The organism is Cucumibacter marinus DSM 18995, from assembly GCF_000429865.1.
GTDB lineage: Bacteria > Pseudomonadota > Alphaproteobacteria > Rhizobiales > Devosiaceae > Cucumibacter > Cucumibacter marinus.
Map to the genome: position 1 here is coordinate 57,394 of NZ_AUCR01000011.1, position 55,656 is coordinate 113,049.

Below are 55,656 nucleotides of genomic sequence, written 5' to 3' on the forward strand. Positions count from 1 at the left end.
ACGGGCATTTCCGCGCCGTGGGCCACGCCATGGAACAGGGCGAAGGCACCGACCGTCGCCATGGCGGCGCCAAGCGGGATGGGGCGTCCCAGTGCGCCGAGTGTGCCGATGACGATCACCGAAGCCAGAATGCCGAATTCAAGGAAGGGCATTTCAAAACCGACAAGGCCGAGGCCGAAACCGGCAACCATCATGCCGACAAAGCTCAGCGGCACGAGATAAAGCGCGCGGCCACCCATGACATAGGCCAGGAAACCGACGCCGAGCATGGCGAGGATGTGGTCAAGACCGCCAATGGGGTGGGCGAAGCCGTGCCAGAAACCATCGGCCGGGGTGTGACCGCCGGCATGGGCGAAAGCGGCAGCCGGCAGCAGGACAGCCGCAGCAGTGGCGGCGGTGAGGATCAGTTTGCGCATGGTTCTCCTTTCCGGGACCCACCGTCCCGATCTTTGCGCGTTTCAATGGGACGGCCGGTCTCCTGGCTCGGGCCAACTCCTCCGCCTTCCCGGCTTGCGCCAGTGGCATTTCGGAGGGGCGTGATGCCCTTACAGTCGCGGGGGCGGCACCGGTCTTTCACCGGCTTCCCGTTTCACGCGCGTTTTGCACCGCGCGCACCGTCCCGACCCTTGTGGCAGGGGCAAGGGCGATAGGCAAGCGAGGAAGGAAGGAAAGCTCAGTCGTTTCCGCGATCAGGAGGCAGCAGATCCGGCCGGCGGGCGCGGGTGAGAGCCTCGGCCTGTTCCTTGCGCCATTTCACGACCTTGCCGTGATCGCCCGAAGTCAGCACTTCGGGGATGGTTCGGCCTTCGAATTCGGCTGGGCGGGTATATTGCGGATATTCCAACAGCCCGGATTCAAAGCTTTCTTCCGCATGGCTGTCGGTGCCGCCCATCACGCCCGGCAGCAGCCGGACCGCGGCTTCGAGCAGTGCCATCGCCGCAACCTCACCGCCAGAGAGCACATAGTCGCCAACAGAGACTTCGATCAACTCGCGCGCCTCGATGACGCGCTGGTCGATGCCCTCGAACCGCCCGCAAACTATAACCAGCCCGGGACCAGCGGCGAAATCGCGAACCATTTTCTGGGATAGCGGCGTGCCGCGGGGCGACATCACAAGGCGCGGGCGGGGATCGGTATCGGGGCTCACATCATCGATGGCACGGGCGAGAACATCGGGCCGCAAGACCATGCCCGGGCCGCCGCCGGCCGGGGTGTCGTCGACCGAGCGGTGCCTGTCGGTGGCGTAGTCGCGCAATTGATGCGCCTTGAGGGACCAAAGCCCGTCTTCAAGCGCGCGGCCATGAATGGAGGCGCCCAGAGGACCGGGGAACAGGTCTGGAAACAGGGTGATGATTTCGGCGTCAAAGCTCATGACGCCGGATCCTCGTCCCTTGCGTCACCCGGCTCGTCGTCTGCGTCTTCGAATGTGCCAAGCGGCGGATCGATGATCAGATAGCCGTCTTTCAGCCGGATGGTGGGCACGACCTGGCGAGTGAAGGGCACAAGGACGCTCGGGGCGCCTTCGGGCTTCACTTCCAGGATGTCGTTGGGGCCGTGATTGAAGATCGCTGTGACGGTGCCCAGCGTCTCGCCCGCGTCGGTGCGGGCCGTCAGGCCGATGAGGTCGGCGTGATAGAACTCGTCCTCATCCTCGGTCTCGGGCAGGCTGTCGCGCGGCACATAGAGCCCGACGCCATTCAGCGCTTCGGCGGCATTGCGGTCGGTCACGCCCTTGATCGTTGCGATGACCATGGCCTTGTTGAGCCGGGCCCTGCCGATTTCGATGGTGAGGCCGGGCCGGTCGGTGACAAGCGGCCCATAGGCACCGAGGGCCATGGGGTCCTCGGTGAAACTCTTGATGCGCACTTCGCCCTTGATGCCGTGGGCCGCACCGATGCGGCCCAGAAGCACGTGGCCGGAAGGCGCGCGACGGGCGGGACCCTTTTGGTGGTGTGAGCGAGGGTTCGCCATCCCGTCAGCCTTTCAGCGCGGACCTTACTCCGCCTTTTCTTCGGCAGCTTCCTCGGCGGGCGCTTCTTCAGCCGGAGCTTCTTCGACAGGAGCCTCTTCGGCCGGAGCGGCAGCTGCCTCGGCCTCAGCGGCCTTCTTGGCTTCTTCGGCTTCGCGCTTTTCCTCGATGCGGTCGAGCGCCTTCTGGCCCGGCTTGGCCTTGTTCGGGTTGTTGCGCGGCTCGCGCTTCAACAGGCCGGCAGCGTCGAGGAAGCGGTGCACGCGGTCGGTCGGCTGGGCGCCAACGGACAGCCAATGTTCCACACGGGCGCTATCGAGCTTGACGCGTTCATCGGAATCCTTGGGCATCATCGGATTATAGGCACCGATGCGCTCGATGAAGCGGCCATCGCGCGGCGAACGGGAGTCGGCAACAACAATGTGGTAGTAAGGGCGCTTCTTGGCGCCGCCGCGGGAAAGGCGGATCTTGAGGGACATTGGGTTCTCCGTAAAAAAGTTTGTCCGGTTACTTCTTTTTCCCTGAGCCCTTGCCGAGGCCGAGACCAGGCAGGCCGGGGAATTTCGGGTTGCCGCCAAGCCCGGGCATCGAGCCGGAACTCTTGAGCAATTCATTGACGTTCTTGGGCAGCGCCTTCATGTCGCCATCGCCCGCAGCCGGCTGATCGCCGCCGCCGAACTGTTTCTGCATTTCGGCCAGCGCCTTGGGGTCGAGCTGGGAGGGATCCATGCCGGCGGGCAGGCCACCCGGCATACCCCCTGGCATACCTCCGCCCATGCCGCCCATCAGGCCGGCGAGGCCGCCACGACCGCCCTTGCCGAGCTTTTTCATCATGTCCGCCATCTGGCGGTGCATCTTGATCAGCTTGTTGATCTCGGAGACCTCGGTGCCTGCGCCCGAAGCAATGCGCTTGCGGCGCGAGGCGTTGAGCACCGCCGGATTGGCGCGCTCCTTCTTGGTCATCGACTGGATAATGGCGATCTGGCGGTCGAATACCTTCTCATCGACATTGGCGCCGGCCATGGCCTTTTTCATCTTGCCCATGCCGGGCATCAGGCCCATCAGTGCGCCCATGCCGCCCATCTTCTTCATCTGCTCGAGCTGGCCCTTGAGGTCCTCGAGGTCGAAAGAGCCCTTTTTGAGCTTCTTCGCCATCCTTTCCGCCTCTTCGGCGGAAACGGTTTCGGCGGCCTTTTCGACGAGCGAAACGATGTCGCCCATGCCCAGAATGCGGTCGGCGATGCGGCCGGGGTGGAAATCCTCGAGCCCGTCGAGCTTTTCACCAACACCGATGGCCTTGATCGGCTTGCCAGTGACCGCGCGCATCGAGAGCGCGGCGCCGCCACGGCCATCGCCGTCAACACGGGTCAGCACCATGCCAGTGACCGCGAAACGGTCATTGAAGGATCGCGCGACATTGACTGCGTCCTGACCGGTCAGCGCATCGGCGACGAGCAGGATTTCATGCGGCTCGGCAATGTTGCGGACGGCCTCGGCCTCGGCCATCAGCTCTTCGTCGATATGGGTACGGCCGGCCGTGTCGAGCATGACAACGTCATAGCCGCCGAGCCGGGCTTCCTTGAGTGCGCGGGCGGTGATCGCCTCGGGGTCCTGGCCGGGCACGATGGCGAGGGTCTCGACCCCGATCTGGGTGCCAAGGGTTGCGAGCTGCTCCATCGCGGCGGGGCGGCGCGTATCGAGCGAGGCCATCAGGACCTTCTTGTTCTCGCGCTCCTTGAGCCGCTTGGCGATCTTTGCGGTCGAGGTGGTCTTGCCCGAGCCCTGCAGGCCGACCATCATGATGGCAACCGGGGCGGGGGCATTGAGATCGATCGGTTCGGCATCGGCGCCAAGCACAGCGACGAGCTCGTCGTGAACGATCTTGATGACCTGCTGGCCGGGGGTGACCGATTTGGTCACTTCGGCACCAATGGCGCGTTCGCGCACCTGTTCGACAAAGGCGCGCACGACCTCGAGCGAGACATCGGCCTCGATCAGCGCGCGGCGGACTTCGCGCAGCGCCGCGGAAACGTCGGCTTCGGAAAGCGCGCCGCGCCGGGTCAGGCCTTCAAAGATCTTGCCGAGACGATCGCTCAGACTGTCGAACATCACTCATTCCTTTCCTGCCGGGTCACAAGAACCGCTTCTCGAACCCTATCTTGCGGCCAATGTGGTCCCCCCGGTGCCGCGGCGCAAACCCGCAAAGCAAAACGGCATCCGCGGGCGCAACGCGCTGGCGGATGAGGACCGCCTGCCTCCCGGGCAGGCTAGTGGCTCGCTCGATAGTTATCGGCAGAGTGCGCGCTTCATAAGCCGCGGGGGCGCGGGAGTCAATCGCGGCGGGCGATCAGGCGTCCCAGGGCCCTGACAGGCGCGGTCAGGCGCCAGCTGGTCGAAGACAGAAAGGCATCGCGTTCTCCGCGCAGGCGGACGCATTCTGCCTCGAGGGTGGCACTGGCCTGTTTGAGCGATCCGAGTTCGCTTTCAAGCGCCTCAAATCGCCAATCGGACACGGGCGCAGGCTGTGCATCCAGTAGATGCAGCACCATGCGCCGGATCACGAGATCGCAGGCAGCGCGGATGTCGCGGGCAAAGCCGTCGGGATCGGCAAACCGATGTCGCGCATAAGCCGATTGGGGGGTCGCGTCCGGAGCGACCGGCCGCCGCAAGGCGAGAGGCCACCAATCGGCGTTGTCGGCAAGGTCGAGGAAGGCGGCCAGCCGGGAAAAGTGGGAGTCCCGGCGGGTTTTGCGCGAGGCCTTGAAATGCATCATCGTCATCAAGGGCAGATGCCGGCAGGCAGCGGGGGAATGCGCGCCAATGATCCGCTGCCACAAGCGCCAATCGCCGGAGGCGCTGACATCTTCGGGCCAGGCGCCGCGCTGGGGCAAGGCGTCGGCGCGATACATGACAGTACCGGCAGCAAGGGTGTTCCCGGCTTCGAGAAATACCGTCATTTCGGCAGGGATTTCGAGATTGGTGAGATCGGGAGCGGCAACGCTGTCCGCTGACACCCAGACCGCAAGGCTGTGCGCGAACACGACCTCCGGGTCGGTGAAGGTTGCCGCCAGCCGCTCGAGGTGATCGGGAAACATCAGATCGTCATCGGCGGCAAAAGCAATCAGGCGGCCCCGCGATTGCGCCAGGGCGACGTTGCGGTTGGCGTAACCGAAATGAGGTGCCTTGGGCAGATCGAACCAACGGATGCGCGGATCGGTATAGCGGGTGACCACCTCGCGCGTTGCGTCGGCGACGCCGTCGCCCACCAGCAGCAATTCGAAATCGTCAAGGCTCTGGTCGAGCACCGAGTCGATCGCCAGACCCAGCACGTCGGGCCGGGCATGGGTCGGCATCAACACTGAAACCTGGGGTGCGCTCACCAGCCCGTCGCGGCGCCGAAGTCGAAGGGGATGAGGTCCGTATCGAGCGGCAGGCGGTATTTGTCGGGGTTCTCGTGATTGTACTGAATGGTGGGGAAGTTGACGACGCGGCATGTGCCTTCGCCGATATTGTGGTCCGCATGCCAGACGAATTTGGGCACGTTCATCAGCCGGGGGGTCGCTGCCGACAGGACGACCCGGCAGATGTGACCGCAGGTGGAGGATTCGGGCCGGGGGTCAAACATGACCACTTCCATTTCCCCGTCGATGACCAGATAGCGGTCCTCATGCAGCTTGTGCAGCCCCCAGCCCTTCACCAAGCCGGGCCTGATGCTGAAATGGTAGCAGAAGACCAGCGGATCGGGATGCCAGTCCCAGCGCGGATCGAAAAATTCCGTGACACTGCCCCGGTCATCACGATGGGTGACCAGATCGCGGAAAACCAGCCCGTCAATCATCGGGGCAATCGGGGCGCCGTCCTTTACGGTTTCGACATCCTGCTTGGCTGCCTGAAGGGTCCGTTCGAGAATATTCTCGCCGGGACCGACGTTCGAAACCTTGCTTCTGTGCATGGGGAGCCTCCAACCCGGCCATACCCGGCAGCGCCACCGTTTGTGTTCCGGCGGGCGGCGGCTATTTGCGGGAAACTGGCGCCTCTTCAGTCACGTTCTGCCCGGACTTACGGGGCATGGTCAAGCGAAGCCGCGTCGAAGACCGGGGCGACGTCGAGGTCGGCAGCGCCGAGCATATCCGAGATGCGTTCGAGGGAAGCGATCAGCATGGCCTGTTCCCAGTCCTCGAGCTCGGCGAAGCGCTGCTGGAACTTGTCATGCACCGCATCGGGCGCGCGGGCGAGGATCTGCTGACCGGCATCGGACAGGGACAGCCAGACCTGGCGGCGGTCGGTCTCGCCCTTGCGCCGGGTGATAAGCCCCCGATTCTCCAGTTTCTGGATCAGGGCGGTGGTGGTGGCCTGGGTGATGCCCATTCGGGTCGCCAGCTCGCCGGCGGTCAATTCGCCGCCGTCATCGAGAATCTGCAACAGGACGAGTTGCGAAGCACTCAGCCCGGTCTCGCGCAGCAAGGCCTTGGAGTTCGATTCGGTCACACGAAGGATGCGGCGCATGGCGCGCAACACCGCCCTGGTTCTGTTGTCCACTGTCTCGCCCTTCTATCGAGGTGTTGATGTCAGCTTATCGCCCGGATGGCGGGACCGGAAGTCCCTGTGGCGCGGAAATTTAGTTCGTTAAACCAAATGCTCTGCCGCATTTTTGGCCCAATCACTGATTTACGTCTAATTAGTTAATTCGAGATGCCAAAATAAAAATATTGAGAAATATCAGATTTTTAGCGGAACCAGGCTCGGAGTCGTGCGTTCATGCTGTTGACATATCTTTCGTATGTACTAACTAAACGACCGACGCCAATCAGATGTATCCCATGAGAGGGCAAAGTTCGATGACATCTCCTGCTACCGTTTCCGATCTCACTTCAGCCGGCCAGCCGGCGAAGGCTGAAGCGGAGCTCAAGATTCGCGTTCCCGAGGATCAGGATGGCACGGCCATCTGGGATTTGATCCAGCGGTCGGGCACGCTCGATGAGAATTCGATCTACTGTAATCTGCTGCAGTGCACGCATTTTGCCGAGACCTGCGCGGTCGCCGAACTCGATGGCGAGACCGTGGGCTGGGTGTCGGGCTATATCCCGCCCAGCGAGCCGGATGTGCTTTTCATCTGGCAGGTCTGTGTCGACGAAAAGGCGCGCGGGCGCGGGTTGGCGAAGAAGCTCATCCACTCTGTGCTGCGCCGCAAGGCCTGCCAGAAGGTGAAGCGCCTGCATTCGACCATCACAGAGGACAATGAGGCCTCCTGGGCCCTGTTCTCCTCGATTGCCGACGGGCTCGACACCGAGCTGTCGCGGACTCCGCATTTCGAGGACGAGGATCATTTCGATGGCCGCAAGCCGACCGAGTTCCTCGCGGATATCGGACCGTTCGAACGGCACGTGATTTCCATCCGGTCCGCCGCCTGAGCGGACGACCGGATTCGCCCGCCCGGGGGTATCCGGGCATTCCAACAACCGAAATGGTGACCCATGTCTACGGACACAACCGCTGTGACAGCGGACAAACAGGTATTCGAACGCGTCGAGAGCCAGGTGCGCAGCTATTGCCGCGCCTTTCCCGTCGTGTTCACGGCTGCGCGCGGCGCAACGTTGAGCGGCGCCGACGGACACAGCTACACGGATTTTCTGGCCGGGTGTTCCTCGCTCAATTACGGGCATAACGATCCGGACATGAAGGCGGCGCTTGTCGATTACATCACCGCCGACGGGATCACCCATGGCCTCGACATGTTTACCGACGCCAAGGCGCAGTTCCTTGCCGCTTTCGAAAAGCTGATCCTTCAGCCGCGCGGTCTCGATTATCGCCTGCAGTTTACCGGCCCGACCGGCGCCAATGCCGTGGAAGCCGCGATCAAGCTGGCGCGCAAGGTGACCGGTCGGCACAAGATCGTCGCCTTCACCAACGGGTTCCACGGTGTGACCATGGGCGCGCTCGCCGCGACCGGTAACCAGGGCCATCGCAATGGTGCCTCGGCGCCGCTCAACGGCGTCGATCGGGCGGCCTATGACGGCTATTTCGGCGACGGCGTCGATACCGCCGACCAGCTCGATACGCTGTTGAGCGACGGCTCCTCGGGTTATGACGCCCCGGCCGCGTTCATCGTCGAGCCGGTACAAGGCGAAGGCGGGCTCAATGCGGCCAGTGCCGAATGGATGCGCAAGATCGAGAAGATCGCGCGCAAGCATGGCGCCCTGCTGATCGTTGACGACATCCAGGCCGGCTGCGGGCGCACGGGCACGTTCTTCTCCTGGGAAGAGTTCGGCATCTCGCCGGATATCGTGACCATGGCCAAATCGCTGTCGGGCATGGGGCTGCCTTTTGCCATGACGCTTTTGAAGCCGGAACACGACATCTGGGGCCCGGCGGAACATAACGGCACGTTCCGCGGCAACAACCATGCCTTCGTGACCGCCCGCGTGGCGCTCGAGAAGTTCTGGGCCGACAAGGCGTTCGAGACCGAGGTCAAGCGCAAGGGTGAACACCTCAAATCGCGCCTTGAAGCGATTGCTGAACGGCACGGGCTGACCCTGAGAGGCCGTGGCATGATGCGCGGCATCAACACGGGGAACGGCGAAACCGCCTCGGCGATCTGCAAGCGCTGCTTTGACGATGGCCTGATCATCGAGACCTCGGGTGCCGATGATGAAATCGTCAAGGTGCTGGCGCCGCTGACCATCGATCTGGATCAGTTCAACGCCGGACTCGACATCATGGAAGACGCGTTCGAAGCGGTGCTCGGCCAGGAGCGCCCGCGCAACGCGGCTGAATAAGATAACAGGATCAACAAGATGATTGTACGCGACCTCAATCTGCTGCGGCAGACGGACAAGCTGGTTTCGACGAAAGGCTGGGATTCGACCCGGATGCTGCTGGCGGGCGACGAGATGGGTTTCTCGTTCCACATCACGCGCATCTTCGCGGGTACCGAGCACCAGTTCCATTACAAGCACCATCTTGAATCGGTCTATTGCGTCGATGGCACCGGCGAGATCGAGGACCTGGCGACCGGCGAGGTCCATCCGATCAGGCCCGGCGTCATGTATGCGCTCGACAAGCACGACAAGCATCGGCTCAAGGCCGACACGGAACTGGTGATGGCGTGCTGCTTCAATCCGCCCGTGACCGGGCAGGAAGTGCACCGGGAAGACGGTTCCTATGCACCGGCGCCGGAGAAAACGGCAGCCGAGTAGCAACGGTTCGGGCAAAGGGACGTTGACCGTGTCGGGTGGCCCCGAATGGTCGGGGTCCCTTTGCCCATTCATCCTGGAGCCCGGCGCCTTCAAAAGGCGCCGCACCGGGCCCAGACAATGGGCGGATCTTCAACGCTAAGGAGGCGAACAAATGGCGGACCAAGCCAACCGATCGCACGCAGTCGATGCGTATCCCACCAGAATGCCGGCCATGGAACACTGGCTCGAGCGCAAGGACCCTGTCGTTTGGGCCCATGAGGAACCGAAAGCGCCTTTGACCGAGGAAATGGTTGCGGATTTCGACCGTGACGGCTTTCTGATTCTCAGGGACCTGTTTTCCGAGGACGAGGTCAATGCGCTGCAGGAAGAGTCCCGGGCCCTGCGTGCAGGCGAGAGGGCACTCGATCCCGAAAGCCTGATCACCGAGCCCGAAAGCGAGGCCGTACGCACGGTCTTCCAGCTCGAGTTGCAGAGCCCGGTCTTTGCCCGGCTGGCCGCCGATAAGCGCATTGCCGGCGCGATCTCGCACCTGCTCGACGATCAGGTCTACGTCCATCAGTCGCGGCTCAACTACAAGCCGGGCTTCACCGGCAAGGAATTCTACTGGCATTCGGATTTCGAGACCTGGCACGCCGAAGACGGTATGCCGCGGATGCGCGCGATCTCGGCCTCGGTGCTGCTGACCGACAATGATGCGCTCAACGGGCCGCTGATGCTTATTCCCGGTTCGCACAAGACTTTCGTGGCCTGTGCCGGGGAGACGCCGGATCAGAACTACAAATCCTCGCTGAAAAAGCAGGAGATCGGCGTGCCGAGCCACGACACGCTGGCGGACATGGCCGATCAGCACGGCATTGAATATGCCTCGGGCAAGGCCGGGACGGTGATCCTGTTCGATTGCAACACGCTGCATGGCTCGAACGGGAACATCACCCCGTTCCCGCGTTCGAATGCCTTTTTTGTTTACAACGCCTGGGCCAACCGGCCGAAGGCGCCTTTCGCGGCGGCGCATTACCGCCCCGAATTTCTCGGGGTGCGCGAACCGCACGAACCCCTTTCGATTGTCTCCGGGCCGATCCGCTCGGGACAGAATCAGTAGAGTGAAGGTGCAGCGAAAAGCTGTGCCCTGGAGGCAAAATGACCTCGCATAGCGTCGAAAAGATCGGCGGAACGTCCATGTCCCGGACCCAGGAATTGCTGGATACGGTTCTTCTGGGCAACAGGACAAAAGACGAGATCTACAACCGCATCTTTGTCGTTTCCGCCTATGGCGGCATGACGGACGCGCTTCTCGAGCACAAGAAGTCGGGCGAAGCAGGGGTTTATGCCCTGTTCGCCTCGGCCCATTCGGACTGGGCCTGGGGCGATGCGCTGACCGGCGTGCTTGCCAGGATGCAGGAAAAGAACGCCGAGATCTTTTCCGATGCGGCAACGCTGGCCGATGCCAACGCCTTCATCAAGGAGCGGGTCGAGGGCGTGCGCAGCTGCCTCATCGATCTGAACCGGCTGTGCTCCTACGGGCATTTCAAGCTCGAGCATCACCTTTTGACCGTCAGGGAAATGCTGGCGGCGATCGGTGAAGCGCACTCGGCACATAACACGGCGCTGCTTCTGCGCCAGCATGGCGTCAATGCACGGTTCGTCGATCTGTCGGGTTGGCGCGAAGACGATCAGCACGGGCTCGATGAGCATATCCGGCATGCCTTTGCCGATATCGATCTGAGCAACGAACTGCCGATCGTGACCGGCTATGCCCAGTGCCGCGAGGCCCTGATGCAGACCTATGACCGCGGCTATACGGAAGTGACGCTGTCGCGGCTCGCGGTTGTCACCGGCGCCGGCGAAGCGGTCATTCACAAGGAGTTCCATCTGTCCTCCGCCGATCCGCGGATCGTGGGCGAAGACAAGGTGCAGGTGATCGGCGAGACCAATTACAATGTCGCCGACCAGCTCTCGAATATGGGTATGGAAGCCATTCACCCGCGCGCGGCCAAGGGGCTGCGCCAGGCCGGCATTCCGCTGCGCGTCAAGAATGCGTTCGAGCCGGATCACGCCGGGACGCTGATCAAGGGCGAACTGGAAGCCGGCGAGCCGGGGGTCGAAATGGTGACCGGCCTCAAGGGTGTCTATGCGTTCTCCGTGTTCGAGCAGGACATGGTCGGGGTCAAAGGTTATGACGCGGCGATCCTCGATGTGCTCAAGCGGCACAAGGCGCGGATCGTCACCAAGACCTCGAACGCGAACACGATCACCCACTTCCTCGATGGCACGCCCAAGGCGGTCAAGCGCTGCGAGGCGGATCTTGCCGGGCTTTACCCGCAGGCCGAGATCACCTCGCGCAAGGTGGCGATCGTCTCGGCGATCGGGCGCGACCTCAACTCGCCCTCGATCCTGACCTCGGCGATTGCGGCGCTGGCGGAAGCGGGCATTACCCCGCTCGGCCTGCATGACCTGATGGGCAAGGTCGATCTGCAGATCGTGATCGATGAAGCGGATTTCGAGACCGCCATTGCTGCACTGCACAAGGCGCTTGTCGAAGACGAGTGCCGGAGCGCCGAAAAGATCGAGAAGCTGCGCGCTGCCTGATCGGGCGGTGCCGGCCCATCCGTCGTCCTTCGACGAGCTCAGGATGAGGATGGTTGAAGTCACATACGGACGTGAAAAAGCCGGGCAATGCGCCCGGCTTTTTTTGTTCTGGTTCCGATGATGTTCGGCCGGGTTAGACTTTAAACCCGATGCGGAAGCCGCCCCAATGCCGGCCGCGCACATAGATCGGGGCCGAGCAGTCCTTCATCAGGACGAAATTCCCGCCGCCCATATCGCGCCGATAGGTCTGGAGCAGGAAGGGCTTTTCGCTCTTGCCCGCCGAAAGGCCGGTACGATCGTCGAAGATGCGGCGATTGCGGCAATTGGCGGCGTTCCAGACCGGGTCGTTGGTCTGGGCTTTCGAATAGACGAGATTGTGGGTCGGCAGGTAGCCGTTGATGTCGACCGCCGCGCAAAAGGTGATGCGCGGGTCCATATCGACAACCGGTTCCTGGATTGCGGGCAGGGTCTTGTCGGTGAAGCCCAGGAAACGGGTGGTCACCTGTTGGGGGTTGGTGCCCGGGATGGGCCGGTAATTCTGGTCGAACAGGGCATCCATGGTCAGTTCGCCGCGTTCGAGGGCAGCCTCGAACAATCCGGCGATCTCGGCGGCCTTGTCCTGGGCGATCTTGATGATCGGGGTGTCGGCGGTCTCGATGCCCGACTGGGCGATGAAGAGCATGAAATCCTCGGAAATGCCGAGGATCGAATTGGCGCGCTGTTCGGCTGTGCCGAGCCTTTCGCGGGACTGCTTGACGGTGGAGACCAGTTCGCCAAGCCCTTCGCGCACGGCCTCGAAGCCATCGATATTCTGCTGTACCGGCTGGGACATGGCACCGATATCGGAGACCAGCTCGTCGACCGAACCGACAAGATCCTTCAGCTTGTCGGACACTTCGGCGGCAGCGGCGGAATCATTGGCGGCGTCTTCGGCGGTCTGGGCATTGTCGACCGCGGTCTGCTGCAGTTCGGTCAGCACCGTGCCAAGGGTCTCGAGGTGCTCGCGGGTCTGGCCGGAAAAATCCTCGATCTGGTCGGCCAGGGATTTGACCGCATTGGCAATGATGGCGAAGCCACGCCCGGCATCGCCTGCACGGGCAGCCTCGACGCTGGCATTGAGGGCCAGAAGCTTGGTTTCGCGGGCGATCTGGGCGATGGCCGACGATGCGGTCTGCACATCGCGCAAGGTGCCATCGACGCTTTCGAGCGTGGTGCGCATCGACACTGCGCCCTTTGACAGGGTGTGCATGGTCGTGGTGGCACGGGCGACCACGGTTTCGACGGTCGTGGCGCTTTCGGTCAAGACGGATCGGGTGGCGCTGGCCGCCTCGCGGGTCGATTCCATCGAGCGCGACAGGCTCGCCGTTGTCTCGTTCATGTCGCGGGCAGCGGCCATGACCTGGCGGGCGCTGTCGGCCTGCTTGATGCCGATGGCGGACAGATCGGTGATGATGCCAACGACATCGGCGATCTCGACGCCTAGGCGCCCGGCGCGTTCCCCGATATCGCCGAGTTGGGCCGCCTTGCGTCCATGGGCCGGGCTGTCTGTGCCGGCCTGAGGCGGTTTTGCGCTTGAGGACGCAGCGGCATGAGCATTGGGATCGATAGCATTGGGATCGATCCCACTCTCCTCGGCTTCAGCGTCCTCGATGATGTGTGCAAGATTACTAGCTGACATGGTCTCCCTCCGCGCAGCAGACCCAATCTATTTGCAAATGGAAAACCAATCATTAACTACGCTGGCGGCCAGACCGGTTTTTCGTGCAATCCTGCCCCGCGCGCGCCGGTCTTTATGTTCAGGGCATTTTGCGCCATAAGGAGCGGGTTTGCGGGCGTCTCCAACTGTGCCCGCGCCAGGAATTCACGTCATGAGCGCCAGCGTCGCCTATAAAAAGATGAACGGACTTGGGAATGATTTTGTCGTGTTCGATGCGCGGCAGAAGCCGGTCAAGCTGAGCGCCGACCAGATTCGCCGTGTGGCCGACCGTGAAAAGGGAATCGGCTGCGACCAGGTGATCGTGATCTCTCCGCCGCGTTCGGACGGGGTCGATGCGATGATGCTGATCTATAATGCGGAAGGTGGCGAGGTCGATGCCTGTGGCAATGCCACGCGCTGCATCGCCGCGCAGCTGAGCGACGAAACCGGCCGTGCCGATACGGTCATCGAGACCAATGCCGGGGTCTTGCGCGCGCATCGCGACGGTGATCTCGTCAGCGTCGATATGGGCACGCCCAAGCTCGACTGGGAACAGATCCCCCTGGCCGAAGAGTTCCGCGACACCCGCGGGATCGAATTGCAGATCGGGCCGATCGATGCGCCGGTGCTGCATACGCCTTCGGTGGTCAATGTCGGCAATCCGCATGCGATCTTCTGGGTCAAGGACCTCGATGCCTATGATCTGGGGCGGTTGGGGCCGCTGCTCGAAAACCACCCGATCTTTCCCGAGCGGGCCAATATTTCGCTGGCGCGGATCGACAGCCCGACCGAAATCACCATCCGGGTCTGGGAACGCGGGGCGGGGCTGACCCGGGCCTGCGGTACCGCTGCCTGTGCGGTGGGGGTTGCGGCGGTGCGCAAGCAGTTCACCGAGCGCAAGGTGACCGTCAACCTGCCCGGCGGTCCGCTGGTCATCGAATGGCGGGACGAGGACGGTCACGTGATCATGTCCGGCCCGTTCTCGTTTGACGGCGAGGGTGAACTGGCGCCCGATTTCTTTGCGGAGAGCGCGGCATGAGTGTGCGCACGCTCACCTTTGGCTGCCGGCTCAACTTCTTTGAGTCAGAGGTTATCAAGGACCAGGCGGAAAAGGCCGGGCTGGACGATGTAATCGTGGTCAATTCCTGTGCCGTGACCGCAGAAGCGGTGCGTCAGACCCGCCAGGCGATCCGCAAGGCGCGGCGCGACAATCCGGAAACCCGGATCGTCGTCACCGGCTGTGCGGCGCAGACCGAGGCTGCGACCTTCGCCGAAATGGCCGAGGTCGATGCGGTGATCGGCAATGCCGAGAAGATGACCGAGACCGCCTATAAGGGCCTCGACTTCTCGCTCGAGGGCGAAGCCAAGATCCTCGTCAATGACATCATGGCTGTGCGCGAGACTGCCGAACACATGATTGACGGGTTCGACGGGCGGGCCCGGGCGTTTGTTCAGGTGCAGAACGGGTGCGATCATCGCTGCACCTTCTGCATTATCCCTTATGGGCGCGGGCCATCGCGGTCGGTGCCGATGGGGGCGGTGGTCGACCAGATCAAGCGGCTTGTCGCCAATGGCATCGGCGAGGTGGTGCTGACCGGGGTCGACATCACCTCTTATGGCGGCGATCTTCCGGGCACGCCAAGCCTTGGCAAATTGACCCAGTCCATCCTCAGGCATGTGCCGGATCTTCAGCGGCTGCGCATCTCCTCGATCGATTCCATCGAGGCGGACGAGGCCCTGTTCGAGGTGATCTCCGGGGAGCGACGGCTGATGCCGCATCTGCATCTCTCGCTGCAGTCGGGCGACGACATGATCCTCAAGCGCATGAAGCGCCGGCATCTGCGCGGGGATACGCTCGACTTTGTGCACAAGGCGCGCGAATTGCGGCCCGACATGGTGTTCGGTGCCGATATCATTGCCGGTTTCCCGACCGAAACCGAGGAGATGTTCGAAAACTCGATGAAGATCGTCTCGGAGGCCGGGCTCACCTATCTGCATGTCTTTCCCTATTCGAAGCGCCAGGGGACGCCGGCCGCGCGTATTCCGAACCAGGTTTCCAAGGCCGTTGCCAAGCAACGCGCGGCGCGATTGCGTGCGCTCGGCGAACAGCAGTTCGAGGCGCTTTGCATGAGCCGAATCGGACAGAGCGAAAATGTTCTCATCGAGCGCGAAGGGCTGGGGCGCACCGAGCAGTTCGTGCCGGTGAAGCTTTCGGCCGGGCAGCCGGGCGATATCGTCGCGGTCGATATCGTGGGCACCGAGGCCGGCGGCCTGATCGGCGAAATCCGGAAAAAGGCGGCCTGACGGCCCGATCCATCCGCTACGGGGTAGTATGAGCGATAGTCCAAAGCGCGGCCTTTTCGGGCGGCTGTTCGGCAAGTCCAGGGCACCTGAAGACAAGGATCCTAAAAAGACGGATCCCGAAAAACAGGAAACGCCCCAGAAACCGGAAACGCCTGCACCGGAAACCGCGTCAGATCAGGATGACGCACCGGTTGTTGCGCCGGCTGAGGGCGGTGAGGACCGGGCAGAAAGCGTTCAGGCTGACATGGTGGTGCCGCCTGCGGCACCGGGCGATGTCGAGACCGTCGATCCCGCCAGGCTCGAGCCTGCCGAGCCCGAGCACGCTGAGCCCGAACCCGCCAGCCTTGACGTGAGCGAAGCGCGCGACAGCATTCCTGAGCCTGAGCCTGAGCCTGAGCCTGAGCCTGAGCCTGAGCCTGAGCCTGAGCCTGAGCCTGAGCCTGAGCCTGAGCCTGAGCCTGAGCCTGAGCCTGAGCCTGAGAAAAAGCGCGGCTGGTTCGCGCGGCTGACTGGCGGGCTCAAGAAGACCTCCGACCAGCTGACCGGCAACATCGCGGCGGTCTTCACCAAGCGCAAGCTCGACGATGCGACGCTTGAAGAGCTCGAGGACGTGCTGATCCAGGCCGATCTCGGGGTTGAGACGGCGATGGCGATCACCGAAGCGCTGGCAAAAGACCGCTATGACAAGGACATCTCGGAAGAGGACATCCGCACCGTGCTGGCCGCGGAGGTCGAGGCAGCGCTGACCCCGGTCGCGCAGCCGCTGACCATCGATGCGGGTCATGCCCCGCATGTCATCCTGATGGTCGGGGTCAATGGTTCGGGCAAAACGACGACCATCGGCAAGCTGGCTTCCAAATACAAGGCGGAGGGCAAGTCGGTGATGCTGGCGGCGGGCGACACGTTCCGCGCCGCAGCGGTCGAGCAGCTCCAGATCTGGGGCGAGCGTTCCGGCGTGCCGGTGATCGCCAAGGAGACCGGCGCTGATGCCGCGGGTCTCGCCTTCGACGCGGTGACCGAAGCCAAACAAAACGGCACCGATGTCCTGATCATCGACACGGCCGGCCGGCTGCAGAACCGGGCCGAACTGATGGCCGAGCTCGAAAAGGTCGTTCGCGTGATCAAGAAGGTGATGCCAGAGGCGCCGCATTCGGTGCTTCTGACGCTCGATGCGACGACGGGACAGAACGCCCTCAACCAGGTCGAGATCTTCGGCAAGACCGCCGGGGTCACCGGGCTGGTGATGACCAAGCTCGACGGGACGGCGCGCGGGGGTATTCTGGTGGCGATCGCCAAGCGGTTCGGTCTGCCGGTGCACTATATCGGGGTCGGCGAGGGGATCGACGATCTCGAGCCGTTTGCGGCAAGGGATTTCGCTCTAGCGATTGCGGGGGATGCAACATGATCGACAGAAATCTGATGAATGACTGCCAGCACTTTTTGAGCGGGCATGGCGTTCAATCGATGAAAGACCGCCTGACGGCGCTGGCCAACAGCCCGCACGCCGAAGGCGGCGAGGATTTCTACGGGGAAAGCGCGGCGGTGAAAGCCTTGACCGACCGGGTCACGGGACTGACAGGCCAGCAAAAAACGATCTTTGTGCCCAAAGGCATGATCGCCCAGATGGCTGCGCTTCGGGTGCACACCGCGCGGACCGGGCGGCCAAGCGTCGCGATCCACCGGCTCAGCCATTTCGATTTCGACGAGATGGGGGCGCTCGAGCGATTGCACGGGCTCACCATCCTGCGCACCGGCTCGCCGCAGAACCCGTTCACCGTCGCCGATCTCGACGCGCTGGGGGAAAAGCCGGGTGTCGTCTCGGTCGAACTGCCCTTGCGGCGCGCCGGCTACCGGCTGACCCCGCTCGATGATCTGCGCGCGATTGCGGCCTGGTGCCGGGCCTGGGATGTGCCGCTGCATATCGATGGCGCGCGCGGCTGGGGCGCCGCGGTTGCCTATGATCTCGAACTCAGCGAAATCGCAGGGCTCGCGGATTCCCTTTATCTGAGCTTTTACAAGGAACTCGGCGGGATGGGCGGGTGCACGCTTGGGGGTGAGCGCGCCTTTATCGAAGAGGCCAGGCCCTGGATCGAACGCCATGGCGGGCTGATTTTCCGCGCCTTTCCCTATGCCATTGCGGCACAGGAGGGAATGGACGCGCATCTGGGCCGGCTGGGTGAGTACCAGGCGATGGCGCGCAAGATCGCCCAGTCGATCAATGTGACCGAAGACATGCATACCGAGCCGATGGTGCCGCATACTGGCGGATTCCAGATCGTTCTCGATGTGCCGCCGGCCGCCGCCGAAGCAGCTCTCGAAGAATTGACGCGTGAAAGCGGGGTCTGGCTGACCGCCGGTTTCTATGAGCGCCGTAACGAGAATGAATGCGCCTTCGACGTTGAAATCGGTGCCGCCGCGGCCGCGATGACCCATGGGCAATGGGTAGCCCATCTGGCGACGCTGGTGGCCAAGGCCAAGGAAAAGGCCGCCTCTACCGCATAGGCTGCGCTCTTGACCCGACCACTTGACCCGGCTCTGGGGGGCGTCCATATCGGGGGCAACCGCCGAAGGGACCGTTCATGAGCGACACCGAGACCAAGAGCAAAGCCGATGAAGAGGTCAACTGGGAGACCCTCAAGCCCCAATTGACCAAGCTGGCGCTCGAACTTGGGCCGCTCATCCTGTTCTTTCTCGCCAATGCGCGCGGTGAGAGCCTGATCGATGCCTTCCCCTCGCTCAAGAGCGTGTTCCCCGAGCCGATCTTTCTTGCCACCGGCGTATTCATGGTGGCCATGGTCGTCTCGCTGGTCCTGTCGAAGCTTTTGCTCAAGCGCATCGCGGTGATGCCGCTCGTGACAGGTGTCGTTGTGCTGGTGTTTGGCGGGCTGACGCTGTGGCTGCAGGACGACACCTTCATCAAGATGAAGCCGACCATCGTCAACATCCTGTTCGGCGGCACATTGCTGGCCGGCCTGCCCTTCGGGCTGGTGCTGCTGCGCTATGTGTTCGGGGACGTCTACAAGCTCACCGAACAGGGCTGGCTGATCCTGACCTGGCGCTGGGGCGTGTTCTTCCTGGTGCTGGCGGTGCTCAACGAAATCGTGTGGCGCAATTTCTCGACCGATTTCTGGGTCGCCTTCAAGGTTTGGGGGATCGCCCCGATCACGCTTGTTTTCTCGCTGGCCCAACTCGGCGTCTTGAGCCGGCACGCGGTTGAAAGCGACAAACCCGAGGCGCAGACCGACTCGTCGGTCTGAGCGCCAATCCCGCCCTCACCAAGTGATTGATCGTCTAGCTGCCGGCTGATGCCGATGCCGTTTTCGCGTCTTCAATCGCGGGGATGAGGCTGTTGGCATAACTTTCTTCAGATATCGGGCCGGTGTGCTTATAGGTGATGACCCCTTCGTTATTGACGACGAAGGTCTCCGGCACGCCATAGACCCCCCAGTCGATCGAGGCGCGGCGGTCCCGGTCAGAACCCACGGCATCAAAAGGATTGCCGAGTTCGTCGAGAAAGCGTTTGGCGTTTTCCGGCGGGTCGTTCTGGTTGATGCCGTAAAGGGTGATGTCATCGCGGGTAGCGAGACGCATCAGCATCGGGTGCTCGATTCGGCAGGGACCACACCATGATCCCCAGACATTGACGACAGAGACGCCATTGCCCCTGAGATCGGCGGTTGCAAAGCCGGGCTGCGGCAGGGTTTCGACCCTGGCGAGGTCGAATTCGGGCACCGGCTTGTTGATCAGCGCCGAGGGCACGAAATTCGGATCGCGGCCGATCTGACTGGCGAATACGGCAAACAGGGCGGCGACAACCACCAGCGGAATCAGAACGAGGACGTAGCGCATCAGGGGGTTCCGGTCTCCGGTCCGGCCTGCGTTTCGGCACGGGCCGAGCGGCGGCGGATACCGCGGGCCTCGAGGGCCGCAAGCTTGAGGCGCTGACGCCGGGCGTCGAACGCGACCCAGACGATCACCGCCAGGATAAGACCCAGGCTCATGGCATAGGCGGTGGCCACGTAGTCCCAATGCATGCCGGCTTCGATCATCGGGCGGGCTCCGGGCTGGGGGCAGCGCCCCGGTTCATCGCCGCCTGGCGCTGCATGGCGGCGACGCGCCGGCGCATGATCTCGGTGCGCATGGACACGACCTGAAGCGTCGCGAACAGGAAGGAAAAGGCGAACAGGTTGACGAAAAGCGGGGTCAGCAATTCGAGCGGCATTTTCGGCCCTTCGGCAGTGAAGACGCTGGCCGGCTGATGCAGGGTCGACCACCATTCGACCGAATAATGGATCACCACCAGATTGACGACACCGATGAGGGTGAAGACCGCAATGATACGGCCGGCGCGATGCTGATCCTCAAAGGTGAACCACATGGCGATAATGCCGAGATAGATGAGGAAATGCAGCAGCATGGAGGTCAGCCGCCCGTCCCAGACCCAGCCCGTGCCCCAGGTGGGAATGCCCCAGACGATGCCGGTCAAAAGCGCAATTGCGGTGAAGATGGCGCCGAGCGGGGCGGCGGATTTGGCTGCGACATCGGCGAGCGGATGGCGCCAGACAAGCGTTCCGAAAGCAGCGACAGCCATGACTCCGTAGCACATCATCGACAGCCAGGCGTTGGGCACATGCATATACATGATGCGAACGGTCTCACCCATCTGGTAGTCGGCGGGCGAGGCGACGAGCGCGAGGTAAAGCCCGATGGCGAACAGGATCACGGTCAGTCCCGCCAGCGGCCAGACCAGATAGCGCGACCAGACGAGAAACTGGCCGGGATGGGCCAGTCTCGAAAAGAAGCCGGGGCTTTTCGTCTCACTCGTCATGATGGGCCCAAATTCTCCTATTCGCTCCCGAGCCGCAATGTATAGGCGGCGATAAAGGGCGTGAAGGCGGTTGCCAGAAGCGCAATGCCGGCCAGGAACCAGAAGGCAGCATCCGCCGAACCCGGCGCGGTATCGTCAAGCGCGCCGACAGCGAAAATAAGGGTGGGCAGGCAAAGCGGCAAGACAAGGATGGGGGCCAGCAGCCCGCCGCGTCGTAACGTCACCGTGACCGCCGCGCCGATGGCGCCGAACGAGATGAGTGCCGGCGTGCCGAGCAAAAGGACGATCAGGGTGCGCCCCAGAAGCGCCGGCGGCAGGTTGAGCATGAAGCCCATCAGCGGGGTTGCCAGCAAAAGCGGCAGGGCGGTGGTCAGCCATTGGGCGATCATCTTGGCAAACACAACGGCCTCGAGCGGCAGATGGCCGAAGCGCATGGCCGCCAGCGTGCCGTCTTCATGGTCGGCCCGGAACAGCCGGTCGATGGCCAGGAGCAGCGCCAGCAGGATTGCGGTCATGATGATGGCCGGGGCGAGCCGGGTCAGAAGCGGGCGGTCCGGGCCGATGGCGAAAGGCAGGACAATGCCGATCAGGGCAAAGAACAGGACGACGGTGAGCACATCCCCGCCGACCCGGGCGGCGAGAGTCAGATCGCGGCGGATAAGGGCGACAAAACCGCTCACTGGAGTTGCCTCCCGGCGAGGGTCAGCGTGGTGACCGTCGTCGTCTCGGGCAGAGCGATGGGCAGATGAGTGGCGGCGATGACCAGCCCGCCCATCTCGATCTGGCGGGCGATCAGCCCTGCGACCCATGCTTCGCCGGCGGCATCGAGCCCGGCGGTCGGCTCGTCGAGCAGCCAGACGGGGCGGGCAGCGACCAAAAGCCGCGCCAGGCCGAGGCGTCGTGTTTGACCCTGGGAGAGGACGCCTGCCTCGATATCCTCGAGGCCGTCGAGTCCGGCGGCGAAGGCGGCTTCATCGGGATCGCCTGTGCCGCCATAGAGCGTTCTCCAGAAACCGAGATTTTCGCTGACCGTCAGGCTGGGCTTCACCGCGGAAAGGTGCCCGAGCATGTGCAGGTAATGGGTGAGGGGGATTTCGGGATCGCAATCGAGCCATTCGATCTGCCCGGAAAACGGGCGGAAAAGCCCGGCCAGGGCCCCCAGAAGCGTCGACTTACCGGCGCCGTTCGGACCGCGCAGCAGGATCGCCTCGCCGGGGCCGGCGTTCAGATCGAGGCCGGTGAAAACCGCGAAATCACCGCGATGGCATTCGAGGCTGCGCACCGCCAGCCGCGGACAGCCGAGCGCGAAAGCGGGCGGAAACGCGCTCGAACCGGGGGCCATTTCGGGCTGATCCGGGCCGTTTGCGCCCGGAATGGCGGTCTTTGTCATGGCGCCGAGTGTTACGGGACAACGTTAAGCACTGGCAAGCGCATTCTAATTTCACTATAAGGCGCCCAAGTTGGCTGCCGCCCGGGCGGGGCAGGTCAGTTGTGGGCCCAGATCCGCTCGCGCCATGCCTCTCGGTCCACGCTAACCGGATAGGCCACACCGTGACTCAATCTTCCGCAAACAGCTTCAATGCCCGCCAGACCCTGACTGTCGGGGACAAGACCTACACTTATTACTCGCTGCCCGAGGCCGAGAAGAACGGGCTCGACGGCATTTCCAAGCTGCCGAAATCCCTGAAGGTCGTGCTCGAGAACCTGCTGCGCTTCGAAGACGGGCGCACGGTGACCGCCGAGGACATCAAGGCCGTGGCCAAATGGCTGACCGACAAGGGCACTGCCGGGCACGAGATCGCCTATCGCCCCGCCCGCGTCTTGATGCAGGATTTCACCGGCGTGCCGGCCGTGGTCGATCTGGCCGCGATGCGCGATGCCACCGCCAAGCTCGGCGCCAGCCCCAAGAAGATCAACCCGCAGGTGCCCGTCGATCTCGTCATCGACCACTCGGTGATGGTCGATTATTTCGGCACCCCGCTGGCCTTCAACCAGAACGTGACCCGCGAGTATGAGCGCAATGGCGAGCGCTACGAATTCCTCAAATGGGGTCAGCTGGCCTTCGACAATTTCCGTGTCGTGCCGCCGGGCACCGGCATCTGCCACCAGGTCAATCTCGAATATCTCGGGCAGACCGTTTGGACCAAGACCGAGGACGGGGAAACCGTCGCCTATCCGGATACGCTGGTGGGTACCGACAGCCACACGACCATGATCAACGCGCTGGCGGTGCTGGGCTGGGGCGTCGGCGGTATCGAGGCCGAGGCCGCCATGCTCGGCCAGCCGATCACCATGTTGATCCCCGAGGTCATCGGCTTCAAGCTGACCGGCAAGCTCAATGACGGGGTGACCGCCACCGACCTTGTGCTGACGGTTGTCGAAATGCTCCGCAAGAAGGGCGTGGTCGGCAAGTTCGTCGAATTCTACGGCCCCGGCCTTGACGATCTCAGCCTCGAAGACGAAGCCACGATCGCCAATATGGCGCCTGAATATGGCGCAACCTGTGGCTTCTTCCCGGTCGATGAAGATACGCTCGATTATCTCAACAAGTCCGGGCGTGACGAAGACCGTGTGGCGCTGGTCGAGGCCTATGCCAAGGCCCAGGACATGTACCGCTATTCGGACAGCGACGATCCGGTGTTCACCGATTCGCTGCATCTCGATCTCGGCTCGGTCGTGCCTTCGATCGCCGGGCCGAAGCGCCCGCAGGACCGCATTGCCCTGTCGGATGCCGCAACCGGTTTTGCGAAGTCGATGGAAACCCTCTCCAATGGCCGCAAGGCCCCGCAGCCGGGCAGTGGCGACGCGAAATATGTCGCCGAGGGCGCCGGTCAGGCCCAGGACAAGCCGCATGGCCACATGGTCGACGGACAGGATTTCGTGCTCGCCGATGGCGATGTGGTGATCGCGGCGATCACTTCATGCACTAACACCTCGAACCCTTCGGTGCTGATCGGGGCAGGTCTGGTTGCCCGCAAGGCCCGCGAACTCGGCCTCAAGGTCAAGCCCTGGGTCAAGACTTCGCTGGCGCCAGGCAGCCAGGTGGTGACCGACTACCTCACCGCTTCGGGCCTGCAGGAAGATCTCGATGCGATGGGCTTCAACCTGGTCGGTTATGGCTGCACGACCTGTATCGGGAACTCCGGGCCGCTGGCCGAGGAGATTTCGGCCTGCATCAATGCCAATGATCTCGTCGCGGCTTCGGTGCTTTCGGGGAACCGGAACTTCGAGGGCCGGGTCAATCCGGATGTGAAGGCGAACTATCTCGCCTCGCCGCCGCTGGTTGTTGCCTATGCGCTGGCCGGGTCGATGCATGTCGATCTGACCGAAGATCCGCTCGGAACCGACAAGGACGGGAATCCGGTTTATCTCAAGGACATCTGGCCGAGCTCGGCGGAGATCGCGGAACTGGTGCGCACCAGCGTTACCCCGCAGCTGTTCACCGAACGGTATTCGGACGTCTTCAAGGGCGACGAAGCCTGGCAGGGCATCGAGGTCGAAGGCGGGGAGACCTACAAGTGGAACTCCTCCTCGACCTATGTACAGAACCCGCCTTATTTCGAAGGCCTGTCGACCGAGGTGAAGCCGGTCGAGGACGTCAAGGATGCCCGCATCCTGTCGCTGTTCCTCGATTCGATCACCACCGACCACATTTCGCCGGCCGGCTCGTTCAAGGCCGATACCCCGGCGGGCAAATATCTGGTCGAACGTCAGGTGGCGCCCAAGGATTTCAACTCCTATGGCGCACGGCGCGGCAATCACGAGGTGATGATGCGCGGCACCTTCGCCAATATCCGTATCAAGAACCAGATGGTGCCGGGGGTCGAAGGCGGCTTCACCAAGGGACCCGACGGACAGCAGGCAGCGATGTATGACGCGGCCATGTCCTATGCCAAGTCGGACACTCCGCTGGTGGTGTTTGCCGGCAAGGAATACGGCACCGGTTCGTCGCGCGACTGGGCGGCCAAGGGCACAAGGCTGTTGGGCGTGCGCGCGGTGATCGCAGAGAGCTTCGAGCGTATCCACCGCTCGAACCTGATCGGCATGGGCGTGTTGCCGCTGCAGTTCAAGGATGGTGACAGCTGGGAAAAGCTGGGTCTGACCGGGGACGAAAGCGTCACCATTGAAGGGTTGACCGAGCTGACCCCGCGCGCCGATGTGACGGTCAAGATCACCGGCGCCGACGGGCAGAGCCGTGAGGTTGTCGTGACCTGCCGCATCGATACGCTCGATGAGCTCGATTACTACAAGAATGGCGGCATCCTGCACTACGTCTTGCGCAAGCTCGTCGCCTGACCTGGACCCGATTTGCGGGGATGAAAGGGCGCGTTCCTATGGGACGTGCCCTTTTTGTGTTCGGATGCCAGTCGGCACGGCGGAGATTTCACTGTTAAGCAACGGGCTTAACCCTCAACCCGATTTTTCACCCTAAAGTGACTGGCAGGTGAAGCGTGATGCCCCTAAATCAAAGCCCATGACACGATCCACAAGCCCAGTTGCCGTCCTCGCCGCCGCCATGCTTGCGGGGCTCGTGACGGCATTTTCGGCCCTGCCTGTGCAGGCAGAGGCCATCAAGGCGCAGCCGCGTGCGGTGGCGGAACTGTTCACCTCCCAGGGGTGCTCCTCCTGTCCGCCGGCGGATGCGGTTCTGAAGACCATTGGCGGGCGCGAGGACGTGTTGGCGCTCGCCTATCACGTCGATTACTGGGACTATATCGGCTGGGCCGATACGTTCGGGTCCGAACGCTATTCCGACCTGCAGCGCGGCTATGCCCGCAGCTTCGAAGAACACCGGATTTACACCCCGCAGCTGGTGGTGAACGGCCAGGACCATGTTATCGGGTCGCGCGGCGCGGAAGTGAATGCCCAGATCCGGGGCGCTTCGCTCGACGTGCCGGTGGGGCTGAGCGTTCATGAGGGCATCCTCGATATTTCCGTGCCCGGAGATGCGGGGCATGCGGATGAGCGCGAAGTGATGGTCTGGCTCATTCCCTACCGGCAGCAGGCGGAGGTGGCGGTGGAGCGCGGTGAAAACCGCGGCAAGACCCTGACCTATACCCATATCGTGACCGGGCGGACCCCGCTCGGCATGTGGGATGCGGACAAGGGTGCGACCATGCGCCTTCCGCTCGCCGATATCCTGATGGATGAGGCTGACGGGGTCGCGGTACTGGTGCAGTGCGAAAAGGGCGGATTGCCCGGTGAAGTGATCGGCGCGGCAGCGATCGAATTCTGAACTCGCCGCATCGCTGAATGATCTGCGCCGCTCCTTTGGGGCGGCGTTTTCATGTTTGCCGGCGCTCGGATTCGTTCAACATCAGACGCAATCGCCAAGCGGACCCACCTTGTTGTTTTGTCGCGTTTCCGAACGGTGAACCGGTATCCATCCCGGTTCGAGCCGGGTGACATGCTTCACCTTGATACGCGCACAAAAAAAGCGCTCCCGAGAGACCCGGGAGCGCTTGAAATCGACGTGAAGGGTGCCGACCCGCCGGACGCATTCAAGTTGGGGGCTCATATCGTCCGGGGGCCGGCCACTGGAGGCAGACTATTGGATAGCCGGGATTTCAGGCGCCCGAAGGGTCTATTTGTGGCGACAAAGGGGCAATTTCGCGGCGCGTTTAAACGCGCTGTCGGGGCTCTCTCACGGCCTGTGTGACGGGCTCGTGACACCGGTCTTGCATGCGCGCCGATTTGCTCCCATCATAATCTCGGATTCGATCTTTCCGAAGGGGTTTCAGCGCATTGGCCGATTCGCGTTCGCCCGGTTCAATCACACCGCTTCACGAGGCCCGTTCCGGACCGTCCAGCAAGGCCAAGTCCAGACACTCGCCCACACCCCTGCCGGTTACCTTTGACCGCAGGGAACTTTCGCTGATCCTCACCCTTTATGGCCGAAAGGTCGCGCAAGGCGAGTGGCGTGATTACGCCATGGATTTCCTCAAGGACAAGGCGCTGTTTTCGATTCACAAGCGGACCAGCGAGATGCCGCTCTATGTGATCGAAAAGAACCCTGCGCTGCAGCGCAAGCAGGGTCAGTATCTCATTACCAATATGACCGGGCGGGTGCTCAAGCGCGGGCATGATCTCGCCCAGGTGCTCAAGGTGCTCGACCATGACCTCGTCGTGGTGAAATAGGCAAGGCTGCTGTCTGGGCGGGCTCTAGAGCCCTCGCTGCATATGCACAATGCCGAGCCAGCGCTCAAACTTGAAGCCGAGCTCGGGAAAGGTCCCAAGGGTCTCGAATCCGAATTTCTCATGCAGGCGAATCGAGGCCGTCGTGCCCTCGGTGATGATGCCGATCATCTGATGGAATCCGGCCTTGCGGCTGCGCTCGATCAGTTCTGCAAGCATGGCGGTGCCGGCGCCTCTGCCGGTTTCCTCAGGGTCGAGATAGATCGAATCCTCGCAGGCAAAGCGATAGGCCGGGCGCGGCCGGTAGGTCGAGGCATAGGCATAGCCGATAATGCGGCCGTCACGCTCGCCAACGAAATAGGGGTGACCCTTTTCGCGCATGGCGTCGATCCGCGCGGCCATCTCGGCCTCGTCAGGGGGTTCCAGCTCGAAGGTGATGACGGTGTGCTCGACATAGTGCCGGTAGATCGCGGTGATGGCAGGCACGTCGTGAGGGGTGGGGTCGCGCAGGATGAGGTCGCCGGACAAGGCATGCTCCGAATGAAAAGGCCGCGGAGAAGATCCGCGGCCTGATCTTTGATGATTTCGCAGGAACAGCGCAAGCGGTGGTTCCGCTTCGACCCTTGGAGCCACCCTTCGAGCGCAGCTCTCAGGGTGTTCGCGCCTAGAAAGGCTCCACTGGAGCCTTTCTGCCTATCGGGCCGACCTTTCGAGCATAGCTCTCAAGGTGTTCGTCACTCGATTTGATCCACCGGACCAAATCGTGCAGGCCTTGTGGCCGGCACCGTTCCTCACTACTCGCGATTGCCGAACAGGCGCAGCAGCATCAGGAACAGGTTGATGAAGTCGAGGTAAAGCGCCAGCGCGCCCATGATCGCCTTCTTGCCTGCAGTCTCGGCGCCGTCGCCTTCGAAATACATTTCCTTGATCTTCTGGGTGTCATAGGCGGTGAGACCGGTGAAGATCAGCACGCCGAGCACCGAGATCGCGAATTCGAGCATGCTCGATCCGAGGAATATATTGACGATCGACGCCACGATCAGCCCGATCAGGCCCATGAACAGGAACGAGCCCATGGCCGTGAGGTCGCGTTTGGTGGTGTAGCCCCAAAGGCTCATCGCGCCGAACATGGCGGCGGTGATGAAGAACACCTTGGCGATCGAGGCGTCCGTGTACACGAGGAAGATCGAGGACAGGGACAGGCCCATCACGGCGGCAAAGCCCCAGAAAACCATCTGGGCAGTGGCCGCGCTCATGCGGTTGATGCCGAAGCTCAGTGCGAACACGAAGGCCAGCGGCGACAGCATGATCACGAAGGCCAGCGGCGATCCGTAGATCGTCTGGGCAAAGGCGGGGCTGGTTTCAGCGAAACGGGCGACAAAAAAGGCAATAACGCCGGTGATGCCGAGACCCAGGCCCATATAGTTGTAGACGCGCAGCATGTGGTTGCGCAGGCCCTCGTCAATGGCGGCCGTTGTGCCTACCCGCGAGGACACGGTTTGACGCTCATATTGTGCCATCGAGGCTTCCCTTCTATTGGCGATAACTGGTTCGACCCGTCACAAGGGCCGATTGATGGGCAATATGGAGATGGAACAGGGAAAAAACAAGGCATGGCGGGCGCTAAGCCCGTTCGACGGGGGCTTGCGGCGATCACATTCGCGACAGGGCGATGTTAGTTTTCTGTCACTCGAATCGTGCTAGGCTCACTTTGTTGGGTCCCGTGGGTGACCAACCGCCTCAAGCGAATAGAGGAGGATGTCATGCCCCGTCTGTTCACCGGCCTCGAAATTCCGGCCGATGCGGGCTTTGCCCTTTCGCTCAAACGGGGTGGCATTTCCGGCGCCCGTTGGATCGATCCCGAAAACTACCACATCACGCTGCGCTATATCGGCGATGTCGACCATATCGTCGCCGACGAGATTTCGGTCGCCCTCAACCGGTATGTCGACGGCCAGTCGTTTTCGCTGACGGTCTCGCATCTGGGTGTTTTCGGGGGCGCCAAGCCGCGCACGCTCTATGCCGGGCTCGAACCCTGCGAGTCGCTCAACCGGCTCCATGCGTCGCAGGACCGGCTGCTGCAAAGGCTGGGGCTGCGACCGGATCCGCGCAAGTTCACCCCGCACATTACCCTGGCGCGGCTGCGCAACACCTCGGTCGAGGATCTGGCGCGCTATCTCGATCAGGCCGGCCCCTTCTTCCCCTTGCGGTTTGAGGTCGGGCGGTTCGTCTTGTTTTCCTCGCGCGATTCGGTGGGGGGCGGGCCTTATTTGATCGAACAGGCCTATCCGCTGGCTGCCTAGAGCGTTTCCAGGTGAAGCATGTCCCCGGCCTGAAAGGGGATGGATACCGGTTCACCGTCGGGAAACGCGACAATGCACAACCCGGCTTAAACCCCTCTGATCTCTGCGATCAGACCGTCGGCTGCGGCCTCGATCAGATCGAACATGTGAGCGAAGCCGTCCTTGCCGCCGACGCGGTCACCGAAATAGGGGTCGGGCACCTCCAGACCTTCATGCCCCCGGGCAAAATCGAGGAACAGGCGCGGCGCCGGCAGGGGCTCTCCGCCCGCTGCGCCATGCAGGGCGGTGAGGTTGCGGTGATTGCTGCGATCCATGGCGAGCACAAGGTCGAAGCGTTCGAAATCGGCGGCGACGGCCTGCCGTGCCCGCAGGCTTGTGAGGTCGTAACCGCGCCTCCTGCCCTCGGCGATAGCGCGCGGATCGGGCGGGTTTCCGACATGCCAGTCGCCGGTGCCGGCGCTGTCGAGGCGGACATGTTTGAGCCCTGCGGCATCGAACCGCGCCCGGCAGACCGCTTCGGCGCTGGGGGAACGGCAGATATTGCCAAGACAGACGAACAGGATGGAAGAGGCCATGATCCCTCGAATTTCCCGGGGGGACGGGGCTTTGCCGGCCCGGTGCGAAGGGGTCCGGTGTTAACGCTTCATTCACCGCGATCGCGCATTGACGCGGGCAACGGCACGATGGCGCCCAATTGAAGCCAAATTCGGCGCGCATTTGACGGCGGGCGGGGCCGGATTTGAATCAAATGCTTCCCGATCTTTGCGGCTTGGTAACCATATCGGGCCACAATGGGCGCAGCGAGCGGGTAGCGGAGTTTGAAACAGGTAAAATGAGGAATGGCAAGCGGATGACCAAGCAGCTTTCCATTGCAATTCTCGCCGGCGCGCTTTCGATCGGCGTCTTTGCCCCGGCGATGGCAGCCGAGAATCTCGGCAAATTCAGTCAGTGGGTGGCCTGGAAGGATCAGGATTCGACCGGCAAGATCTGCTATATTTCGAGCCAGCCGCAATCGACCCAGCCGACGGATGTGATCCGGAGCGCGATCCATTTTATCGTCACCCATCGCATGGGGACGGGCAAGCGCAACGAGGTCGCAACCAATATCGGCTATCCCTTTGACACCTCGAAGACCGCGACCGCGTCGATTGACGGGCGCGAGTATGCGATGGTGACTGCCGATGAAAGCGCATGGCTGGCGGCAACCGCCGACGAGCCGGGCTTTGTGGCCGCGATGAAGGCGGGATCGACCATGGTGGTCAAGGGCACCTCGACGCGCGGCACCAACACCACCGACACCTATTCATTGTCGGGTGTGACCGCGGCGATGGGCGTGATCGACAAGGAATGCGCGCAATAGCGTGATGACTTGCGTCTTTGCGAGCCAAGAATCGGGGGCGTTCCATTTGGGGCGCCCTTTTTCGCTCTGGGTTCCGGTTTCGCTCTGGGGTCTGGCCATGCCGGCGTGCTAAGTGCATCTCATCAGGGCAGGCCACTCGCCGGCCCCGGAAGATGAACGCAGTGCCCGGTTTGACCTTCGCCATCTCAGCGGCGTATTTGTTTGCGAGCCCTGCATCGCGCCCGGCGGGTGATGAACCCTTCGCGGCCTGACCCGTTTGTGTGAGACAACCCAGCGCCCTTCATGACCGTCACGATCCTGTCCCGCTTGCCCCGCCTTTCCGTTCTTCCGAAAACCGTTCGCATCGCCCTTGCCGGGTTTGCGGCGCTGATCGCCGTTGCCGCGTTCCAGGCGCCGGCCCAGGCCCAATCGGTGCGGCTGATCGGGGATTTCCGCGATTGGTCGGCCTATACCACGGCGAACAGCGCCGACCGGCTGTGTTTCGTCAACTCCCAGCCGGTGGCGGTCGAGCCGCAGCTCGAAGGGCTTTCCCAGGCCTATGTCTATGTCACGCACCGGCCGTCGGAAGGGATACGCTACGAGATCAACCTGGTGGCAGGCTATGAATTCGCGCCCGATACCCTCGCTGAGGCGCAGATCGGGGGACAGCGGTTCTCGATGTTCACCGAAGGGGATGCGGCATGGCTCGAGGATGCGAGCCAGAGCGCCAATATGGCTGCGGCCATGCGCGCCGGGTCCTCGCTGGTGATCGAAGGCACCTCGGTGCGCGGGGTCAAGGTACGCGAGACCTTCTCGCTGTCGGGGGCCACGGCGTCGATGCGCGCCATTGACGGCGAGTGCTAGGCGTCCGGAACGCCGGGCGTTCGCCGCGCTAGGCGAATTTGCGGTTTTGTGTTAGAGCGGCGCCCGCACGCTCCATTGCATTGTTGAAAGACGGTTTGAGCCATGTCCGTTGCGCTCGACATCTCCCATGATCGGCATCCCGCGCCGGCGCCCAAGCGCCAGGCGCTATTGGGGCTGGATCGCGCGGAAATCGGATCGGCGCTGACCGAGATCGGTCTGCCCGAAAAACAGATCCGCATGCGCACCGCGCAGATCTGGAACTGGCTTTATGTGAATGGCGTCAGCGATTTTGAGGCGATGACCAATATCGCCAAGGATGTGCGGGCCAGGTTGGCCGAGCGCTTCGTCATCCAGCGCCCGGAGATCGTGACCGAGCAGGTCTCGACCGATGGCACCCGCAAATGGCTGTTCCGCTTCACCGATCCGGAAAATCCCAACCAGCCGCCGGTCGATGTCGAGACCGTCTATATCCCCGAATCCGACCGCGGCACGCTGTGTGTCTCGTCCCAGGTCGGGTGCACGCTGACCTGCACCTTCTGCCATACGGGTACACAGAAACTGGTGCGCAATCTCACCGCCGGCGAGATCGTCGGGCAGGTGTTGATGGCGCGCGAGCGGCTGGGCGATTTCCCGGGTGGCGAACGTCCCAAGGACGGGATCACGCCCAAGGGTGGCACCCGCGCGGTCACCAATGTCGTCATGATGGGCATGGGCGAACCGCTCTACAATTACGAGAACGTCAAGCGCGCCCTGCTGCTGATGGCAGATGGGGAAGGCATTTCCCTGTCGCGCCGCCGGATCACGCTGTCAACTTCCGGCGTGGTGCCGTTCATCGACAAGATCGGGGAAGAAACCGGGGTCATGCTGGCGATCTCGCTGCATGCGGTGCGCGACGAATTGCGCAACGAGCTGGTGCCGATCAACAAGAAATGGCCGATCGCCGAGCTGCTTGAGGCGTGCCGGAACTATCCGGGCCTGTCGAACGCCAAGCGCATCACCTTCGAATATGTGATGCTCAAGGGCGTCAATGATTCAGTCGCGGACGCCCGCGAACTGGTGCGGATGCTTGATGGGATTCCGGCCAAGATCAATCTCATCCCGTTCAACCCCTGGCCGGGGTCAGAGCATGAATGCTCGGACTGGGAACAGATCGAAAAGTTCGCCGATGTGGTCAACCTGGCCGGCTATGCCTCGCCGGTCCGGACCCCGCGCGGGCGCGATATCTTTGCCGCCTGCGGCCAGCTCAAATCCGAGAGCGAGCGGCTGAGCAAGAAAGAGCGCGACGCGCTGGCGGGCTAGGGTCTGGACTCTGGAGCGCTTTTCTCAGCACTCCATCACCACTTCATCGAGCCCCAGCCATTCGGCGAGATCGGCGAGTTCGGCGTCGAGCTCTTCTACCGTCTCCGCCGGGGCCTTCGGCTCGAAGTGCCGGGACCGGACAAGAAGCCGGGACCCGGCTCGGTCGGCCTTGACGTCGACCCTTGCCACCAGGTGCCCGTTCAACAGGAAGGGCAGGACATAATAGCCATATTGGCGCTTGTCCTCGGGCACATAGATCTCGATGCGATAGCGGAAGCCGAAGATGCGTTCGGCGCGATCACGCTCCCAGACCAGCGGATCGAAGGGTGCCAGAAGCGCCCGTGTGCGCGGCCGGGCCGGGCAGGTGGCGTCGCGATGCAAATAGGCCTCGGGCCAATTCTTCACTGAACCCGGGATCAGCGTGCCGGCTTCAACCAGCTCCGCGATTGCTGCTTTCGATTCGGCGGGGCCGAGGCGGAAATAATCGCGCAATTCGCCTGGCGTGGCGATGCCCAATGCCCGGGCCGAGATCTCGATCAAGGCCCGGTGGGCTTCAGCCTCGCTGGGGACCGGGGCGTCGTAATACTCGGCGGGAATAACGCGTTCAGTCAGGTCATAGACCCGCTCGAAATTTTCGAGCCTTGTCGCGGTGGTGACGTGACCGGCATAGAAGAGCCATTCGAGATAGTGCTTTGATTGGCTCCATTCCCACCAGCCGGTATTGCCGCTTTCAAAGGCAGAGGCGGGCAGGGGACCTTCGTTTCGGATGCGCTCGAGAATAGCCATCGCCTCGTGGCGCTCTTCAGTGGCGATGCGGCGCAGGGCCCTGTAGCCCTCTTCGCCCCGGTCGGCGCGGGCCATGCGCCAGCGCATCAGCGGGAAATATTCAAGCGGGATCAGGGACGCGGCATGGCCCCAATATTCGAACAGGCGGCGGCGCGAATTGCGCGCCCAGGCCATCTGGTCGAGCATTGACCGGTCATAGGCGCCGAGCCGTGAGAAGGCGGGCAGATAGTGGGCGCGGGAGACCACATTGACGCTGTCGATCTGGTAGACGCCGAGCCGGCCGGTGTTCTTTGTCAGGTGATGCCGGCGCACCGTTTCGGGTCGTTTCCGGCCAAACCCCTGTGCCCCCAGTGCGATGCGGCGGGCTTCGCCCGGCGTGATGCGTTCAGTCATATGCCCGGCCTCTGCGTCGCTGGAACAAGACGGGAACACTGACAGATTCGGTATAGAGCGCCAAGCAATGAGGTTGGACCGGCTTGGCGCTCTCGTCCTTGTTTTGTCGCGTTTCCGAACGGTGAACCGGCGTCCACTTCACCTGGAAACGCTCTAGAAATACACCCCGATCCGCCGCCCTTCGATGTCGTGGACCGCGACGTCGACCTCATAAATGTCCTTGAGGGTCTCGGGCCGGATGATGGCGCGGGGGCTGCCCTGATGCAGCACGGCGCCATCGCGCATGGCCACGATATTGTCGGCGTAGCAGGAGGCGAAGTTGATATCGTGCAGCACCAGGACGATGGTCTTGCCCCACTCGTCGGCCGTGCGGCGCAGCAGCTTCATCATGCCGACCGAATGCTTCATGTCGAGATTGTTGAGCGGCTCGTCGAGCAGCACATAATCGGTGTCCTGGCACAGCACCATGGCGACGAAGGCGCGCTGTCGCTGACCGCCGGAGAGCTCGTCGAGGAAGCGCGCCGCGAAAGGCTCGAGTTCGAGAAAAGCCAGCGCCCGCTCGATATGGTCGTTGTCTTTTGTGGTGAGGCGGCCCTTTGAATAGGGATAGCGACCGAATGAGACGAGGTCCCTGACCGTCAGCCGGGCGGTGACGTGATTGTCCTGCCTCAGGATCGACAGGCGCCGCGCGAGGCGGTCGGATGCAGTTTCTACGACATCCATCCCATCGACTGTGATCTGGCCGTGATCCATGGGCAAGAGCCTGGCGATCATCGACAGGAGTGTCGATTTGCCGGCGCCATTGGGGCCGATCAGCGCGGTCACCCCGCGTGGCGGCAGGGCAAGAGAGACATTGTCGACGACCGGGGTGTCGCCATAGCGCTTGGTGACATTGTTGATGACGATCATCGGGCCGCTCCGCGAACCAGCATGAGAATGAAAACGATGCCGCCGATGAACTCGATGATGACGGCGAGGTTGGCCCCGAAATCGAGCCCGATCATGAGGCTCATGACGTGGTCGAGCAGGAGCTGCCCGCCAACAAGACAGATCATGGCGAGGAGCGCTGCGACCGGCAGGATGACGGCGTGGCGGTAGGTCGGGGCGATGAGATAGGCCATGTTGGCAACCAGCAGGCCAAAGAAGGTCACCGGTCCGACAAGCGCGGTCGAGACCGAGACGAGGAGCGTGACCAGCGCCAGTACGAGGGTCACCGCCCGTTTGTGGTCGAGACCGAGATTGAGCGCGGCTTCACGCCCGAGGCTCAACACATCGAAGACGTGCAGGAAGCGCCAGGCAATGGCGGATACCGCGATCAGAATAAGAGCGGTGATCGCCAGCAGATCGGTTTCGACCGTGTTGAAGCTGGCGAAATAGCGGTCCTGAAGAAAGGCGAATTCATTGGGGTCGATCATGCGCTGCATCAGATTGGTCAGCGATTGGAAAAAGACCCCGAGGACAATGCCGATCAGCACGACGAGATGCAGCGAACGGACCGCGCCGGTGAAGATGAAGCGGAACAGCAGGCCGCCAAACAGCATCATCACGGCCGTTTCGAACAGGAACATCACCTGTGGGCTTTGCGCGGCGAGCCCGGTCGAGCCGATGAAGAAGACCATCAGGGTCTGGATCAGCATATAGAGCCGGTCAAAGCCCATAATGGCCGGGGTGAGGATGCGGTTGCCGGTGACGGTCTGGAACAGGACCGTCGAAATGGCGATGGCAAAGCCGATGAGGATGAGGGCGGCAAGCTTTTTGCCGCGATAGGCGAGGACAAAGCTCCAGTCGCCTTTTGCGCCCACGGTCATGAACAGGACCGACAGGATGATGACGGCGAGCGTGAGCCCGGCGAGCAACCTCCAGTGCCGGGCGATGGCGCCGATGCGGGGCGTGGCAATGGTCGGTTGGGCGTCGGTCTCAGCCATGGGCCCGCCCCCGGTTGATGAGAAGCACGAGGAACAAGGCGCTGCCGACGACCCCGACAACGGTGCCGATGGGGATCTCATAAGGGTAACGGATCAAGCGCCCGGCAATGTCGCAGGCCAGCACAAAGCCCGAGCCGGTCAGTGCGATCCAAGGCAGGGCGCGGCGCATATTATCCCCGATGAAGAGCGAGACGACATTGGGCACGATCAGCCCGAGGAACGGGATCATGCCCACGGTGACGACCACCGTGGCGGTGACGAGCGAGACGATCACGAGCCCAAGCGCCATCACGCGGCGATAGGCAAGGCCGAGATTGGTGGTCAGTGCTTCCCCGAGCCCGGCAACCGTGAACCGGTCGGCGGCCAGATAGGCGAGCGCGGTCAGTCCCGCGGAAATCCAGAGGAGCTCATACCGCCCCTGCAGGACACCGGAGAAATCGCCGGTGGTCCAGGCGGAGAGCGATTGAAGCAGTTCGAATCGCAAAGCGAAGAAAGTGGTGATGGCGTAGAAAACGCCGCCGAGCATGAGCCCGACCAGCGGCACAATCAGCACAGATCGATACTGGATGCGATTGAGGATGGTGATGAACAGGGTAGTGCCGGCGAGCGCGAAAAGGGCGGCGGAGAGCATTTTGACAAAGACCGGGGCGCCAGGTGCAACGATGGTGACGAGCAGGAGCCCGAGCGAGGCGGATTCGAAGGTGCCGGCGGTCGAGGGTTCGACGAATTTGTTGCGCGCCAGCATCTGCATGATGGTGCCGGCCACCGCCAGCGCGGCACCGGCAAGGATCAGGGCCAGGGTGCGCGGGATGCGCGAGATCAGGAGAATCTGGGTCGCGCGTCCGCCTGGATCGCCAGCCAGTAGCTTGGCGATCGAGACATCTGAAATGCCCACGAACAGGCTGGTGATCGCGAGCAGGACGACAGCGATGGGGGCGAGGGCGCGGATCATGGTGATGGGCCAGCACAAAGCGGAGCGCGCCGGACGGGCAGGTCCGGCACGCTCCGAGGCGGGATAGCCGCCGATTATTCGGCGGTCAGGGCCGCATCGAGATTGCCGGCGATGGCGTTGAGGTTGGCGAGGCCGCCATTGACGATGTACCAGCGGACCGGGTCGATATAGACGATCCGGTCGTTCTTCCAGGCGTTGGTTTCGTGCACCAGCGCATTGTCGAGGGTCTGCCTTGCCGACGCGCCATCGGTGGAACCCACGCCGGCGTCACGGTCGATGGCGATGATCCAGTCCGGACTGGTCTCAAGAATGAACTCGAAGGAGATCGCTTCGCCATGGGTGGCGGCGTCGACGTCCTCGATGGCCGGGGTCAGGCCAAGCGTGTCGTGCACGAAGCCGAAGCGCGAGCCGGGGCCATAGGCCGTCACCTTGCCGCCCGAGGTCAGGACGATGAAGACGGAGCCGAGATCGGCGGCCTTGGCCTGAACCGAGGCGATCTTTGCATCGAGTTCGGCTTCAAGGGCCGCGACTTCGTCCTGCTTAGAGAAGATCTCGCCAATGATCTCGCTATTCGCCTTGATGGAGGGAACGAAATTGTCCCACGCGTTCGACAGATCGATGGTCGGGGCGATTTTCGAGAGCTCTTCATAGGCCGTGGAGGAGCGCGCCGCGACGATGATCAGGTCGGGCTGGGCGGCGTTGACGGCTTCATAATCAGGCTCGAACAGCGACCCGATTTTCTCGTAGTCGTCGCCGGCATATTTGCTCAGATGCTCGGGATAGACCGCGGCAGGCACGCCATCGACTTCGATGCCGAGCGCATCGAGGGTATCGAGCGCGGCGAGGTCATAGGTGAACACCTTTTGCGGGTTCACCGGCACTTCGGTCGTGCCCTGGGCATGGGTGATGGTAATGGTCGATTTGCTGGCGTCGCTCTGAGCGTATGCCGGCAGGGTGACGAGGGCGCCGGCAATAAGGGTGGCGGCAAGCGTCAGGCCGAAGGGCTTGAAAGTCATTGGTCTCTCCTTCCGGGGTCAAGGTCCGGTGGTTAGCGAACCCCGTCGAGCATGGAGAAACGAAGGCCGATCTGCCCCTGTGGCACAGAATGACGGGCCTGCTGCCCGGCAAGCGCCGGGTGGCGAAAACGCTCTCCGATCAACGGGATTCAAGGTCCCGCCATCGCGATGGCACGCCAGTCCTAGCCGGGCTCAAAATCAATTTCAACTTATTTTTCAATAACTTAGAAGCATTCCAAACTGGAAATGGAAAACCAAGTGAAATCAGTTTGTTAACGGATGAAGTGAATTGGCGCTGCCCTGCGGCCTTCAGGAGGCACTGGTTTGATGCCGGTATCGGCTCGGCGCGGCGCCGTAGCGGTTCTGCCAATGCCGGCGCATCTGCCGGGTCGAGCCGAAGCCCGACCGCCTTGCGATCTCCTCCATATCGAGCCGCGACCCGGTGACCAGCTCATGGGCGCGCGCAAGCCGGATCGCGGCGACGTAGTCGGAGACCGAGAGACCGGTTTCGGCGTTGAACAGGCGGGAGAGGTGGCGCGGGCTGGCATGGACCAGCCTTGCGATCGAGGTGACCGACCAGGGGTGGGCCGGATCGGCGGTGATCGCATCCTGGGCCTTGTGAATGGCGGGATGGATGTGATTGCGGCCGACGAGGAACGGAGAGAGCTGCGGGTCGCCGCCCGAGCGTCTGAGATAGACAACCAGATCGCGGGCGATGGACGCGGCAATCGCCGGGCCGCAATCCTTCTCAGCCAGATGCAGGGCAAGGTCGATCCCCGCGGTAATGCCGGCACTGGTGAGAATCTGGCCGTCCTCGACAAACAACCGGTCGTCATGCACCCGCGCGTTCGGCGCGGCCTCGCGCAGCGCGTCGAGGGCATCGAAATGCGTGGTGCAGTCGCGCCCGTCCAGCAGCCCTGCTTCGGCGGCAAACAGTGCGCCGGTACAGATCGAGACGATCCGGTGACCGGGCCGGTGCACCTGGCGCAACCAGGCGGAGATTTCCCGCCGGGCTTTGAGCGTCTCGGTGGCGTCATGCGTTGCAATGGCCGGTCTGGCCGCCATCGGCACCCGAGCCGTGCCCGACAGGATGATGGTAACGCGCTCGGGCAGGGTTTCCGGCAAGGGCAGGAGCGGGCCGAGCGCCAGCCCGGCCGAACTCCCGATCGTCTCCCGCGGCCCGAGAAATGTGACCTCATAAACGGTCCGGCCCGCCTCGGTATTGGCGACGCGAAACACTTCGAGCGGCCCGGCAATATCGAGCAGCAGGGTTTGCGGCGGCAGCACGAAAAAGACCGGCCAGGGTGCCTCGGATGTGGGATGGTCGATCCTCATTTCGGGCTTCGCTGGCCTCATCTCAGGCGGCGCTGGCCTCGGCCAGTCCCAGGGCTTGCTCGACCGTTGCGATACGGGCGAAGCGGCCCTTCAAGACCATCTCGGTGTGCGCCTTGATGGTTTCGGGCGACGCTGTCTCGCCATTGGGCAAGGTCATGGGGAAGGTCAGGGTTGCCTCGGTCACATAGTCGACCGCATAGCCGAGATCGGAGCCGTTGCGGGCGGTGGTCTCGCAGCATTGCTCGGTGCGGATGCCGCAGATGATGAGCTTTGTGATACCGCGCTGGCGCAATTCCAGTTCCAGCGGCGTGCCGACAAAGGCGCTGTGGCGGGTCTTGTTGATCAGCGCGTCCGGGGTGATGTCGATGCCGTCAAGCGTCGCCACCAGCCCGCTTGCGGGATCGAACGGGCCGCCATCGACCTGATTGTGAAAGATCTGGATGACCGGCATTCCACCGGCGCAGGCGCCGGCAATCAGGGCGTTCACGCGCTCGGCAAAACCGGGCAGGTCGTCGTCACGCCAATAGGGAGCCTTGAGAAAAGATTTCTGCACATCGATGACGAGAAGGGCGGTATCGGACATTTTCGGTCTCCGGTTTGAAGTCTATGCTGTGAGCATAGACCCCGCAACCGGGGAGAAAATCACCGAAGTGGCCCAATCTCGGACATTTCGCGCCAAAGCCAGGGGCGAGGTGTCAGGTGGCCGCGCGGCTGTGCGTGGTCAGGATCAGCGCCGCAAAGGCCGCAAAGACCCCGGCAAAGCTCCAATTGACGATGCGGCGGGTCCAGACCGAACGGGCGAACAGGTTGGCTACAGCGCCTGCGGCCAGAACGATGGCAAAGGCGGGGGGCAGCGAAACGATGATGAACTCGGCGCCCAGAAACAGCAGCTTGCCGGTTGCGGCCGGGTCGTCGCGTGAAACGAACTGGGGCAGGAAGGTCACGAAGAACAGAACGATCTTGGGATTGAGAAGGTTGATCCCGACGCCGGTCCAGAAGCTGGCCCACAGGCTCGGCGCCGGGGCGGAACCGCGGGCCGTATCGAGCGACAGCCCGCCTTTCGAGCGGATTGCCTGAAAAGCGAGCCAGAGCAGATAGACCGCGCCGGCGGTTTTGAGCACCAGAAAGGCAGTGGGCGCGGTGGCGATGAGGATCGAGATACCGAAGGCAACCAGCGCCGTGTGCACCATCACCCCGCTCAGCGCGCCGCTCATCGAGGCGAGGCCATGGGCGCGCCCGTGCTGAATGGCCTTGGAGAGCGACAGCGCCATATCCGGCCCCGGCGTGATGCACAGCACGAAGGAGGCCACGGCGAAGGACAGGATGATCGGCAGGTCGGGCACGAAATCGGGCATGGATTGAGCCTTGGGAATGGCGATATCGGATCGGGTGGCAGCATTGATGGTTCGGCCCGGTTTGTCGAGACCGGAACGGATTTGCCTTATCCGTTGCGGTTTGACGGGGGTTTGACTAGGTTGCGCGCCAAAATCGCCCCAAATCCGCGGAAGTATCCATGTCCAAAGACGTCAACAAGGTCGTGCTTGCCTATTCGGGCGGGCTCGACACCTCGATTATCCTCAAATGGCTGCAGGCCGAATATCAGTGCGAGGTGGTGACTTTCACCGCCGATCTCGGCCAGGGCGAGGAACTCGAGCCGGCCCGCAAGAAGGCCGAGATAATGGGCATCAAGGAGATCTATATCGAGGATCTGCGCGAAGAATTCGTGCGCGACTTCGTGTTTCCGATGTTCCGGGCCAATGCGCTTTATGAAGGGGTCTATCTGCTCGGGACCTCGATCGCCCGGCCGCTGATTTCCAAGCGGCTGGTTGAGATCGCCCATGAGACAGGCGCCGACGCCATCTCGCATGGGGCGACCGGCAAGGGGAACGACCAGGTGCGGTTCGAACTCTCCGCCGCTGCCCTTGATCCCGGCATCCGCGTCATCGCGCCGTGGCGCGAATGGGATCTGCAAAGCCGGACCCGGCTGATCGAATATGCCGAACAGCACCAGATCCCGGTGCCCAAGGACAAGCGCGGCGAAGCCCCGTTCTCGGTCGATGCCAATCTGTTGCACACCTCGTCCGAGGGCAAGGTGCTGGAAGATCCGGCGGAGGCGGCGCCGGATTATGTCTATCAGCGCACTGTCGATCCCGAGGCGGCGCCCGACGCGCCAGAGTTCGTCACCATCGGCTTCGAGAAGGGCGACGCGGTCTCGATTAATGGCGAAACGCTATCGCCAGCCATGGTGCTGACCAGGCTCAACGAACTCGGCGGCAAGCATGGTGTGGGGCGGCTCGACCTGGTTGAGAACAGGTTTGTCGGCATGAAATCGCGCGGGGTCTATGAGACGCCGGGCGGGACCGTGTTGCTGACCGCCCATCGCGGCATCGAATCGCTCACGCTCGACCGCGGGGCAGCGCATCTCAAGGACGAGATCATGCCGCGCTATGCCGAGCTGATCTATAACGGTTTCTGGTTCTCGCCCGAACGCGAAATGCTGCAGGCGCTGATCGATACCAGCCAGGAGCTGGTGGCCGGCGAAGTGGTGGTCAAGCTTTACAAGGGGTCAGTGTCGCTGGTCTCGCGGACGTCACCGAATTCGCTTTATTCGGAAGATCTGGTGACCTTCGAGGAAGGCGGCACCTATGATCATCACGATGCCGAAGGCTTCATCCGGCTCAATGCGCTTCGGTTGCGCACCTATGCGGCGCGGCGCCAGAAGGGCTGATCGTTTTTCGATATCCGACACGACAAGGGGAGCGCCTGGCGCTCCCCTTTTTTTATGGTCCGTGTCGGCGACCGGTCAGGCCGCGGCAGCCTCGGTCCAGGAAATCTCGATCTCTTCGCGGAACGCGAAATTGGGCAGGTGGCGGTCGATCACGTCGCGACCGCGCGCCAGGCCTTCCTCATCCTCGGCGGTCACATTGATCGTGAGGGTCTTGCCCTCAGCCGCCATGGTGCAGGGACCGGCAGGGAAATGCACGGTGCCGGTCTCGGTATCCCATTCGGCCTCGACCTTATGCTGGAAGTGCTTGCACATCTGCTGGAGGTATTTGGAGGCGTGGTCGGTGGTGATGGTGGCAGTGCTCTTGAGCATTGAAGTCTCCAATCCGCGGGGGTCAAAATCCCCGTAATCGTTATTAGCGGTGCAAGGGCTAGACTGCGCCGATTGAAAAATCAACCAGATCGCGGGTGGGGTTACTTCGCTTGAGCATTTGGTCTTGCCCTGGTGGCTGATTGACCTGCAGACCTGCGGCGCGGTTCCGCATTTTTGGTGTGGGACTGCAAGTCCTCTGCCGGATGGGCCGTGCGGTCGGACAAATTGCCGACAGTCGTTGGTAAGCAAAATGTCCCGAATTCGGACAGGATCGCGAATCGCGTTCTTGCCTGCGGAGAATACGGATATCCAACGCATTACCAATTGCGCGTATTGGTTGCTTGGTGGTTGCCGTATTTCTACTTAATTTACAGAAGACCTAATTAAATAAGCAGTGAATACTTCATAAGTTAAAGATCGTAGGGTTATGTAACTAAACAAAAATCTACCGCTTAATGGCCTGTTAACCATGGAAGAACAGGCTATTCGAGGAAGAGCGGAAAACGTCCTGCTCTCTCACTCACCAGCGGAGATTTAAGATGCGTAACACCCTGTTTGGCGCAGGGGGCCTCATGGCTATTGCCTCGATTTGCGGCCTAGCACCCGCCCACGCCGAAGATGTGATCTTTTCCGCCAACCTGACGGGAAGCTGCACCCTGGCTCTGACAACGCCGGGTGTGTTGACCCTGTCGGGAGATGGGCAGACCCTTGGCAGTGAGGAAACGCTTGGTGTCCCCGCCACGCTGACCATCTTGTCCATAGGCAGCAATACCGTGACAGTCGGCGCGCCGTCTCGGACAAGCGCGCCGCCGGCGGGGTATTCGAGCGGAACCGAAACGGTCGAGGTGACCTATCAGGGGACCGGGCTGCTGTCATCGGTCTCCCAGGGTTACACGGAGAGCGAGACCAACTTTGGCGTCGGCACTATTGCCTTGACCGCGGTGACCTTCAACAGCCGCATCCTCAACAGCAGCGGGTTCGCCGCGGGCTCCTACACCGTGGAATCGGTCGTGACATGCAGCTAGCCCGATATCTTGCCCCGCTGGGCCTGGTGGCGCTGACGGCCTTCGGCTCGATCTCCGCCGCACACGGGCAATCGCTTTCACCCATGCGCAAAGACGGCCTGACCTTGTCCGACATGAAGGGTTTCAGGGTCGCGGTTTCCAATCCCTATCAAAAGCGGATGGCCTTTGTGCTCGAGGTGATGGATCCCGAGTTCGAAACCCCGGTCGGCGATGCGGTGGTGCAGCCTGCCCGTCTTGTGCTGGCGCCCGGATACGGGCGTCACGTCATCCTCGCGTTCAAAATCCCGCCTAACCAGAAGGAGCGGACCATTGGCCTTTGCGTTCGACCTGAAGAAATCTCTGGCTCGATCCTGCCTCGCGTGTGCGGCACTTTTGTCGGCCGCCGCGCCCATGCCGCCAGCGCTGGCGGCTGACGGGCTGTTTCTTCCGGCGGCACCGACCGGGCCGGGAGGCGAGGATTCGATCACGACCTCGACCGGCATTCGCTGTTCGCAGTCGATCAACTCGAACGGTGCCTATCTCGACATGGGCGTGGTGGGCGGCGGGCTCAACGCCTATCTGGGCGAAGGTTCGGGCATCGAGAGTTCGGCCATCGGTTATGCGCGGGTGGTGGTGCCGCTCGGGCGGCGGCCTGAGCGGCTCGACTGCAACGAAATCTACGCCCTCGAAGTGCAGCGGCTGAAAGAAGAAATCAGGCTTTTGAAGATCGGACTCGAGTAGCGGCGGACCGGTCTGCCTGCGCCCCGGGGTCGTTTTGTCCGACCGGCCCCGGGGCATTTGGGGTTGAAGGTGTCACAAAGGCACTGTAAGGCCTTGCGCGCCGGGCCGATTGCGGTCTGAAGCGCCGATCCCAAAAGCTCCGAGACCTCCATGCCCTTGCGCAATATCGCGATCATCGCCCATGTCGACCATGGCAAGACCAGCCTTATCGACGTGCTTCTCCGCCAGTCAGGCACTTTCCGTGACAATCAGAAAGTGGCCGAGCGGGCCATGGACTCGAATGATCTGGAGCGCGAGCGCGGGATCACGATCCTGGCCAAGGTGACAGCGCTCGACTGGAAAGGCACCCGGATCAATATCGTCGATACGCCGGGCCACGCCGACTTTGGCGGCGAGGTCGAGCGCATCCTGAATATGGTCGATGGTGCCATCATCCTGGTCGATGCCGCCGAAGGCCCTATGCCGCAGACCAAGTTCGTGCTCTCGAAAGCCCTGCGCATGGGGCTCCGGCCGATCGTCGCGATCAACAAGATCGACAAGCCCGACGAACGCCATTCCGAGGTGCTCGACGAGATCTTCGATCTGTTCGTGGCGCTCGAGGCTGATGAAAACCAACTCGACTTTCCGGTGCTTTACGGTTCGGCCAAGCAGGGCTGGATGGCGATGTCGCCCGAAGGCCCCAAAGAAGATTCCGGGCCGCTGCTCGATCTGGTGCTCGAACATTTCTCCGAGCCGACTGTTGTCGACGGGCCGTTCCGGATGCTGGCGACAACCGTCGACCGCGATCCGTTCCTCGGGCGCGTGCTGACCGGCCGGGTCTATTCGGGTACCGCACTGGCCGGCGCGCCGATCCATGCGATCAGCCGCGACGGCAAGATTATCGAAAAGGGCCGGATCTCGAAGGTTCTGGGTTTCCGTGGGCTGGCGCGCGAGCCGGTGGAAAGCGGGGAGGCCGGCGACATCGTCGTGATTTCAGGGCTCGAGACCGCGACCGTCGCGGATACGCTGGCGGCCCCCGAGGTCACCGAACCGCTCGACGCGCAACCGATCGATCCCCCGACCCTGTCGATGACGTTCCGCATCAATGACGGCCCGCTGGCCGGTCGCGAAGGCGACAAGGTGCAATCCCGAGTTATCCGCGACCGGTTGATGCGCGAGGCGGAAGGCAATGTGGCGCTCAAGGTCACCGATGGCGATGACCGCGACAGTTTCGAGGTTGCCGGCCGTGGCGAATTGCAGCTTTCAGTGCTGATCGAAACCATGCGGCGCGAAGGGTTCGAGCTCAATGTCGGCCGTCCCAAGGTGCTGATGCAAGAACAGGACGGGGTGACCGTCGAGCCGATCGAGGAAGTCACGATCGACGTCGACGATGAGTTCACCGGCCCGATCGTGCAAAAGCTTTCCGAGCGGCGCGGCGAATTGACGGACATGCGGCCTTCGGGCACCGGGCGCACCCGGCTCAAGCTCAATGTCCCGACACGCGGGCTGATCGGCTATCAGCCGGAACTGCTTTCGGATACCCGCGGCACCGCGGTCTTCAACCGGGTGTTTTCCGCTTATGAGCCGCATAAGGGCGCGCTGCCGGGCCGGCGCACCGGGGTCCTGATCTCCAACGCCCAGGGCGATGCTGTTGCCTATGCCTTGTTCAATCTCGAGGATCGCGGCGCGATCATGATCGAACCGGGCGAAGCGGTTTATGAAGGCATGATCGTGGGCGAGCACAGCCGCGAAAACGATCTCGAGGTCAATGTTCTCAAAGGCAAGCAGCTCACCAATGTGCGTGCTGCGGGCAAGGACGATGCGGTCAAGCTGACCACACCGAAAAAACTCAGCCTCGAACAGGCGCTGAGCTATATCGCGGAAGACGAATATGTCGAGGTGACGCCGAAATCGATCCGGCTGCGCAAGATCCATCTCGATCCGCATGACCGCAAGCGGGCCATGCGCGCCGCCGCCAAGGCGAGCTAGCCGGCGGTCCTGCGGTCCAGCCAGTCGGCAACGATGGCGATCACCTCGGGATCGATGGGTTCCTCGATGAGCCCGGGATAGGAAAAGAAGGTGTGCTCGCCCGGATCGCTGCGCAAAATATGCGTGAGGTCGGGCAGCACATGGCTGGTCGCAGCCTCGCCAAGAATATTCTTAAGTACGGGAATATCGGCAGGATCGCATTGCAGGTCCTTGGCCCCGGCCAGCAAAAGGACCGGGACCGAGACCTTCTCATAGACCCCGGTGACCGAAACGCTCATCATTTCGCGTAGCGCCTTGGCGGGAATGCGGTTGCGTCCCTTTCCGACAGTGTCGGTGGTGCCGGCCTTCAGCGTGGCGATGATCTTGTCCTGGGCCTTTTCCGGCCCGCCGGTGAAGAAGGTGATGATCCGATAGGTCCAGCCGCGCGGGCCCTTGAGGGCGCGCATGTTCTCGGCGCCCTTGCGGGCCTGTTCGCGCAGGATCGGTTCGAGGTCCTGGGCAAAAGGCGCGAGCAACAGCAGTCCGCTGACCTCACGCTCAAGGCTGGCTTCGGCGCCGATCAGCGTGCCTTCTGAATGTCCCAGCAGATAGATCTCGGTGAAGCCTTCGACGTTCCGGGCATAGTCGATCAGCGCGATGACGTCATTGACCAGATCGAAATGGCCGGCGCTGACGTAATCGCCGGTCGATTGTCCGCAACCGCGTTTGTCAAAACGCAGTCCGGCGATGCCATGTTGGGCCAGCGCCTTCGAAATGGTGTTGAACACATTGAGCGCCATGCCGGGCATGTTTTCGTCGCGGTCGAGCGGTCCCGTGCCGTGGATATAGATCACCAGCGGACAGGGGCCGTCCGTCTCCGGGCGGGTCAGGCTGGCAGCCAGATCGGCACCGTCGGCTTTGATGGTAATTTCGGTTTCGATCATGGCTGCGGCTCCTTTTGGGGTCGCGGCTAGATGTTGGCGTCGCCCAGCGATGCTTCAAGCGTGTCGACCGCGCCGGCGAGCTTTTCATCGATCACGTGGAGATATTGGGTCCAATCGTCGATGTGATGCAGGTCGCCGGCCCCATCTGAAATCCCGCGCAGGGCGATGAGCGGGACCTGGTAACGCTGGCAGGCGCGCAGGATGGCAAAGGTTTCCATGTCCACCATGTCGGCCTCGATGGCGTCATAAGCCTTGCCCGAGACGATATTGGCGCCGGTCGACAGGCTCGCCTGGTCAAGGCCCCTAATGGCGTGGCCGAGATCGATGGTGACCGGCAGTCCGGCAAAGGGCGTTTCCCCTTTTTCAAAACCCAGCGGGCTGGCATCCATGTCGCGATAGGCGACGCTTGAGGCCTGATAGACGGCAGTCTGTTCGAGCCGTGCGGAGCCGGCGGAACCGAGCGAGATCACGAGGTCCGGCAAGGCATTTTCGGCCTCGAGCGTACACAGCGCAGCTGTGATCGCGACCGCCGCCTCGACCGGGCCGACCCCGGTCATCAGCGGGGTGAAACGGGATTTGAGGTGCGGGCCGTATTCGTGATCGAGCGCCATCACGTATAGCAGGCGCTTGCCGTCGACAGTCTTTGTGGAAATCGTCATCCTCCCTGTTTCCTTTTTGCTGCGCGCGCGGACGGAAAACCGGCGTCCACTTTTCCTGCGCGCGCAGTATCAAGCGCCATCACGTATAGCAGGCGTTTGTTGCCGACAGTCTTGATGAAATCCTGCATCGCCTAGTAGCCGGACCACTCACCGAGCGTTTCGGGCCCGTCCTCGCAATCGAAGTCGGGGGCTCTGTCGGCCGCATCGCGCGCCATCTGATTGGCGTCGACATTGGCCAGCGCGTCGATATAGGCGGTGTGGCACACTTCCTCTTCGCCGAGCTTGGTCACCACCAGGATCTCGCCTTCGGTGTAATTGCCTTCGCCATCGGTCTTTTCGGTGATGAAGCGCAGAATGGTGGCGAAAGGCAGCCAGTCGCCGCTCGCATTGGTCACCCGCCACTCGATTTTCTGGCCCATGCGGTTGAAGGGGGGCAGGGTCTGGCGGGCGGCTTTCTTGTCGGGGGCGTAAAACCCATAGGAGACAAAGAAGCGCAGATCGCCCTCGGCGACATAGACCGGCATGCCGCGATAGCCCGGGCAGGCCCAGGAGGCGCCGAAATCGTCAGCCTGAAGGATGGTGCAGTCGGCCAGATCGACATCGGTATAGGTGCTGTCGACATCGGTGGCGAGGGCGGGGAGTGTCAGGCCGGCGGAGACGGCGAGGGCGATGACTAGAGTGCGCAAGGGGAAAATACCTCGTCGAATGGGCGGTTTCGGGCCGGATTATGGCTTGCAATCCTGGCGATGCCTAGGCCATTAACGGGCACGATTTCCAGCACGCGCTTCAAGGAGCATCCCGGCATGAATATCGATGCAATCCCGGTCGGCAAGAATCCGCCTGACGATATCAATGTGATCATCGAGGTGCCGATCGGCGGCGAGCCGATCAAATACGAGATGGACAAGGATTCCGGGGCGCTGTTCGTCGACCGCTTCCTTTATACGCCGATGCGTTATCCGGGGAATTACGGGTTCGTACCGCATACGCTTTGCGGCGACGGCGACCCGCTCGATGTTGTCGTGATGAATTCGCGTCCGGTGGTGCCGGGCGGGGTCATCCGCTGCCGCCCGATCGGGGTGTTGATGATGGAAGACGATGGCGGCAAGGACGAGAAGCTGATTGCCCTGCCGGTGCAAAAGCTCACCCGCGCCTATGATGGCATCAAGGATATTACCGATATGCCGGAGATCGAGGTCGAGAAGGTCAAGCACTTCTTCACCCACTACAAGGATCTCGAGCCGGGTAAATGGGCCAAGATCGAAGGCATTGAAGGCATCGAGAAGGCCCGCCAGGTGGTGCTCGATTCGATCGAGATGGCCAACAAGGGCTGAGGCGTTTCCTCAATCCGAAGTGTTTTGAAAGGCGCTGGCGAGGAGACTTGCCAGCGCTTTTTTGTCGCCCGCAATCGCGATGGATTTCTGCCGAGCGGTTTCGCCGGCGACAATCGAGAAATCGGATTTGCGCAGGCCCAGAGACTTGGCCAATAGCGCAATCACGGCCTTGTTGGCGCGGCCCTTGTCGGGCGGTGCGGTGACGCTGACGCGCAGCACCGCCTCGCCATTGTCGCGCGCTTCAATCCCTGCCACGTGGTTGCGGGCTGCCCCCGGCGCCACGCGCACCGTCAGGACGAGACCGGTGCCGGTCTCGCGCCAGGGCAGGGGATGGCCGGTGGCCATGCCCTAGAAGGTGTAGGGATAGATATAGTCGGTGATGATCCGCTGGACGACATAGATGCCGATGAACAGCACGAGCGGGGAAATATCGATCCCCGACAGGTTCGGCATGATGCGCCGAATGGGCCGCAGGACCGGTTCGGTCAGCCCGTTGACGATGCGCCAGATGGTGGCAACGAACTGGTTGGCGCCATTGATCACGTTGAAGGCAAACAGCCAGCTCATGATGATCATGATGATCACGACCCACCAATAGAGGTTGAGCAGCATCAGGATGACATCAAGCAAAATCCGCATTGCGGGCCTCCGAAAGGGAATATGTCGGGATATGTAGCGGTTAGACCCGTGGCCGACAAGAGCGGCAGGCTGCCGCGTGGTCCCCGCCGGTCACCCGCGATGACAAAGGCCCGTCTCCGATACGCGGAGAACGGGCCTTTTTGAAGGTCGGTTCCGGGTACGCAATACATTTTCCCGGTCGCTGAACTCTTTGCATGCGCCGTGCCAGTTTTGAGAAAGGGTAGCGAAGCCCGGAAACCGGGCCGGGCGGGAGCCGGGGCGCGGGACTGTTGGGAGTCGGCGTTGCAAAATGCAATTGCATGGCGCAATCGCGCTTGCATTCTGCAAGCGTGGTGCGTCAGCCGGCGCTGCTGTCATCATCCTCGTCGCTCATTTCCGCCTCGGTCTCGCGGCGGATCTGGTTGCGTAAAATGGTGCGTTCGCGCGCCGAGATGCCGATCAGCTCGGCGACGCGCCAGACCATATTGTCTTCAAGCTCGTGATTTTCGGCATCGACATAGACCAGGCGCCACATCATGCGGATGATGTCGATCTTCTCTTCCGGTGTCAGCCGGGCGATCTCGGCGGTGAAGCGGTAATAGTCGACCGCGTCATGGTCCTTCTTGATCGCGAGACGGATCAGCGCGCGCACATCGCTTTCCGAGAGCTCGTAATGCTCCATCATCAGCTGGCGCAGGGTCTGCTTCTCGTCCTCGGTGACCACGCCGTCGACGGCTGTGAGGTGCACGAGGAGGGCCGCCACCGACAGCTTCGGGTCGGCCACTTCGACCTCGGGGGTCTCGCGGGAAAACAGTCGGGACAGGGCGTCGAACATCGGCATTTTCCAGCTCCAGCGTCCGGAGGGTCCGGCCGCGTCATGTGAGCTTTCTAGAGGTAAAGCGGGTGCCGGGGGTGCGCAAGCGTTGCGCCCCGGCTTTGTCATCACAAGGCGTCGATCTTGTGCGCGAGGTCGAAATCGCGCTGGCTCAATCCGCCGGCGTCATGGGTGGTGAGCCGGATGTCGACCGTGTTGTAGACATTGCTCCATTCGGGATGGTGATTGGCCTTTTCGGCCAGGATCGCGACCTTTGTCATGAAGCCGAAGGCGGAGACGAAATTGTCAAAGCGAAATGAACGGGTGATGGCGCCGCCACCTTCGGCGAGGGCCCAGTCGGGGCAATCCTTGAGTGCGGTGTGCACTGCGCCTTCGTCCAGTTTATCGACCATTGCATCCTCCTTTGCCGGTTCGACGTTCTCTCTAACAGAATGAAACGGAGGGCGCATTGTTCCTGCGGCGGGCGGATATGGGCGTTTCAACGTCCATCCGGTTAACCGGGGTAATCTGATTGGCCGCGCTGACACGGTTGTATTGCACAATTTCAGCGCGAACTTGTTTCATGGTTAAGTAATAGTAGCGCGATTTCGCCTCAAGGGTCAGCGGATTGCGGGGTATCGCGGGCGCAGCGCGCGGGTGCGGTTTACGTTTGATTAAGCCTAGCCCCAAACTCGCATAACCCAATTGGGCCGGAATGTGTCTGCGAAACCCTGCCTTAACCCCGCTCCGTGCAAGAATGACCGGGCAATACGGGATAGGCGATGTTTCAATCTGCACGCAAAGCGCTTCCGCCCCTGGATTATGTGTCGATCGTCCGGTCGCTTTATGACGATAAGCGGACCATGGCGATGGGCACACTCGTGTCCGTGGTGGGATCGCTCTCATCGGCATACAAGACCGGCTCGATCGCCCTTCTGGCGGTCGCGGTCACCTTTGTGCTGATCGGGATCGGGCGCTGGATCGACATGACCGATTTCGAGCGCCATTACCTGGCCCCGGACGATGTCGACACGGCCGCGCATTGGGAGCTGCGCTCGACCATCGGTGCGTGCTTCATCGCCGCGCTCTACGGCATCTGGTGTTTCATCGCGATCGCCATTCTCGATGACAGCTATTCCGAACTGGTGGCTCTCTCGGTGACCATGGCCTCGATGGTGGGCGTTGCCGCCCGCAATTTCGGGGTCGACCGGCTGGTGACCCTGCAATCGGCCCTGACGGGGTTCCCCTTGACCTTCTCGCTGTTTCTGGTCGGCGACATCTATCACAGCGTGCTGGCCCTGCTGTTCGGGCCGTTCTTCCTGTCGCTGCGCAAGATCGCGGCGACCGTGCGCTCCATCCTGTTGACGGCGCTGCACCGACGGATCGAGGCAACCCGGCTGGCCCAGGAGCTCGATACGGCGCTCGATACCATGCAGCACGGGCTTTGCATGCTCGACGAGAACGGGCTGGTGGCCGTGGTCAATGACCGCGCCAAGCAGATCTTCGCCCATTTCGCCCCGGGCAGCTGGACCGGGATGAGCTTCGCCCAGCTCGTCAATGATGCAGCCAACCGCACCAATGCGATGCTGCCGCGCCATGCCGCGCGCTCGCTTGTGGAAGCGATCGAGAAGGGCGGCACCCGCAAGCTCTTGCTGCACATCTCCGACAGCTATCAGTGCGAAGTGACGATTTCATCGCGTCACGGCCGCACCGTGCTGCTGTTCGAAGACATCACCGAACGGGTGAAGGCGCAGGAGCGGATCAATTACATGGCCCGGTTCGACGCGCTGACCGGCCTGCCCAACCGCACCTTCTTCAAGGAACAGGTCGAGGCCGATCTGGCCAACCCGTTCTATGCAGAGGACCCCGGGGTTTCCGCGCTGTTGATGGTCATCGACCTCGACGACTTCAAGCACGTCAATGATTCCTTGGGCCATGTGGCCGGCGATGCGCTGTTGTCGGGCACCTCGGACCGGCTGCGCAAGGTCATCGATGCCGACTGCGTGCTGTCGCGTTTCGGGGGTGACGAGTTTGCCCTGTTCGCGATCGGCGAGTTCACCGAGGCCCGGGCCCGGGAACTGGCCGACAAGGTGCTGGCCGTGTTCGCCGAGCCGTTCACCCATGACCGCCAGACCATCGCCGGCGGGGCGTGCCTTGGCTATGTGCTGTCCGTGGCCCAGGACGAAGATTTTGATGGTCTTCTCACCAAGGCCGATCTGGCGCTTTACCAGGCCAAGGCCGAAGGCCGCGGCGCGGTGCAGGCCTTCGTCGAGGAGATGGATACCGAGTACCGCTATCGTCAGCGGCTCAAGGCCGATCTGCGCGCTGCGGTGGATGCCCATGACCTGACGCTTGTCTATCAGCCGATCGTCGATCATCGCACCCAGAAAGTCGCCGGCTGCGAAGCGCTGGCGCGCTGGACCCATCCCGAGCTCGGCTCGATCTCGCCAATGATCTTCATCCCGCTCGCCGAAGAGATGGGTCTGATCTCGCGCATCACGCAATGGGTCCTTGAGGCCGCCACGCGCGATTGCCTCGACTGGCCGGATCACATCTATGTCTCGGTGAATATCTCGACCAATGACTTCCGCCATGGCGACGTGCCGCGCATGGTGCAGAACGCGCTCGACCGGTCGGGTCTCAGCCCGGAACGGCTCGAGATCGAGATTACGGAGAACGTGTTCCTCGAGGAAAAGGGCACTGCGCTCAACGTGCTCAACGAGCTGACCGCCAAGGGTATCGGTATCGCGCTTGACGATTTCGGGACCGGCTATTCCTCGCTCAGCTATCTGCACGACCTGCCCTTCACCAAGCTGAAGATCGACCGCGCCTTTGTTGTCGATGTCGCCAGTTCGGACCGCTCGCTGAAGCTGTTGTCGAACATTGCGCGGCTCAGCAAGGATCTCGAAATGACGGTGACGGTCGAAGGGGTGGAGACCGAAGAACAGCTCGCCCTGATCGCCAGCCATGCCGAGATCGACCATATCCAGGGCTTCCTGTTCGGCATGCCGCTGCCGCGTGCGGAGATCGGCGCGCTGATCGACCGGCTGGCCCGGCGCTCGCGCAAGATGCCGGCGGTCCGCAGAACCGCCTGACCGCACGCCTGTTCGGCATTACCACCGAAAATCAGATTGTTAGCTGACCCGCCTCCCGGAAACGGGGGCGGGTTTTGCGTTTATTTGCCGCGCCTCGGATAAATGCGGACGCGCGTCACACAGGCTTCATGTAATAATGGATTAACCATAAGCAGAAGTAGTGAGCCAGATAGGACATTTGCCGGTTCTGTTTTGGTTAATAGTTGATTACCATAGTATGTAGAGTTGCGGAGTAGCGGCGAATGGTAACAGGTATGGCCGGTGGGCCCCAGGCAGCAACATCTCGATTTGCCCGCGGGCTGATGGATCTTCTGGACAGGGTTGAGTATCGCCCCGCCCGTTTCACAGAGGACTTCGAAGCGGTCTATCGGCTTCGTTATCACGCGTATCGGCGCGAAGGTTTCATTCCCGAAAACGCGGAGCGGATCTGCAAGGACGATCTCGACGATCAGCCCAATTGCCGGATCGTGGGGGTCTATCTCGACGGCCAGCTGGTCTCGTCCCTGCGCGTTCATCACGTGACGACCGAGCACCGGCAATCGGCGAGCATGACGGTCTATTCGGATCTGCTCGATCCGATGGTCGACCGGGGTGTCGAATTCGTCGATCCGAGCCGGTTCACCGCGGACTACGACGCTTCGCTTGAATATCCGGCGCTGCCATTTCTGACGCTGCGCATCGCGGCCATGGCCTCGGTCTATTACGATGCCGATTACTGCCTCGCGATTGTGCGGCCCGAACACGCGGCCTTTTACAAGCGGGTTTTCCTGTCCCAGGAATGGGCCGAACAGCGCAGCTATGACGGGCTGGCCTTTCCGGTCTGTCTTTATGCTGCCGAGGTGCCGGTCATTCGTGACCAGGTCTATTCGCGGTTCCCCTTCTTCATGTCGACCCAGACCGAACAACGCATGATGTTCGGCCTCGGCGATCGGCACGAGGCGGCGATGACTGTCAGGCCGACGGCCCGTTTCGCCTATGCCGAAGGGGTCCGGCGGGCCGCAATCGCCTGATCCAACCGCACTACAGCCATAGGTAGAACTACGGATGCCGGGAACCGGGTGACTATTCGTCACCGCGATTCTACTTTCCGTTTGCCACAAAAGACCGGCTTTCCAACCGAAAATCTGGCAATTCAAGCTCCAATATTTGACTTGCTTGGCAGCAGAGCCAGCTTTGTTACACTTCGTGCCGATTCGCTCTGAGGTTGATCGCCGGCATCGGGCCGGCCCATCGGGCGCCATCGGTTGGGTGAGGGCGCATGACATTCGCTGCGCGGGTAATGCTGGCGATGATCGCCGTGGCCATGGCCACCAGTGTGCTGCTCGAGCTGGTCGTGCTGCGCGGGCTTGAGGACGTGATGCTCGCCCAGGAAAGCGAACGCCTGACCCTCGATCTCAGGCAGCGCGGCGAGATCTTCATTGACGATGTCGAGATGCTGAGTGAGCAGGTCCAGGGCCTTGCCACCCTGCCGCTCGCGCGCCGTGCGGTGAGTGAGCCGGGGGTGCGCGATGATCTGGCCGAGCGGTTCGTTGCCGATGCGGCCAGCAATCGCTCCATCCTGCAGGTCCGGCTGATCGGCAACCGCGAAGGCGGGCCGGAGCTGGTCCGGGTCAACGGATTGCCCCTGGGCGAGATCGAAGTGGTGCCGGCCCGGGCTCTGCAGGACAAGGGCGACCGCTATTATTTCGGGCCGGCAATGTCTGTGCCGCAGGGCGAGGTCTATATCTCGGCGCTCGATCTCAACCGGGAGCAGGGCCAGATCGAAAGCCCTGTCCGGCCCGTGCTCAGGCTGGCGGCGAGTGTTTATGGGGTCACCGGCCGGTCCGTCATCGGTGCGGTGATCATCAATCTCGATATGGCGCAGATCTTCACGCGCATGACCGCAGGGCTCGAGCCTGACGACCGCTTCTATCTCGCCAATGCGGACGGAGAAGTGTTGCTGGCGCCTGGCGGGGTCACGACATTTGCGTTTGAAGAGGGCGGCTCCAACCGGCTGACGGATCTGTGGCCTCAGCTCGACGCCGAAAACGATGCCCCCGCTTCCCGGCAGATGCCGGACGCTGGGGGGGAGGCCTTTGTCACCGCCGCGGTGCCCCTGGCTTTGCCGGGCGGGCCGTCCTTCACCATGCTGATGGCGCGCGAGCGCGGTGCGGTTCTTGAACCGGTGAACCCGGTCCGGCTGACCATGGGGCTGGCCACGGTGGGGGCGTTGGCGCTGGCGATCGGGCTCGGCTATTATTTCGCCCATTCCATGTCCAACCGGGTACGGCAACTGACCGGGGCGATCCGCCGGATCGATGAAGGCGACCGGGAAGTCGATATCCCGCGCATGAACGATGAAATGGGACCGCTGGGTGAGGTGCTGTCGCGATTCGTCCGGCGCGAAACGCTGCAGCGGGCGCTGATCGAGAACGCCTCGGATGCGATCATCACCGAAGATACCAAGGGACGGATCACCGAGTGGAATGCCGCGGCAA

General features: G+C 62.4%; 59 protein-coding genes and 1 riboswitch (2 of these 60 cut by a window edge). Of the genes, 26 read left to right on the top strand and 33 right to left on the bottom strand.

The window, feature by feature from the left end; genetic code table 11:
• The 8 genes from G489_RS0108420 to G489_RS0108455 all read right to left on the bottom strand — a co-directional run.
• Positions 1-416, bottom strand: partial view of a HupE/UreJ family protein gene (locus G489_RS0108420; RefSeq protein WP_029041176.1) — the 5' portion only. Its footprint begins 184 nt before the window's first position; 416 of the gene's 600 nt are visible here — the first part of the coding sequence; the start codon lies at positions 414-416; the stop codon falls past the left edge of the window.
• Positions 417-451: 35 nt separating this feature from the next.
• A riboswitch (cobalamin riboswitch) is annotated at positions 452-634 on the bottom strand.
• Between the two features lie 39 nt (positions 635-673).
• The gene (trmD, locus tag G489_RS0108425; RefSeq protein WP_029041177.1) at positions 674-1,372 is read right to left on the bottom strand and encodes a tRNA (guanosine(37)-N1)-methyltransferase TrmD; all 699 of its coding nucleotides are present in this window, start codon (positions 1,370-1,372) and stop codon (positions 674-676) included.
• The gene (gene rimM / locus G489_RS0108430; protein ID WP_051332436.1) at positions 1,369-1,971 is read right to left on the bottom strand and encodes a ribosome maturation factor RimM; all 603 of its coding nucleotides are present in this window, start codon (positions 1,969-1,971) and stop codon (positions 1,369-1,371) included. Before rimM ends, trmD begins: the two co-directional genes overlap by 4 nt.
• Before the next feature lie 24 nt (positions 1,972-1,995).
• Complete coding sequence (gene rpsP, locus G489_RS0108435; protein WP_029041179.1) at positions 1,996-2,448, bottom strand: 30S ribosomal protein S16; 453 nt, start codon at positions 2,446-2,448, stop codon at positions 1,996-1,998.
• 28 nt (positions 2,449-2,476) lie between these two features.
• Positions 2,477-4,078 carry a signal recognition particle protein gene (gene ffh, locus G489_RS0108440; RefSeq protein ID WP_029041180.1) on the bottom strand — a complete coding sequence of 534 codons (1,602 nt, stop codon included), beginning with the start codon at positions 4,076-4,078 and terminating at the stop codon, positions 2,477-2,479.
• A 221-nt stretch (positions 4,079-4,299) separates the two neighbouring features.
• The gene (locus G489_RS0108445) at positions 4,300-5,349 is read right to left on the bottom strand and encodes a glycosyltransferase family 2 protein (RefSeq protein WP_162142414.1); all 1,050 of its coding nucleotides are present in this window, start codon (positions 5,347-5,349) and stop codon (positions 4,300-4,302) included.
• The gene (locus tag G489_RS0108450) at positions 5,346-5,921 is read right to left on the bottom strand and encodes a cupin domain-containing protein (protein WP_081691469.1); all 576 of its coding nucleotides are present in this window, start codon (positions 5,919-5,921) and stop codon (positions 5,346-5,348) included. Before G489_RS0108450 ends, G489_RS0108445 begins: the two co-directional genes overlap by 4 nt.
• Positions 5,922-6,028: 107 nt before the next feature.
• Positions 6,029-6,508 (bottom strand): MarR family winged helix-turn-helix transcriptional regulator, encoded by a 480-nt coding sequence (locus G489_RS0108455; RefSeq protein ID WP_029041183.1) that lies wholly within the window; start codon positions 6,506-6,508, stop codon positions 6,029-6,031.
• 299 nt (positions 6,509-6,807) lie between these two features.
• Between G489_RS0108455 and ectA the strand changes: the two genes are divergently transcribed.
• The 5 genes from ectA (at position 6,808) to G489_RS19690 (ending at position 11,751) form a co-directional block, all read left to right on the top strand.
• Complete coding sequence (gene ectA, locus G489_RS19685) at positions 6,808-7,380, top strand: diaminobutyrate acetyltransferase (RefSeq protein WP_081691470.1); 573 nt, start codon at positions 6,808-6,810, stop codon at positions 7,378-7,380.
• Positions 7,381-7,443: 63 nt separating this feature from the next.
• Positions 7,444-8,745, top strand: a complete 1,302-nt coding sequence (ectB, locus tag G489_RS0108465) for a diaminobutyrate--2-oxoglutarate transaminase (RefSeq protein WP_029041184.1) — start codon at positions 7,444-7,446, stop codon at positions 8,743-8,745.
• Positions 8,746-8,763: 18 nt separating this feature from the next.
• The gene (locus tag G489_RS0108470; RefSeq protein WP_029041185.1) at positions 8,764-9,165 is read left to right on the top strand and encodes an ectoine synthase; all 402 of its coding nucleotides are present in this window, start codon (positions 8,764-8,766) and stop codon (positions 9,163-9,165) included.
• A 151-nt stretch (positions 9,166-9,316) separates the two neighbouring features.
• Complete coding sequence (gene thpD / locus G489_RS0108475; RefSeq protein WP_029041186.1) at positions 9,317-10,264, top strand: ectoine hydroxylase; 948 nt, start codon at positions 9,317-9,319, stop codon at positions 10,262-10,264.
• 38 nt (positions 10,265-10,302) lie between these two features.
• Positions 10,303-11,751, top strand: coding sequence for an aspartate kinase (locus tag G489_RS19690; RefSeq protein WP_035872074.1), 1,449 nt, complete (start codon positions 10,303-10,305; stop codon positions 11,749-11,751).
• Positions 11,752-11,884: 133 nt separating this feature from the next.
• Here the strand turns inward: G489_RS19690 and G489_RS19695 are convergent, their stop codons facing one another.
• Positions 11,885-13,429, bottom strand: coding sequence for a methyl-accepting chemotaxis protein (locus tag G489_RS19695; protein WP_081691471.1), 1,545 nt, complete (start codon positions 13,427-13,429; stop codon positions 11,885-11,887).
• Positions 13,430-13,619: 190 nt separating this feature from the next.
• Here G489_RS19695 and dapF point away from each other — a divergent pair, with 190 nt between their 5' ends.
• The 5 genes from dapF (at position 13,620) to G489_RS0108510 (ending at position 19,008) form a co-directional block, all read left to right on the top strand.
• Entirely contained in the window at positions 13,620-14,486 is an 867-nt protein-coding gene (gene dapF, locus G489_RS0108490) for a diaminopimelate epimerase (protein WP_029041187.1), read from the top strand.
• Positions 14,483-15,751, top strand: coding sequence for a tRNA (N(6)-L-threonylcarbamoyladenosine(37)-C(2))-methylthiotransferase MtaB (mtaB, locus tag G489_RS0108495; RefSeq protein WP_029041188.1), 1,269 nt, complete (start codon positions 14,483-14,485; stop codon positions 15,749-15,751). Before dapF ends, mtaB begins: the two co-directional genes overlap by 4 nt.
• A 28-nt stretch (positions 15,752-15,779) precedes the next feature.
• Entirely contained in the window at positions 15,780-17,156 is a 1,377-nt protein-coding gene (gene ftsY / locus G489_RS0108500) for a signal recognition particle-docking protein FtsY (protein ID WP_029041189.1), read from the top strand.
• On the top strand, positions 17,153-18,253 hold the full coding sequence (locus G489_RS19700) for a threonine aldolase family protein (RefSeq protein WP_051332439.1): 1,101 nt from the start codon (positions 17,153-17,155) through the stop codon (positions 18,251-18,253). Before ftsY ends, G489_RS19700 begins: the two co-directional genes overlap by 4 nt.
• A gap of 77 nt (positions 18,254-18,330) precedes the next feature.
• Positions 18,331-19,008, top strand: coding sequence for a septation protein A (locus G489_RS0108510; protein ID WP_029041190.1), 678 nt, complete (start codon positions 18,331-18,333; stop codon positions 19,006-19,008).
• 34 nt (positions 19,009-19,042) lie between these two features.
• Here the strand turns inward: G489_RS0108510 and G489_RS0108515 are convergent, their stop codons facing one another.
• Genes G489_RS0108515 through ccmA form a run of 5 tightly spaced genes read right to left on the bottom strand, consistent with a single transcriptional unit; the run spans position 19,043 to position 21,969 of the window.
• Entirely contained in the window at positions 19,043-19,600 is a 558-nt protein-coding gene (locus G489_RS0108515; protein WP_035872075.1) for a DsbE family thiol:disulfide interchange protein, read from the bottom strand.
• Positions 19,600-19,800, bottom strand: a complete 201-nt coding sequence (gene ccmD / locus G489_RS0108520) for a heme exporter protein CcmD (protein ID WP_029041192.1) — start codon at positions 19,798-19,800, stop codon at positions 19,600-19,602. The genes G489_RS0108515 and ccmD overlap by 1 nt, the downstream gene beginning before the upstream one ends.
• On the bottom strand, positions 19,797-20,579 hold the full coding sequence (locus G489_RS0108525) for a heme ABC transporter permease (protein WP_029041193.1): 783 nt from the start codon (positions 20,577-20,579) through the stop codon (positions 19,797-19,799). Before G489_RS0108525 ends, ccmD begins: the two co-directional genes overlap by 4 nt.
• A gap of 17 nt (positions 20,580-20,596) precedes the next feature.
• On the bottom strand, positions 20,597-21,259 hold the full coding sequence (gene ccmB, locus G489_RS0108530) for a heme exporter protein CcmB (RefSeq protein ID WP_029041194.1): 663 nt from the start codon (positions 21,257-21,259) through the stop codon (positions 20,597-20,599).
• Positions 21,256-21,969: a heme ABC exporter ATP-binding protein CcmA gene (gene ccmA / locus G489_RS0108535; RefSeq protein ID WP_245578853.1), complete on the bottom strand. Its 714-nt coding sequence runs from the start codon at positions 21,967-21,969 to the stop codon at positions 21,256-21,258. The genes ccmB and ccmA overlap by 4 nt, the downstream gene beginning before the upstream one ends.
• Before the next feature lie 161 nt (positions 21,970-22,130).
• Here ccmA and acnA point away from each other — a divergent pair, with 161 nt between their 5' ends.
• The 3 genes from acnA to G489_RS0108550 all read left to right on the top strand — a co-directional run bounded on the left by acnA (position 22,131) and on the right by G489_RS0108550 (position 26,717).
• Complete coding sequence (gene acnA / locus G489_RS0108540) at positions 22,131-24,875, top strand: aconitate hydratase AcnA (protein ID WP_029041196.1); 2,745 nt, start codon at positions 22,131-22,133, stop codon at positions 24,873-24,875.
• A gap of 178 nt (positions 24,876-25,053) precedes the next feature.
• Complete coding sequence (locus tag G489_RS0108545; RefSeq protein ID WP_029041197.1) at positions 25,054-25,815, top strand: DUF1223 domain-containing protein; 762 nt, start codon at positions 25,054-25,056, stop codon at positions 25,813-25,815.
• A 536-nt stretch (positions 25,816-26,351) separates the two neighbouring features.
• On the top strand, positions 26,352-26,717 hold the full coding sequence (locus tag G489_RS0108550; protein ID WP_029041198.1) for a DUF2794 domain-containing protein: 366 nt from the start codon (positions 26,352-26,354) through the stop codon (positions 26,715-26,717).
• Between the two features lie 24 nt (positions 26,718-26,741).
• Here G489_RS0108550 and G489_RS0108555 read toward each other — a convergent pair whose 3' ends face one another.
• Positions 26,742-27,242 carry a GNAT family N-acetyltransferase gene (locus G489_RS0108555; protein ID WP_051332441.1) on the bottom strand — a complete coding sequence of 167 codons (501 nt, stop codon included), beginning with the start codon at positions 27,240-27,242 and terminating at the stop codon, positions 26,742-26,744.
• Positions 27,243-27,508: 266 nt separating this feature from the next.
• On the bottom strand, positions 27,509-28,234 hold the full coding sequence (locus G489_RS0108560; protein ID WP_035872076.1) for a Bax inhibitor-1/YccA family protein: 726 nt from the start codon (positions 28,232-28,234) through the stop codon (positions 27,509-27,511).
• A gap of 243 nt (positions 28,235-28,477) precedes the next feature.
• On the opposite strand from G489_RS0108560, the gene thpR reads away from it, so the two are divergent.
• Positions 28,478-29,017: an RNA 2',3'-cyclic phosphodiesterase gene (thpR, locus tag G489_RS0108565; RefSeq protein WP_029041201.1), complete on the top strand. Its 540-nt coding sequence runs from the start codon at positions 28,478-28,480 to the stop codon at positions 29,015-29,017.
• 86 nt (positions 29,018-29,103) lie between these two features.
• On the opposite strand, the gene G489_RS0108570 is transcribed toward thpR, so the two are convergent.
• A complete protein-coding gene (locus G489_RS0108570; RefSeq protein WP_029041202.1) occupies positions 29,104-29,592 on the bottom strand; it encodes a low molecular weight protein-tyrosine-phosphatase in 489 nt (162 codons plus the stop codon).
• 275 nt (positions 29,593-29,867) lie between these two features.
• Here G489_RS0108570 and G489_RS0108575 point away from each other — a divergent pair, with 275 nt between their 5' ends.
• The 3 genes from G489_RS0108575 to rlmN all read left to right on the top strand — a co-directional run bounded on the left by G489_RS0108575 (position 29,868) and on the right by rlmN (position 32,519).
• Positions 29,868-30,377, top strand: coding sequence for an invasion associated locus B family protein (locus tag G489_RS0108575; RefSeq protein ID WP_029041203.1), 510 nt, complete (start codon positions 29,868-29,870; stop codon positions 30,375-30,377).
• 282 nt (positions 30,378-30,659) lie between these two features.
• Positions 30,660-31,220, top strand: a complete 561-nt coding sequence (locus G489_RS0108580) for an invasion associated locus B family protein (protein WP_051332442.1) — start codon at positions 30,660-30,662, stop codon at positions 31,218-31,220.
• A 102-nt stretch (positions 31,221-31,322) separates the two neighbouring features.
• Positions 31,323-32,519 carry a 23S rRNA (adenine(2503)-C(2))-methyltransferase RlmN gene (gene rlmN / locus G489_RS0108585; protein WP_029041205.1) on the top strand — a complete coding sequence of 399 codons (1,197 nt, stop codon included), beginning with the start codon at positions 31,323-31,325 and terminating at the stop codon, positions 32,517-32,519.
• A gap of 24 nt (positions 32,520-32,543) precedes the next feature.
• On the opposite strand, the gene G489_RS0108590 is transcribed toward rlmN, so the two are convergent.
• The 8 genes from G489_RS0108590 to G489_RS0108625 form a co-directional block, all read right to left on the bottom strand.
• On the bottom strand, positions 32,544-33,698 hold the full coding sequence (locus tag G489_RS0108590; protein ID WP_029041206.1) for a winged helix-turn-helix domain-containing protein: 1,155 nt from the start codon (positions 33,696-33,698) through the stop codon (positions 32,544-32,546).
• A gap of 153 nt (positions 33,699-33,851) precedes the next feature.
• Positions 33,852-34,607 carry an iron ABC transporter ATP-binding protein gene (locus tag G489_RS0108595; protein ID WP_029041207.1) on the bottom strand — a complete coding sequence of 252 codons (756 nt, stop codon included), beginning with the start codon at positions 34,605-34,607 and terminating at the stop codon, positions 33,852-33,854.
• A complete protein-coding gene (locus G489_RS0108600) occupies positions 34,604-35,623 on the bottom strand; it encodes an iron chelate uptake ABC transporter family permease subunit (RefSeq protein ID WP_081691472.1) in 1,020 nt (339 codons plus the stop codon). The genes G489_RS0108595 and G489_RS0108600 overlap by 4 nt, the downstream gene beginning before the upstream one ends.
• Positions 35,616-36,575, bottom strand: a complete 960-nt coding sequence (locus G489_RS0108605; RefSeq protein ID WP_029041209.1) for an ABC transporter permease — start codon at positions 36,573-36,575, stop codon at positions 35,616-35,618. Before G489_RS0108605 ends, G489_RS0108600 begins: the two co-directional genes overlap by 8 nt.
• A gap of 74 nt (positions 36,576-36,649) precedes the next feature.
• The gene (locus G489_RS0108610) at positions 36,650-37,591 is read right to left on the bottom strand and encodes a siderophore ABC transporter substrate-binding protein (RefSeq protein WP_029041210.1); all 942 of its coding nucleotides are present in this window, start codon (positions 37,589-37,591) and stop codon (positions 36,650-36,652) included.
• Between the two features lie 309 nt (positions 37,592-37,900).
• Positions 37,901-38,926: a GlxA family transcriptional regulator gene (locus G489_RS0108615; protein ID WP_051332443.1), complete on the bottom strand. Its 1,026-nt coding sequence runs from the start codon at positions 38,924-38,926 to the stop codon at positions 37,901-37,903.
• Positions 38,927-38,948: 22 nt separating this feature from the next.
• On the bottom strand, positions 38,949-39,509 hold the full coding sequence (locus G489_RS0108620) for a cysteine hydrolase family protein (RefSeq protein ID WP_029041212.1): 561 nt from the start codon (positions 39,507-39,509) through the stop codon (positions 38,949-38,951).
• Between the two features lie 112 nt (positions 39,510-39,621).
• Positions 39,622-40,281, bottom strand: coding sequence for a LysE family translocator (locus tag G489_RS0108625; protein ID WP_029041213.1), 660 nt, complete (start codon positions 40,279-40,281; stop codon positions 39,622-39,624).
• Between the two features lie 158 nt (positions 40,282-40,439).
• On the opposite strand from G489_RS0108625, the gene G489_RS0108630 reads away from it, so the two are divergent.
• Positions 40,440-41,654, top strand: coding sequence for an argininosuccinate synthase (locus tag G489_RS0108630; protein WP_029041214.1), 1,215 nt, complete (start codon positions 40,440-40,442; stop codon positions 41,652-41,654).
• Positions 41,655-41,729: 75 nt separating this feature from the next.
• Here the strand turns inward: G489_RS0108630 and G489_RS0108635 are convergent, their stop codons facing one another.
• On the bottom strand, positions 41,730-42,023 hold the full coding sequence (locus G489_RS0108635) for a DUF2218 domain-containing protein (RefSeq protein ID WP_029041215.1): 294 nt from the start codon (positions 42,021-42,023) through the stop codon (positions 41,730-41,732).
• Positions 42,024-42,562: 539 nt separating this feature from the next.
• Between G489_RS0108635 and G489_RS0108640 the strand changes: the two genes are divergently transcribed.
• The 4 genes from G489_RS0108640 (at position 42,563) to typA (ending at position 45,736) form a co-directional block, all read left to right on the top strand.
• Positions 42,563-43,048 carry a hypothetical protein gene (locus G489_RS0108640; RefSeq protein ID WP_029041216.1) on the top strand — a complete coding sequence of 162 codons (486 nt, stop codon included), beginning with the start codon at positions 42,563-42,565 and terminating at the stop codon, positions 43,046-43,048.
• Positions 43,039-43,461 carry a hypothetical protein gene (locus G489_RS21765; RefSeq protein WP_051332444.1) on the top strand — a complete coding sequence of 141 codons (423 nt, stop codon included), beginning with the start codon at positions 43,039-43,041 and terminating at the stop codon, positions 43,459-43,461. Before G489_RS0108640 ends, G489_RS21765 begins: the two co-directional genes overlap by 10 nt.
• On the top strand, positions 43,439-43,768 hold the full coding sequence (locus G489_RS19710; RefSeq protein WP_051332445.1) for a hypothetical protein: 330 nt from the start codon (positions 43,439-43,441) through the stop codon (positions 43,766-43,768). The genes G489_RS21765 and G489_RS19710 overlap by 23 nt, the downstream gene beginning before the upstream one ends.
• A gap of 150 nt (positions 43,769-43,918) precedes the next feature.
• A complete protein-coding gene (gene typA, locus G489_RS0108655) occupies positions 43,919-45,736 on the top strand; it encodes a translational GTPase TypA (protein ID WP_029041217.1) in 1,818 nt (605 codons plus the stop codon).
• On the opposite strand, the gene G489_RS21770 is transcribed toward typA, so the two are convergent.
• From G489_RS21770 to G489_RS0108670, 3 genes are all read right to left on the bottom strand, one after another.
• Positions 45,733-46,659 (bottom strand): alpha/beta hydrolase, encoded by a 927-nt coding sequence (locus tag G489_RS21770; RefSeq protein ID WP_029041218.1) that lies wholly within the window; start codon positions 46,657-46,659, stop codon positions 45,733-45,735. The genes typA and G489_RS21770 overlap by 4 nt on opposite strands.
• Positions 46,660-46,685: 26 nt before the next feature.
• A complete protein-coding gene (locus G489_RS0108665; protein WP_029041219.1) occupies positions 46,686-47,318 on the bottom strand; it encodes a 5'-methylthioadenosine/S-adenosylhomocysteine nucleosidase in 633 nt (210 codons plus the stop codon).
• Between the two features lie 131 nt (positions 47,319-47,449).
• Positions 47,450-48,004, bottom strand: a complete 555-nt coding sequence (locus G489_RS0108670; protein WP_051332446.1) for a hypothetical protein — start codon at positions 48,002-48,004, stop codon at positions 47,450-47,452.
• 117 nt (positions 48,005-48,121) lie between these two features.
• On the opposite strand from G489_RS0108670, the gene ppa reads away from it, so the two are divergent.
• On the top strand, positions 48,122-48,652 hold the full coding sequence (gene ppa, locus G489_RS0108675; protein ID WP_029041221.1) for an inorganic diphosphatase: 531 nt from the start codon (positions 48,122-48,124) through the stop codon (positions 48,650-48,652).
• A gap of 9 nt (positions 48,653-48,661) precedes the next feature.
• Here ppa and G489_RS0108680 read toward each other — a convergent pair whose 3' ends face one another.
• From G489_RS0108680 to G489_RS0108695, 4 genes are all read right to left on the bottom strand, one after another.
• Positions 48,662-48,997: a DUF167 family protein gene (locus G489_RS0108680; RefSeq protein ID WP_051332447.1), complete on the bottom strand. Its 336-nt coding sequence runs from the start codon at positions 48,995-48,997 to the stop codon at positions 48,662-48,664.
• Between the two features lie 3 nt (positions 48,998-49,000).
• Positions 49,001-49,291 carry a YggT family protein gene (locus G489_RS0108685; protein ID WP_029041223.1) on the bottom strand — a complete coding sequence of 97 codons (291 nt, stop codon included), beginning with the start codon at positions 49,289-49,291 and terminating at the stop codon, positions 49,001-49,003.
• A gap of 337 nt (positions 49,292-49,628) precedes the next feature.
• Positions 49,629-50,111 (bottom strand): tellurite resistance TerB family protein, encoded by a 483-nt coding sequence (locus G489_RS0108690; protein WP_051332448.1) that lies wholly within the window; start codon positions 50,109-50,111, stop codon positions 49,629-49,631.
• Between the two features lie 101 nt (positions 50,112-50,212).
• Entirely contained in the window at positions 50,213-50,497 is a 285-nt protein-coding gene (locus G489_RS0108695; protein WP_029041225.1) for a 4a-hydroxytetrahydrobiopterin dehydratase, read from the bottom strand.
• A 369-nt stretch (positions 50,498-50,866) separates the two neighbouring features.
• Between G489_RS0108695 and G489_RS0108700 the strand changes: the two genes are divergently transcribed.
• The 3 genes from G489_RS0108700 to G489_RS21775 all read left to right on the top strand — a co-directional run.
• Complete coding sequence (locus G489_RS0108700) at positions 50,867-53,179, top strand: putative bifunctional diguanylate cyclase/phosphodiesterase (protein WP_029041226.1); 2,313 nt, start codon at positions 50,867-50,869, stop codon at positions 53,177-53,179.
• Between the two features lie 302 nt (positions 53,180-53,481).
• Positions 53,482-54,189 (top strand): N-acyl amino acid synthase FeeM domain-containing protein, encoded by a 708-nt coding sequence (locus G489_RS19720; protein WP_245578855.1) that lies wholly within the window; start codon positions 53,482-53,484, stop codon positions 54,187-54,189.
• 248 nt (positions 54,190-54,437) lie between these two features.
• Positions 54,438-55,656, top strand: the 5' portion of a protein-coding gene (locus G489_RS21775; protein ID WP_081691474.1) for a PAS domain S-box protein. The gene runs 1,334 nt beyond the window's last position; only the first 1,219 of its 2,553 coding nucleotides appear in the window; the start codon lies at positions 54,438-54,440; the stop codon falls past the right edge of the window.

Bases quoted from the DNA above. Each gene is read 5' to 3' on its own strand.
- trmD (WP_029041177.1), bottom strand. From the start codon at position 1,372: ATGAGCTTTGACGCCGAAATCATCACCCTGTTTCCAGACCTGTTCCCC.
- rimM (WP_051332436.1), bottom strand. From the start codon at position 1,971: ATGGCGAACCCTCGCTCACACCACCAAAAGGGTCCCGCCCGTCGCGCG.
- rpsP (WP_029041179.1), bottom strand. From the start codon at position 2,448: ATGTCCCTCAAGATCCGCCTTTCCCGCGGCGGCGCCAAGAAGCGCCCT.
- ffh (WP_029041180.1), bottom strand. From the start codon at position 4,078: ATGTTCGACAGTCTGAGCGATCGTCTCGGCAAGATCTTTGAAGGCCTG.
- G489_RS0108450 (WP_081691469.1), bottom strand. From the start codon at position 5,921: ATGCACAGAAGCAAGGTTTCGAACGTCGGTCCCGGCGAGAATATTCTC.
- ectA (WP_081691470.1), top strand. From the start codon at position 6,808: ATGACATCTCCTGCTACCGTTTCCGATCTCACTTCAGCCGGCCAGCCG.
- ectB (WP_029041184.1), top strand. From the start codon at position 7,444: ATGTCTACGGACACAACCGCTGTGACAGCGGACAAACAGGTATTCGAA.
- G489_RS0108470 (WP_029041185.1), top strand. From the start codon at position 8,764: ATGATTGTACGCGACCTCAATCTGCTGCGGCAGACGGACAAGCTGGTT.
- thpD (WP_029041186.1), top strand. From the start codon at position 9,317: ATGGCGGACCAAGCCAACCGATCGCACGCAGTCGATGCGTATCCCACC.
- G489_RS19690 (WP_035872074.1), top strand. From the start codon at position 10,303: ATGACCTCGCATAGCGTCGAAAAGATCGGCGGAACGTCCATGTCCCGG.
- G489_RS19695 (WP_081691471.1), bottom strand. From the start codon at position 13,429: ATGTCAGCTAGTAATCTTGCACACATCATCGAGGACGCTGAAGCCGAG.
- dapF (WP_029041187.1), top strand. From the start codon at position 13,620: ATGAGCGCCAGCGTCGCCTATAAAAAGATGAACGGACTTGGGAATGAT.
- mtaB (WP_029041188.1), top strand. From the start codon at position 14,483: ATGAGTGTGCGCACGCTCACCTTTGGCTGCCGGCTCAACTTCTTTGAG.
- ftsY (WP_029041189.1), top strand. From the start codon at position 15,780: ATGAGCGATAGTCCAAAGCGCGGCCTTTTCGGGCGGCTGTTCGGCAAG.
- G489_RS19700 (WP_051332439.1), top strand. From the start codon at position 17,153: ATGATCGACAGAAATCTGATGAATGACTGCCAGCACTTTTTGAGCGGG.
- G489_RS0108510 (WP_029041190.1), top strand. From the start codon at position 18,331: ATGAGCGACACCGAGACCAAGAGCAAAGCCGATGAAGAGGTCAACTGG.
- G489_RS0108515 (WP_035872075.1), bottom strand. From the start codon at position 19,600: ATGCGCTACGTCCTCGTTCTGATTCCGCTGGTGGTTGTCGCCGCCCTG.
- ccmD (WP_029041192.1), bottom strand. From the start codon at position 19,800: ATGATCGAAGCCGGCATGCATTGGGACTACGTGGCCACCGCCTATGCC.
- G489_RS0108525 (WP_029041193.1), bottom strand. From the start codon at position 20,579: ATGACGAGTGAGACGAAAAGCCCCGGCTTCTTTTCGAGACTGGCCCAT.
- ccmA (WP_245578853.1), bottom strand. From the start codon at position 21,969: ATGACAAAGACCGCCATTCCGGGCGCAAACGGCCCGGATCAGCCCGAA.
- G489_RS0108545 (WP_029041197.1), top strand. From the start codon at position 25,054: ATGACACGATCCACAAGCCCAGTTGCCGTCCTCGCCGCCGCCATGCTT.
- G489_RS0108560 (WP_035872076.1), bottom strand. From the start codon at position 28,234: ATGGCACAATATGAGCGTCAAACCGTGTCCTCGCGGGTAGGCACAACG.
- thpR (WP_029041201.1), top strand. From the start codon at position 28,478: ATGCCCCGTCTGTTCACCGGCCTCGAAATTCCGGCCGATGCGGGCTTT.
- G489_RS0108570 (WP_029041202.1), bottom strand. From the start codon at position 29,592: ATGGCCTCTTCCATCCTGTTCGTCTGTCTTGGCAATATCTGCCGTTCC.
- G489_RS0108575 (WP_029041203.1), top strand. From the start codon at position 29,868: ATGACCAAGCAGCTTTCCATTGCAATTCTCGCCGGCGCGCTTTCGATC.
- G489_RS0108580 (WP_051332442.1), top strand. From the start codon at position 30,660: ATGACCGTCACGATCCTGTCCCGCTTGCCCCGCCTTTCCGTTCTTCCG.
- rlmN (WP_029041205.1), top strand. From the start codon at position 31,323: ATGTCCGTTGCGCTCGACATCTCCCATGATCGGCATCCCGCGCCGGCG.
- G489_RS0108590 (WP_029041206.1), bottom strand. From the start codon at position 33,698: ATGACTGAACGCATCACGCCGGGCGAAGCCCGCCGCATCGCACTGGGG.
- G489_RS0108595 (WP_029041207.1), bottom strand. From the start codon at position 34,607: ATGATCGTCATCAACAATGTCACCAAGCGCTATGGCGACACCCCGGTC.
- G489_RS0108600 (WP_081691472.1), bottom strand. From the start codon at position 35,623: ATGGCTGAGACCGACGCCCAACCGACCATTGCCACGCCCCGCATCGGC.
- G489_RS0108605 (WP_029041209.1), bottom strand. From the start codon at position 36,575: ATGATCCGCGCCCTCGCCCCCATCGCTGTCGTCCTGCTCGCGATCACC.
- G489_RS0108610 (WP_029041210.1), bottom strand. From the start codon at position 37,591: ATGACTTTCAAGCCCTTCGGCCTGACGCTTGCCGCCACCCTTATTGCC.
- G489_RS0108615 (WP_051332443.1), bottom strand. From the start codon at position 38,926: ATGAGGATCGACCATCCCACATCCGAGGCACCCTGGCCGGTCTTTTTC.
- G489_RS0108620 (WP_029041212.1), bottom strand. From the start codon at position 39,509: ATGTCCGATACCGCCCTTCTCGTCATCGATGTGCAGAAATCTTTTCTC.
- G489_RS0108625 (WP_029041213.1), bottom strand. From the start codon at position 40,281: ATGCCCGATTTCGTGCCCGACCTGCCGATCATCCTGTCCTTCGCCGTG.
- G489_RS0108630 (WP_029041214.1), top strand. From the start codon at position 40,440: ATGTCCAAAGACGTCAACAAGGTCGTGCTTGCCTATTCGGGCGGGCTC.
- G489_RS0108635 (WP_029041215.1), bottom strand. From the start codon at position 42,023: ATGCTCAAGAGCACTGCCACCATCACCACCGACCACGCCTCCAAATAC.
- G489_RS0108640 (WP_029041216.1), top strand. From the start codon at position 42,563: ATGCGTAACACCCTGTTTGGCGCAGGGGGCCTCATGGCTATTGCCTCG.
- G489_RS21765 (WP_051332444.1), top strand. From the start codon at position 43,039: ATGCAGCTAGCCCGATATCTTGCCCCGCTGGGCCTGGTGGCGCTGACG.
- G489_RS19710 (WP_051332445.1), top strand. From the start codon at position 43,439: ATGCCGCCAGCGCTGGCGGCTGACGGGCTGTTTCTTCCGGCGGCACCG.
- typA (WP_029041217.1), top strand. From the start codon at position 43,919: ATGCCCTTGCGCAATATCGCGATCATCGCCCATGTCGACCATGGCAAG.
- G489_RS21770 (WP_029041218.1), bottom strand. From the start codon at position 46,659: ATGATCGAAACCGAAATTACCATCAAAGCCGACGGTGCCGATCTGGCT.
- G489_RS0108665 (WP_029041219.1), bottom strand. From the start codon at position 47,318: ATGACGATTTCCACAAAGACTGTCGACGGCAAGCGCCTGCTATACGTG.
- ppa (WP_029041221.1), top strand. From the start codon at position 48,122: ATGAATATCGATGCAATCCCGGTCGGCAAGAATCCGCCTGACGATATC.
- G489_RS0108680 (WP_051332447.1), bottom strand. From the start codon at position 48,997: ATGGCCACCGGCCATCCCCTGCCCTGGCGCGAGACCGGCACCGGTCTC.
- G489_RS0108685 (WP_029041223.1), bottom strand. From the start codon at position 49,291: ATGCGGATTTTGCTTGATGTCATCCTGATGCTGCTCAACCTCTATTGG.
- G489_RS0108690 (WP_051332448.1), bottom strand. From the start codon at position 50,111: ATGCCGATGTTCGACGCCCTGTCCCGACTGTTTTCCCGCGAGACCCCC.
- G489_RS0108695 (WP_029041225.1), bottom strand. From the start codon at position 50,497: ATGGTCGATAAACTGGACGAAGGCGCAGTGCACACCGCACTCAAGGAT.
- G489_RS0108700 (WP_029041226.1), top strand. From the start codon at position 50,867: ATGTTTCAATCTGCACGCAAAGCGCTTCCGCCCCTGGATTATGTGTCG.
- G489_RS19720 (WP_245578855.1), top strand. From the start codon at position 53,482: ATGGATCTTCTGGACAGGGTTGAGTATCGCCCCGCCCGTTTCACAGAG.